The 55957-nt window shown below is 71.4% G+C and carries 51 protein-coding genes and 3 pseudogenes (1 of these 54 cut by a window edge); 20 read left to right on the top strand and 34 right to left on the bottom strand.

Going from position 1 to position 55957, the window contains the following annotated elements:
• The 4 genes from ACWDA7_RS13005 to ACWDA7_RS12990 all read left to right on the top strand — a co-directional run.
• Nucleotides 1–215: the final stretch of an FMN-binding protein gene (locus tag ACWDA7_RS13005; RefSeq protein WP_450604164.1), read on the top strand. 289 nt of this gene lie to the left of the window's left edge; only the last 215 of its 504 coding nucleotides appear in the window; the start codon falls outside the window, past its left edge; its stop codon occupies nt 213–215.
• 124 nt (nt 216–339) lie between these two features.
• Nucleotides 340–1677, top strand: a complete 1338-nt coding sequence (locus ACWDA7_RS13000) for a ferredoxin reductase family protein (RefSeq protein ID WP_450604215.1) — start codon at nt 340–342, stop codon at nt 1675–1677.
• Between the two features lie 27 nt (nt 1678–1704).
• Nucleotides 1705–2490: an FMN-binding protein gene (locus ACWDA7_RS12995; RefSeq protein WP_450604163.1), complete on the top strand. Its 786-nt coding sequence runs from the start codon at nt 1705–1707 to the stop codon at nt 2488–2490.
• A 12-nt stretch (nt 2491–2502) separates the two neighbouring features.
• Nucleotides 2503–3291, top strand: a complete 789-nt coding sequence (locus tag ACWDA7_RS12990) for an FAD:protein FMN transferase (protein WP_450604162.1) — start codon at nt 2503–2505, stop codon at nt 3289–3291.
• A 78-nt stretch (nt 3292–3369) separates the two neighbouring features.
• Here the strand turns inward: ACWDA7_RS12990 and ACWDA7_RS12985 are convergent, their stop codons facing one another.
• From ACWDA7_RS12985 to argC, 5 genes are read right to left on the bottom strand one after another with little or no spacing between them, the layout of a single operon-like run.
• Entirely contained in the window at nt 3370–3906 is a 537-nt protein-coding gene (locus ACWDA7_RS12985; protein WP_359389835.1) for an arginine repressor, read from the bottom strand.
• Between the two features lie 7 nt (nt 3907–3913).
• Nucleotides 3914–5122 (bottom strand): acetylornithine transaminase, encoded by a 1209-nt coding sequence (locus ACWDA7_RS12980; RefSeq protein WP_450604161.1) that lies wholly within the window; start codon nt 5120–5122, stop codon nt 3914–3916.
• Entirely contained in the window at nt 5119–6045 is a 927-nt protein-coding gene (gene argB / locus ACWDA7_RS12975; protein WP_450604160.1) for an acetylglutamate kinase, read from the bottom strand. Before argB ends, ACWDA7_RS12980 begins: the two co-directional genes overlap by 4 nt.
• Nucleotides 6042–7193 (bottom strand): bifunctional glutamate N-acetyltransferase/amino-acid acetyltransferase ArgJ, encoded by a 1152-nt coding sequence (gene argJ / locus ACWDA7_RS12970; protein ID WP_450604159.1) that lies wholly within the window; start codon nt 7191–7193, stop codon nt 6042–6044. Before argJ ends, argB begins: the two co-directional genes overlap by 4 nt.
• On the bottom strand, nt 7190–8218 hold the full coding sequence (gene argC / locus ACWDA7_RS12965; protein WP_450604158.1) for an N-acetyl-gamma-glutamyl-phosphate reductase: 1029 nt from the start codon (nt 8216–8218) through the stop codon (nt 7190–7192). The genes argJ and argC overlap by 4 nt, the downstream gene beginning before the upstream one ends.
• A 671-nt stretch (nt 8219–8889) precedes the next feature.
• On the opposite strand from argC, the gene ACWDA7_RS12960 reads away from it, so the two are divergent.
• The gene (locus ACWDA7_RS12960) at nt 8890–10584 is read left to right on the top strand and encodes a DUF3533 domain-containing protein (RefSeq protein WP_450604157.1); all 1695 of its coding nucleotides are present in this window, start codon (nt 8890–8892) and stop codon (nt 10582–10584) included.
• 78 nt (nt 10585–10662) lie between these two features.
• Here ACWDA7_RS12960 and ACWDA7_RS12955 read toward each other — a convergent pair whose 3' ends face one another.
• The 4 genes from ACWDA7_RS12955 to ACWDA7_RS12940 all read right to left on the bottom strand — a co-directional run bounded on the left by ACWDA7_RS12955 (nt 10663) and on the right by ACWDA7_RS12940 (nt 15681).
• Nucleotides 10663–11334: a helix-turn-helix transcriptional regulator gene (locus tag ACWDA7_RS12955; protein ID WP_450604156.1), complete on the bottom strand. Its 672-nt coding sequence runs from the start codon at nt 11332–11334 to the stop codon at nt 10663–10665.
• Between the two features lie 129 nt (nt 11335–11463).
• Entirely contained in the window at nt 11464–11658 is a 195-nt protein-coding gene (locus ACWDA7_RS12950) for a hypothetical protein (protein WP_450604155.1), read from the bottom strand.
• Nucleotides 11659–11819: 161 nt separating this feature from the next.
• Nucleotides 11820–13874: an acetoacetate--CoA ligase gene (locus tag ACWDA7_RS12945; RefSeq protein WP_450604154.1), complete on the bottom strand. Its 2055-nt coding sequence runs from the start codon at nt 13872–13874 to the stop codon at nt 11820–11822.
• Nucleotides 13875–13995: 121 nt separating this feature from the next.
• Nucleotides 13996–15681 (bottom strand): alpha-keto acid decarboxylase family protein, encoded by a 1686-nt coding sequence (locus ACWDA7_RS12940; RefSeq protein ID WP_450604153.1) that lies wholly within the window; start codon nt 15679–15681, stop codon nt 13996–13998.
• A 119-nt stretch (nt 15682–15800) separates the two neighbouring features.
• Here ACWDA7_RS12940 and ACWDA7_RS12935 point away from each other — a divergent pair, with 119 nt between their 5' ends.
• Nucleotides 15801–17000 (top strand): PucR family transcriptional regulator, encoded by a 1200-nt coding sequence (locus ACWDA7_RS12935; protein ID WP_450604152.1) that lies wholly within the window; start codon nt 15801–15803, stop codon nt 16998–17000.
• A gap of 313 nt (nt 17001–17313) precedes the next feature.
• On the opposite strand, the gene ACWDA7_RS12930 is transcribed toward ACWDA7_RS12935, so the two are convergent.
• Nucleotides 17314–17901 (bottom strand): ABATE domain-containing protein, encoded by a 588-nt coding sequence (locus ACWDA7_RS12930; RefSeq protein ID WP_450604151.1) that lies wholly within the window; start codon nt 17899–17901, stop codon nt 17314–17316.
• A gap of 89 nt (nt 17902–17990) precedes the next feature.
• On the opposite strand from ACWDA7_RS12930, the gene ACWDA7_RS12925 reads away from it, so the two are divergent.
• The 4 genes from ACWDA7_RS12925 to ACWDA7_RS12910 all read left to right on the top strand — a co-directional run bounded on the left by ACWDA7_RS12925 (nt 17991) and on the right by ACWDA7_RS12910 (nt 20678).
• Nucleotides 17991–19223: a cysteine desulfurase gene (locus tag ACWDA7_RS12925; RefSeq protein WP_450604150.1), complete on the top strand. Its 1233-nt coding sequence runs from the start codon at nt 17991–17993 to the stop codon at nt 19221–19223.
• Between the two features lie 50 nt (nt 19224–19273).
• The gene (locus ACWDA7_RS12920; RefSeq protein ID WP_450604149.1) at nt 19274–19699 is read left to right on the top strand and encodes a MerR family transcriptional regulator; all 426 of its coding nucleotides are present in this window, start codon (nt 19274–19276) and stop codon (nt 19697–19699) included.
• A complete protein-coding gene (locus ACWDA7_RS12915) occupies nt 19696–20133 on the top strand; it encodes a carboxymuconolactone decarboxylase family protein (protein WP_450604148.1) in 438 nt (145 codons plus the stop codon). Before ACWDA7_RS12920 ends, ACWDA7_RS12915 begins: the two co-directional genes overlap by 4 nt.
• A gap of 74 nt (nt 20134–20207) precedes the next feature.
• Nucleotides 20208–20678, top strand: a complete 471-nt coding sequence (locus ACWDA7_RS12910) for a DUF6314 family protein (protein ID WP_450604146.1) — start codon at nt 20208–20210, stop codon at nt 20676–20678.
• Here ACWDA7_RS12910 and ACWDA7_RS12905 read toward each other — a convergent pair.
• The gene (locus tag ACWDA7_RS12905) at nt 20661–21248 is read right to left on the bottom strand and encodes a histidine phosphatase family protein (RefSeq protein WP_450604145.1); all 588 of its coding nucleotides are present in this window, start codon (nt 21246–21248) and stop codon (nt 20661–20663) included. The two genes, ACWDA7_RS12910 and ACWDA7_RS12905, sit on opposite strands and share 18 nt — an antisense overlap.
• A gap of 119 nt (nt 21249–21367) precedes the next feature.
• Nucleotides 21368–22855 carry an aminotransferase-like domain-containing protein gene (locus ACWDA7_RS12900; protein ID WP_450604144.1) on the bottom strand — a complete coding sequence of 496 codons (1488 nt, stop codon included), beginning with the start codon at nt 22853–22855 and terminating at the stop codon, nt 21368–21370.
• Here ACWDA7_RS12900 and ACWDA7_RS12895 point away from each other — a divergent pair.
• Both ACWDA7_RS12895 and ACWDA7_RS12890 read left to right on the top strand, forming a co-directional pair.
• On the top strand, nt 22854–23828 hold the full coding sequence (locus tag ACWDA7_RS12895) for a DMT family transporter (RefSeq protein WP_450604143.1): 975 nt from the start codon (nt 22854–22856) through the stop codon (nt 23826–23828). The two genes, ACWDA7_RS12900 and ACWDA7_RS12895, sit on opposite strands and share 2 nt — an antisense overlap.
• A gap of 86 nt (nt 23829–23914) precedes the next feature.
• Nucleotides 23915–24121, top strand: coding sequence for a DUF1918 domain-containing protein (locus ACWDA7_RS12890; protein WP_359389789.1), 207 nt, complete (start codon nt 23915–23917; stop codon nt 24119–24121).
• Between the two features lie 11 nt (nt 24122–24132).
• Here ACWDA7_RS12890 and ACWDA7_RS12885 read toward each other — a convergent pair.
• Nucleotides 24133–25351: pseudogene (locus tag ACWDA7_RS12885) on the bottom strand (glycoside hydrolase family 10 protein).
• Nucleotides 25352–25524: 173 nt separating this feature from the next.
• Here ACWDA7_RS12885 and ACWDA7_RS12880 point away from each other — a divergent pair.
• Nucleotides 25525–26385 carry a 3-hydroxybutyryl-CoA dehydrogenase gene (locus ACWDA7_RS12880; protein WP_359389783.1) on the top strand — a complete coding sequence of 287 codons (861 nt, stop codon included), beginning with the start codon at nt 25525–25527 and terminating at the stop codon, nt 26383–26385.
• A 220-nt stretch (nt 26386–26605) separates the two neighbouring features.
• Nucleotides 26606–26863, top strand: a complete 258-nt coding sequence (locus tag ACWDA7_RS12875; RefSeq protein WP_450604142.1) for a hypothetical protein — start codon at nt 26606–26608, stop codon at nt 26861–26863.
• Between the two features lie 22 nt (nt 26864–26885).
• Here ACWDA7_RS12875 and ACWDA7_RS12870 read toward each other — a convergent pair whose 3' ends face one another.
• The 9 genes from ACWDA7_RS12870 to infC form a co-directional block, all read right to left on the bottom strand.
• Nucleotides 26886–27431 carry an NUDIX domain-containing protein gene (locus tag ACWDA7_RS12870; protein ID WP_450604141.1) on the bottom strand — a complete coding sequence of 182 codons (546 nt, stop codon included), beginning with the start codon at nt 27429–27431 and terminating at the stop codon, nt 26886–26888.
• Nucleotides 27432–27580: 149 nt separating this feature from the next.
• Nucleotides 27581–28921 carry a transcriptional regulator gene (locus ACWDA7_RS12865; protein WP_450604140.1) on the bottom strand — a complete coding sequence of 447 codons (1341 nt, stop codon included), beginning with the start codon at nt 28919–28921 and terminating at the stop codon, nt 27581–27583.
• A gap of 1117 nt (nt 28922–30038) precedes the next feature.
• Complete coding sequence (gene pheT / locus ACWDA7_RS12860; protein WP_450604139.1) at nt 30039–32549, bottom strand: phenylalanine--tRNA ligase subunit beta; 2511 nt, start codon at nt 32547–32549, stop codon at nt 30039–30041.
• The gene (gene pheS / locus ACWDA7_RS12855) at nt 32549–33673 is read right to left on the bottom strand and encodes a phenylalanine--tRNA ligase subunit alpha (protein ID WP_450604138.1); all 1125 of its coding nucleotides are present in this window, start codon (nt 33671–33673) and stop codon (nt 32549–32551) included. Before pheS ends, pheT begins: the two co-directional genes overlap by 1 nt.
• 220 nt (nt 33674–33893) lie before the next feature.
• Entirely contained in the window at nt 33894–35045 is a 1152-nt protein-coding gene (locus ACWDA7_RS12850; protein ID WP_450604137.1) for an ATP-binding protein, read from the bottom strand.
• Between the two features lie 51 nt (nt 35046–35096).
• Nucleotides 35097–35957 (bottom strand): TrmH family RNA methyltransferase, encoded by an 861-nt coding sequence (locus ACWDA7_RS12845; RefSeq protein ID WP_450604136.1) that lies wholly within the window; start codon nt 35955–35957, stop codon nt 35097–35099.
• Nucleotides 35958–36104: 147 nt separating this feature from the next.
• Complete coding sequence (gene rplT, locus ACWDA7_RS12840; protein ID WP_359389756.1) at nt 36105–36491, bottom strand: 50S ribosomal protein L20; 387 nt, start codon at nt 36489–36491, stop codon at nt 36105–36107.
• 110 nt (nt 36492–36601) lie between these two features.
• Nucleotides 36602–36796, bottom strand: a complete 195-nt coding sequence (gene rpmI, locus ACWDA7_RS12835; RefSeq protein ID WP_003947156.1) for a 50S ribosomal protein L35 — start codon at nt 36794–36796, stop codon at nt 36602–36604.
• A gap of 108 nt (nt 36797–36904) precedes the next feature.
• On the bottom strand, nt 36905–37552 hold the full coding sequence (gene infC / locus ACWDA7_RS12830; protein ID WP_359390237.1) for a translation initiation factor IF-3: 648 nt from the start codon (nt 37550–37552) through the stop codon (nt 36905–36907).
• Nucleotides 37553–37981: 429 nt separating this feature from the next.
• Between infC and ACWDA7_RS12825 the strand changes: the two genes are divergently transcribed.
• The gene (locus tag ACWDA7_RS12825; protein ID WP_450604134.1) at nt 37982–38374 is read left to right on the top strand and encodes a DUF1844 domain-containing protein; all 393 of its coding nucleotides are present in this window, start codon (nt 37982–37984) and stop codon (nt 38372–38374) included.
• 63 nt (nt 38375–38437) lie between these two features.
• On the opposite strand, the gene ACWDA7_RS12820 is transcribed toward ACWDA7_RS12825, so the two are convergent.
• Entirely contained in the window at nt 38438–39169 is a 732-nt protein-coding gene (locus ACWDA7_RS12820) for an SseB family protein (RefSeq protein WP_450604213.1), read from the bottom strand.
• A 150-nt stretch (nt 39170–39319) separates the two neighbouring features.
• On the opposite strand from ACWDA7_RS12820, the gene ACWDA7_RS12815 reads away from it, so the two are divergent.
• Complete coding sequence (locus ACWDA7_RS12815) at nt 39320–40267, top strand: serine hydrolase (RefSeq protein WP_450604133.1); 948 nt, start codon at nt 39320–39322, stop codon at nt 40265–40267.
• Between the two features lie 22 nt (nt 40268–40289).
• Here the strand turns inward: ACWDA7_RS12815 and mycP are convergent, their stop codons facing one another.
• Complete coding sequence (mycP, locus tag ACWDA7_RS12810) at nt 40290–41468, bottom strand: type VII secretion-associated serine protease mycosin (RefSeq protein WP_450604132.1); 1179 nt, start codon at nt 41466–41468, stop codon at nt 40290–40292.
• Nucleotides 41465–43060, bottom strand: coding sequence for a hypothetical protein (locus ACWDA7_RS12805; protein ID WP_450604131.1), 1596 nt, complete (start codon nt 43058–43060; stop codon nt 41465–41467). Before ACWDA7_RS12805 ends, mycP begins: the two co-directional genes overlap by 4 nt.
• A gap of 291 nt (nt 43061–43351) precedes the next feature.
• Between ACWDA7_RS12805 and ACWDA7_RS12800 the strand changes: the two genes are divergently transcribed.
• The gene (locus tag ACWDA7_RS12800) at nt 43352–44554 is read left to right on the top strand and encodes an amino acid deaminase/aldolase (protein ID WP_450604130.1); all 1203 of its coding nucleotides are present in this window, start codon (nt 43352–43354) and stop codon (nt 44552–44554) included.
• 34 nt (nt 44555–44588) lie between these two features.
• Here the strand turns inward: ACWDA7_RS12800 and ACWDA7_RS12795 are convergent, their stop codons facing one another.
• The 5 genes and pseudogenes from ACWDA7_RS12795 to ACWDA7_RS12775 all read right to left on the bottom strand — a co-directional run bounded on the left by ACWDA7_RS12795 (nt 44589) and on the right by ACWDA7_RS12775 (nt 50391).
• Nucleotides 44589–45500: a DUF2510 domain-containing protein gene (locus ACWDA7_RS12795; RefSeq protein WP_450604129.1), complete on the bottom strand. Its 912-nt coding sequence runs from the start codon at nt 45498–45500 to the stop codon at nt 44589–44591.
• A gap of 46 nt (nt 45501–45546) precedes the next feature.
• Nucleotides 45547–46815, bottom strand: a pseudogene (locus ACWDA7_RS12790) (haloacid dehalogenase-like hydrolase).
• A gap of 26 nt (nt 46816–46841) precedes the next feature.
• On the bottom strand, nt 46842–47633 hold the full coding sequence (locus tag ACWDA7_RS12785) for a 3-oxoacyl-ACP reductase (RefSeq protein ID WP_450604128.1): 792 nt from the start codon (nt 47631–47633) through the stop codon (nt 46842–46844).
• A complete protein-coding gene (locus ACWDA7_RS12780; RefSeq protein WP_450604127.1) occupies nt 47630–49009 on the bottom strand; it encodes an aldehyde dehydrogenase family protein in 1380 nt (459 codons plus the stop codon). Before ACWDA7_RS12780 ends, ACWDA7_RS12785 begins: the two co-directional genes overlap by 4 nt.
• 11 nt (nt 49010–49020) lie before the next feature.
• Nucleotides 49021–50391, bottom strand: coding sequence for a glutamine synthetase family protein (locus ACWDA7_RS12775; RefSeq protein WP_450604126.1), 1371 nt, complete (start codon nt 50389–50391; stop codon nt 49021–49023).
• A 75-nt stretch (nt 50392–50466) separates the two neighbouring features.
• On the opposite strand from ACWDA7_RS12775, the gene ACWDA7_RS12770 reads away from it, so the two are divergent.
• Both ACWDA7_RS12770 and ACWDA7_RS12765 read left to right on the top strand, forming a co-directional pair.
• Complete coding sequence (locus ACWDA7_RS12770) at nt 50467–51213, top strand: FadR/GntR family transcriptional regulator (RefSeq protein ID WP_450604125.1); 747 nt, start codon at nt 50467–50469, stop codon at nt 51211–51213.
• 83 nt (nt 51214–51296) lie between these two features.
• Nucleotides 51297–51986 carry a gamma-glutamyl-gamma-aminobutyrate hydrolase family protein gene (locus ACWDA7_RS12765; RefSeq protein ID WP_450604124.1) on the top strand — a complete coding sequence of 230 codons (690 nt, stop codon included), beginning with the start codon at nt 51297–51299 and terminating at the stop codon, nt 51984–51986.
• Here the strand turns inward: ACWDA7_RS12765 and ACWDA7_RS12760 are convergent.
• Nucleotides 51942–52922 (bottom strand): LysR family transcriptional regulator, encoded by a 981-nt coding sequence (locus ACWDA7_RS12760; RefSeq protein WP_450604123.1) that lies wholly within the window; start codon nt 52920–52922, stop codon nt 51942–51944. The two genes, ACWDA7_RS12765 and ACWDA7_RS12760, sit on opposite strands and share 45 nt — an antisense overlap.
• 70 nt (nt 52923–52992) lie before the next feature.
• On the opposite strand from ACWDA7_RS12760, the gene ACWDA7_RS12755 reads away from it, so the two are divergent.
• Nucleotides 52993–54114, top strand: a complete 1122-nt coding sequence (locus ACWDA7_RS12755) for a TDT family transporter (protein ID WP_450604122.1) — start codon at nt 52993–52995, stop codon at nt 54112–54114.
• Here the strand turns inward: ACWDA7_RS12755 and ACWDA7_RS12750 are convergent.
• The 3 genes and pseudogenes from ACWDA7_RS12750 to ACWDA7_RS12740 all read right to left on the bottom strand — a co-directional run.
• A complete protein-coding gene (locus ACWDA7_RS12750; protein ID WP_450604212.1) occupies nt 54080–54799 on the bottom strand; it encodes a helical backbone metal receptor in 720 nt (239 codons plus the stop codon). The genes ACWDA7_RS12755 and ACWDA7_RS12750 overlap by 35 nt on opposite strands.
• 184 nt (nt 54800–54983) lie before the next feature.
• Nucleotides 54984–55559, bottom strand: coding sequence for a helix-turn-helix domain-containing protein (locus ACWDA7_RS12745; RefSeq protein WP_450604121.1), 576 nt, complete (start codon nt 55557–55559; stop codon nt 54984–54986).
• Between the two features lie 303 nt (nt 55560–55862).
• A pseudogene (locus tag ACWDA7_RS12740) lies at nt 55863–55957 on the bottom strand (peptide chain release factor N(5)-glutamine methyltransferase); the annotation flags it as partial.

Here is a 55957-nt window from a genome sequence, read left to right as displayed (position 1 = left end):
CGGTGAAGAACGGCGAGCTGACCGATGTGACGGCGGTGACGTACCCGCAGGAGAACCCGAGGGACCAGGAGATCAACAGCTATGCCGTCCCGCAGCTGAACCGGGAGGCGCTGGCCGCCCGGAGCGCGAACATCGACGTCGTCTCGGGGGCGACTTACACGAGTCAGGGTTACCAGCAGTCACTCCAGTCGGCACTGGACTCCGCGAAGGGTTGAACGCGTGGCCGTTCCGCCACGTACCTGTGGGCCAAGGGGGCCACTGGCCTCACCCGTCCCACGGAGGACCACGGAGGAGACCGTGTCCACGATCGCCGGTGGCCGCGCCGCGCGGCGCCAGACGATGCGCGCCATCCGCCCACGCCGCTCCCCTGCCGTCCCGCTGCTCGTCGCCGTCTGGGCGGGCGCGGTGGGCGTCATCTGGCTGTGGTGGATGAACACCCCGTCCATCGCCGACAACACCAGCAGGATCCTCAACGCGGGGCGGATCACCGGCCTGCTCGCCGGCTATCTGATGGCGCTGGTCGTGCTGCAGATGGCGCGGGTGCCCGCGCTGGAGCGCCGCGTGGGCTCCGACCGGGTCGCCCGCTGGCACGCGATGACGGGCCGCTACACCATCTGCCTCGTCCTCGCCCACCTCTTCCTGACCATGTGGGGCTACGCCCTCCAGGCGGGCAAGAGCCTCGGCGGGATCGCGCAGCAGACCATCGACTCGATCAACCAACTGCCGGACGTCGGCCTTGCCGCCATCGGCACCGGTCTGCTGGTGCTCATCGGGCTGATCTCGATCGGCCCGATCCGTCGCAGGATCTCCTACGACCTCTGGTACCACGTCCATCTGCTCACCTACGCGGCCACGTACCTGTCGTTCTGGCACCAGCTGTCCACGGGCAACGAGTTCGCCGCCCAGCCGGAGGCGAAGACCGCCTGGTACGCGCTGTACGGGTCGGTGACCGCGCTGGTGGTCTGGTACCGGATCATCACCCCGGTCCGGCTGAACATGCGTCACCGGCTGCGGGTCGAAGCCGTCATCGAGGAGACGCCCGGGATCGTGTCGGTGCTGATGACCGGGCGCAAGCTGCACCGGATCGGCGCGGAGGCCGGGCAGTTCTTCCGCTGGCGGTTCCTCGCACCCGGCATGCGCTTCAGTTCGCATCCGTACTCGCTCTCGGCGGCGCCCCGCCCCAACATGCTCCGCATCACCGTCAAGGCGATCGGCGACCACAGCTCCGCGCTGCGTGACCTGGAGCCCGGCACCCGGGTGTGGGCCGAGGGCCCGTACGGGGCGCTGACCGCCGACCGGCGCAGCCGCGGCAAGGTGCTGCTGGTGGCGGGCGGCGTGGGCATCACGCCGATGCGGGCGCTGTTCGAGACACTGCCCGGCGCGGCGGGTGATCTGACGCTGCTGTACCGGGCCAACAGCACCCAGGACCTGGCCCTGTGGGACGAGCTGGCCCAGATCGCCGAGGAACGCGGGGCACGGCTGATGTACGCGGTCAACAGCCCGGACGGCGAGCGCCCGGACATCTCCGCGGACACCCTGCGCCGCAAGCTGCCGGACATCGACCGGCACGACGTCTTCATGTGCGGGCCGCCCGGCTTCGCCCAGCAGGTGTACGAGGCACTGCGCGGCGCGGGGGTCCCTGCCCGCCGCATCCATCACGAGTCGTTCGAGATGTGAGCGACGGACATCAGGAGCTCAGGAAAGATGAGGAACAGCCACCCCATTCGGCGTGCCGTGCTGGCGGGCGCCGCGACCGTGTCCGGAATCGTGCTGCTGCTGTCGCTGAAGCCGGCGTCCGACCCGGCCTCGGCCCAGGCGGCCGGCGGAGCCGCCCCCCGGCAGACCGCGGCGGCGCAGGAGTCGCCGCAGGGCGGCAGCGGGCAGCAGACGGGCACGCGGACGGTCACCGGTGACGTGGCCCGGACCCAGTACGGCAACGTCCAGGTCCGCCTCACCGTCAGCGGCGGGAAGATCACCGAGGCCAAGGCCGTCCAGGCACCCAAGGGCGGGGTCAGCGACCAGAAGACCGCTCTCGCCGTGCCCAAGCTCAACCAGGAGGTCGTCGCCGCGCAGAGCGCGCAGATCGACGCCGTCTCCGGCGCCACATACACCAGCGGCGGATACAAGCAGTCGCTGCAGTCGGCGATCGACAAGGCGAAGGCCGCGTCCGGGAGCGGTTCGTCGGGGGCGGCAGGCGGTCCCGGGACCTCGTCGCAGGCGCGTACGGTGACGGGTGATGTGTCCCAGACGCAGTACGGTCCGGTCCAGGTCCGCCTCACCGTCAGCGGCGGGAAGATCACCGAGGCCAAGGCCGTCCAGGCACCCAAGGGCGGGGTCAGCGACCAGAAGACCGCTCTCGCCGTGCCCAAGCTCAACCAGGAGGCGGTGAGCGCGCAGAGTGCGGACATCGACGCGGTCTCCGGCGCCACGTACACCAGCGCCGGGTACAAGGAGTCGCTGCAGTCGGCCCTCGACAAGGCCGGTGGCTAAGTGGTCGGCCAGATGACCGACCCCACCGGAGCACCGCCCGCGCTGCGCCATGTGGAAGAGGTGATGGGCACCGTCGTCTCCTTCGACGTGCGCGGAGGCGCGCCGGGTGCCGTACGGACCGCGCTGGACCAGGCGGTCGCGGGCCTGCACCGCGTCGACGAGGTGTTCAGCACCTACCGGGAGGACAGCCAGGTCTCGCGGCTGGCCCGTGGAGAGCTGACGGTCGAGGAGTGCGACCCGGAGGTCGCCGAGGTGCTCACCCTCGGCGCCGAGGCGGAGCGGGTGAGCGACGGCTGGTTCAGCACGAGGTTCCAGGGCGAGGTCGACCCGACCGGGATCGTGAAGGGCTGGGCGGTCGAACGGGCGGCCCGGCAGCTGGCGGCGTCCGGGGCGGACGGGGTCAGCGTGAACGGCGGTGGAGACGTGCAGATGTACGGCGTGCCCGCGCCGCACCGGCCCTGGCGCGTGGGCATCGCGGACCCGCTGCGGCCCGGCGGGCTCGCGGCGGTGGTCTCCGCGGCCGTCGACCGTGAACTGGCCGTGGCCACGTCCGGGACCGCGGAGCGCGGCGCGCACATCGTCGACCCCCGCACCGGCAGATCCGCTGTCACGGATCTGGTGGCGGTGACCGTGGTGGGCCCCCGGCTGACCTGGGCCGACTGCTGGGCCACGGCCGCGTTCGCGATGGGCTCGCGACAGGCGCTGGACTGGCTGGAGTCCCTGCCGGACGTGGAGGCCCTGCTGATCACTGCGGGCGACGACGTGCGATGCACGGGAGGCCTTGCGGCGCGCCTGGGATGACGGGCACGCGCCCCGGGGTGAGCAGGAGAGACAGGTTCGGGAGGGCGTACCGGTCCGGTGCGCCCTCCCGAACGTGTCTCAGTGGTTGTTCTGCGCCAGCCGCAGCAGATGGTCCGCCAGCGCCTGGCCACCGGTCGGGTCGCGGCTGATCAGCAACAGTGTGTCGTCGCCCGCGATGGTGCCGAGGATGTCGTGCAGTTCCGCCTGGTCGATGGCCGAGGCGAGGAACTGGGCCGCACCCGGCGGTGTACGCAGGACCACAAGATTGGCGGAGGCCTCCGCGGAGATCAGCAGCTCCTGGGACAGGCGCCGCATCCGCTCCTCCTTGGCCGACTCGCCGAGCGGTGCGCGCGGGGTGCGGAAGCCGCCCTCGCTGGGGACCGCGTAGATGAGGTCTCCATCGGTGTTGCGGATCTTCACCGCGTTCAGCTCGTCCAGGTCCCGGGAGAGCGTCGCCTGGGTGACGCTCAGCCCGTCGTCGGCGAGGAGTTTCGCCAGCTGGCTCTGGGAGCGCACCGGCTGCCGGTTGAGGATGTCAACGATCCGGCGGTGGCGTGCGGTGCGGGTCTGTGGCAGGGCGGGCCCCGCGTGCTCGTGGTCCTGCGCCTGACTCATCGTCGTCTCATTCTCCGGCTCGTCCGTCCCCGTTCACTGCGTCGAGGACACCGGGAAGCGCCCGGAGGAACACCTCCACCTCGTCGTCGCCGAGGTTCAGCGGCGGCATCAGCCGTACGACGTTCGGGGCGGGCGCGTTCACCAGGAGACCGGCGTCCTGAGCCGTCTGCTGCGCCCGCGGCGCGAGCGGCTCGGTGAGCACGATACCCAGGAGCAGGCCGGAGCCCCTGACATGGCTGACGAGCGGGTGCCCCAGGGACTCGATTCCGTCGCGCAGCTTCTCGCTCTGCCGCTTGACGTTGTCCAGGAGTCCCTCGCCCGCGATGGTGTCGAGGACGGCGAGCCCGGCGGCGCACGCGACGGGGTTCCCGCCGAAGGTCGTGCCGTGCTGTCCCGGCTGGAGCAGGTCCGCGGCGCGGCCGAAGGCCACGGTGGCGCCGAGCGGCAGGCCGCCGCCGAGCCCCTTGGCGAGCGTGACCACGTCCGGCAGCACGCCTTCGTGGGCCTGGTACTCGAACCAGTGCCCGGTGCGTCCGACACCGGTCTGCACTTCGTCGAGGACGAGCAGCGCCCCGGTGGCGGCGGTGATCGCGCGTGCCGCCTTGAGATAGCCGGCGGGCGGGACGACGACCCCGTTCTCGCCCTGGACCGGCTCGATGATGACCAGGGCGGTGTCCTCCGTGACCGCGGCGGCCAGGGCCTGCGCATCGCCGTAGGGGACGTGCGTGACATCGCCGGGCAGCGGAAGGAAGGGTTCCTGCTTGCCGGGCTGGCCGGTCAACGCGAGGGCGCCCAGGGTGCGTCCGTGGAAGCCGCCCTCGGTGGCGACCATATGGGTGCGCCCGGTCAGCCGGCCGATCTTGAAGGCGCCCTCGTTGGCCTCGGCTCCGGAGTTACAGAAGAACACCTTGCCGTCCCGGCCGAAGAGCTGAAGCAGCCGTTCGGCCAGGGCGACGGGCGGTTCGGCGATGAACAGGTTGGAGACATGGCCGAGGGAGGCGATCTGCCTGCCGACCGCCTCCACGACGGCCGGGTGGGCGTGGCCGAGCGCGTTCACCGCGATGCCGCCGACGAAGTCGAGGTACTCCTTGCCGTCGGCGTCCCACAGCCGGGTGCCCTCACCTCGGACGAGGGGCAGCCGGGGGGTGCCGTAGTTGTTCATCAGCGCACCCTGCCACCGCTGGGTGAGCTGCTCGTTGGCCGAGCCGGCGGTCATACCGCGTCCCCCTTGTTCCCCTGATCGGATGCGTCGGGCAGGACCATCGTGCCGATGCCCTCGTCGGTGAAGATCTCCAGCAGGATCGAGTGCTGGACCCGGCCGTCGATGACGCGGGCGGTGTTGACGCCATTGCGGACGGCGTGCAGGCAACCCTCCATCTTCGGCACCATGCCCGAGGACAGCTCCGGCAGCAGTTTTTCCAGTTGGGTGGCGGTCAGGCGGCTGATCACCTCGTCGGAGTGGGGCCAGTCCTCGTAGAGGCCTTCGACGTCCGTGAGGACCATGAGGGTTTCGGCGCCCAGTGCCGCAGCCAGAGCCGCAGCCGCCGTATCAGCATTGACGTTGTAGACATGTCCGTCGTCCTGACTGCGGGCGATGGAGGAGACGACCGGGATGCGGCCGTCGGCGAGCAGGGCCTCGATCGCGCCCGTGTCGATCTCGGTGATCTCGCCCACCCTCCCGATGTCGACGGACTCGCCGTCGATCTCGGGCCGGTGCTTGGTGGCGGTGATGGTGTGTGCGTCCTCGCCGGTGAGGCCGACCGCGAGCGGGCCGTGCTGGTTGAGCAGCCCGACCAGCTCACGCTGCACCTGTCCGGCCAGCACCATCCGTACCACGTCCATGGCGTCCTCGGTAGTGACCCGCAGGCCCGCCTTGAACTCGCTGACGATGCCGTGCCGGTCCAGGGCGGCGCTGATCTGAGGTCCGCCGCCGTGTACGACGACCGGCTTCAGCCCCGCGTGCCGCAGGAACACCACATCCTGGGCGAAGGCGGCCTTCAGCTCCTCGTTCACCATGGCGTTGCCGCCGAACTTGATGACGACCGTCTTGCCGTGGTGGCGGGTCAGCCAGGGCAGTGCCTCGATGAGGATCTGCGCCTTGGGGAGCGCGGTGTGCTTGCGCGTCGTTCCGTTGTTCATGAGGAGTAGGCGCTGTTCTCGTGGACGTAGTCGGCGGTCAGGTCGTTGGTCCAGATGGTGGCGGTCGCTCCGCCCGCGGCGAGGTCGGCGACGATGTGCACCTCGCGGTAGCGCATGTCGACGAGCTCCCGGTCCTCGCCCACGGAACCGTTCTTGCAGACCCAGACGCCGTTGATGGCGACATTGAGCTGGTCGGACTCGAAGGCGGCCTTCGTGGTGCCGATCGCCGACAGGACACGGCCCCAGTTGGGGTCTTCGCCGTGGATCGCGCACTTGAGCAGGTTGTTGCGGGCGATGGAGCGGCCCACCTCGACGGCGTCCTCCTCGGTCGCCGCGTTGATCACCTCGACCTTGATGTCCTTGCTCGCGCCCTCGGCGTCGCCGATGAGCTGCCGGCCGAGGTCGGCGCAGACCTCGCGGACGGCCTCGGCGAACTCCTCGTCGCCGGGGGTGATCCCGGACGCGCCCGAGGCCAGGAGGAGCACGGTGTCGTTGGTCGACATGCAGCCGTCGGAGTCGACCCGGTCGAAGGTGACCTTGGTGGCCGCTCGCAGGGCCTTGTCCAGCGTCTCGTCGTCGGCGTCGACGTCCGTGGTGATGACCACGAGCATGGTGGCGAGGCCGGGGGCGAGCATGCCGGCGCCCTTGGCCATGCCGCCGACGGTCCAGCCCTCCTTGCTCACGACGGACGTCTTGTGCACGGTGTCGGTGGTCTTGATGGCGATGGCGGCCTTCTCGCCGCCGTGCTCGGACAGCTGGGCGGCGGCCGTCTCGATGCCCGGGAGCAGTTTGCCCATCGGCAGCAGGACGCCGATGAGGCCGGTGGAGCATACGGCGACCTCGATGGCGCCCCGGCCGAGGACCTCGGCGGTCTTCTCCGCGGTGACGTGCGTGTCCTGAAAGCCCTTCGGACCGGTGCAGGCGTTGGCGCCGCCGGAGTTGAGGACGACCGCGGAGACCTGTCCGGCCTTGAGGACCTGCTCGGACCACTGCACCGGTGCGGCCTTCACGCGGTTGGAGGTGAAGACGCCCGCGGCGGCACGACGGGGCCCGTCGTTGACCACGAGGGCCAGGTCCGGATTGCCGTTCTCCTTGATCCCGGCGGCGATCCCCGCTGCCCGGAACCCCTTTGCTGCCGTGACACTCACGGTGCGACTCCGATCATGGAAAGCCCGGTGCTCTCGTCGAGCCCGAGGGCGATGTTCATGCTCTGCACGGCGCCGCCCGCGGTGCCCTTGGTCAGGTTGTCGATGGCGCTGATCGCGATGATGCGGTGCGCGGCGACGTCGTACGCGACCTGCAGTTGAACGGCGTTGGAACCGTAGACATACGCGGTGGCGGGCCACTGCCCCTCGGGCAGCAGCCGGACGAAGGGCTCGTCGGCGTACGCCTTCTCGTACGCGGCGCGCACCGATTCGGCGGTGACGCCGGGCGTTGCCTTCGCGCTGCACGTGGCGAGGATGCCCCGGGGCATCGGCGCGAGGGTCGGCGTGAAGGAGACGGACACGTGCTCGCCGGCGGCGGCGCGGAGGTTCTGGAGTATCTCCGGGGTGTGCCGGTGGACACCGCCGACACCGTACGGGGACATCGACCCCATCACCTCGCTGCCGAGCAGGTGCGGCTTGGGGGCCTTGCCCGCGCCGGAGGTGCCGGAGGCCGCGACGATGACTGCCTCGTTCTCGGCGAGCCCTGCGGCGTACGCGGGAAAGAGCGCGAGCGAGGCGGCGGTCGGGTAGCAACCGGGCACCGCGATGCGCTTGGACCCCTCCAGCGCGGCGCGGGCGCCCGGCAGTTCGGGCAGGCCGTAGGGCCAGGTCCCGGCGTGCGGGGTGCCGTAGAACCTCTCCCAGTCGGCCGCGCTCTCGAGCCGGAAGTCGGCGCCCATGTCGACCACGAGCACCTCGGGCCCGAGCTGCTCGGCGACGGCGGCGGACTGCCCGTGGGGCAGGGCGAGGAACACGACGTCGTGTCCGGCGAGGACCGTGGGGGTGGTCTCCTGCAATGTCCGGTCGGCGAGGGGCAGCAGATGCGGCTGCAGCGCGCCGAGCCGCTGACCGGCGTTGGAGTTCCCGGTCAGGGCACCGATCTCGACCTCCGGGTGCGCCAGCAGCAGACGCAGCAGCTCCCCACCCGCGTAACCACTCGCTCCGGCCACCGCCGCGCGTACCGCCATGGAACCCTCCTCCTGTATGGCATGACTATACGTTCCATTGCACGTTTATGCAATCCTCGACAGCGGGACTCTGTCGAAGCCCGTGCGACGAGGATCGACAGTCGACCCCCCTTGCAGTCGGGGTGATCGTCTCCCGATCATCCAGCACCGCCAGACTCCCTTGGCCGCTGCCCTGGAGCCAGGGCAGCGGAATCCGAGCTGGTGGTGCGGTCGGCACAGTGCGGCCCGGTTAGGCCAGATCAAACCAACGTACGTGCCTGCCGAGTCCTCCGGATCCGCTCTGAGGGCTCCTGCAATTCCGTCCGGCACTCTGGCAGACAACATGGCTGAAGAATGTCGTTCGTCGAGTAGCACGGCTCTGAGTGTCCTGCCATCCACCAGACGCCAATCAACTACAAGTTCATGTAGGCCATGCCGGTGAATCGAGATGGCCCGCACCTCATGATGGAAATACGGGCCCGATGAGCATGGGTCGCCGTGCCGCATCCGCGGGGCGGAGCGGCACCGGAAGGTGTAGACGCCAGGCGCGGCGCTCGCACAGATGCATCAGCGCACGCTGACGGCGCTCGACCCGCGCTGTACAGCCCACCTATACCGGCGCTCGGGTCTTGTCCCGCGACTCCACAGCAACCGAAAGGCATCCGACACCGATGAGGACCAACGTTCCCGGCGTGCCGAAGGCCACCGCCCGGCGCCTGCTGGGCCGACGAAGCCTCTGGTTTTTCCCCGCGTTCGTCATGATCGTCGTAAGCGTGGTGGTGTCGCTGTCCTACATCGGAGGCATCATCAACCCCACCGGCAACCTCCACCGTCTCCCGATCGCCATCGTCGACGAGGACCAGGGATTTCACGCCGGCGACCGAAAGGTGAACCTCGGTCCCCAAATCGCTCACGGCATCACGACCGCGCCGGATTCCCGTCAACGCGTCGAATGGCGGCCCTTGGGCCTGGGTGAGGCAGAAGCCGAGATGGACAAGGACGCGGTCTACGGTGCCTTGATCATTCCGGCGGATTTCAGCAGCAACGTCGTTGCCTTGACGCGTCCTGTCGCTCCGCACGGGACAGCCCCCCAGCAGCCGACCGTCCACCTGCTCACCAATCCCCGTTCCGGCAGCGTGGCCACCTCATTGGTTCAAGCCATCGGGGAGCACACCACTCGAACCATCTCAAGTCGTGTCGCCGCGCAGCTGGCCGAGCAGGTGAAGCTCGCACATCACGAAAGCCACCGACCGATCCCCGCAGCCGAGGGGATACTGCTGGCCCACCCCGTCACGTTGCACACGTCCGAACACCGCCCTGTCGGCGGCCACTCCGGCTTCGGCCTCAGCGCCTTCTACGTCAGCCTTGTCCTTACCCTTGGCGCGTATCTGGGTGCTGGTGTCGTCAGCAGCTCGGTCGATTTCGCGTTGGGGTACCAGTCGTCCGAGCGTGGACGTCGCTGGTTCAGCAGGCTCCCGGTACCGATCACACGCACCCAGACACTGGTGGCCAAGACCGCCATGTCGAGCGTTCTGTCGTTGGTCACCGCCACCGCGGTGCTGCTCACGTGCACATGCGTCCTTCATATGGACACACCCCACTTCGGCCAACTGTGGATCTACTCCGTATGCGCCTCGATCGCCGTCGGGGTGAGCGCTCAGGCCGTCATCTCGCTGGTCGGAGGGCTCGGGTCGCTCGTCGGCATGCTCTTTTTCGTCGCCCTGGCAGTGCCCTCGTCCGGCGGCAGCTTTCCACTCCAGACTGTTCCCGGCCCCTACCGCTGGCTGGCCGAGTTCGAACCGATGCGCCAGATCAACGATGGCGTTCGCGCGATCCTCTACTTCGACGCCCGAGCCGATGCCGGCCTGACGCGTGGCTGGATCATGATCGCCGTGGGATGTGTCCTTGGCCTGGGTCTGGGCTTGGTCGTCGCGTCGATCCGCGATCACGGCGGTCACCAGCGTCTCACGAGCGATCAGATCGCCGCCGCGCACTCCGGTTCCCACACTCCCCCCGAAGCCCCGCCCGGCGTCACACTGCACCAACCCGCTGGGAAGCATGCCCTGCGAACTGCGGCGTCCGACCAGCGCATCGCCGCCACGCCACCTCCTCCTTCTCAGGCGGTGTCCCGCGTGTTCGGCCGGGTGCGGAACTCGCACGGAGACGTCGTGCCCACGGCAGCCATAACCCTTCTCTCGCTGGAAGGAAGCCAACTGGGCCGGATCAGCGCGCAATCTGATGGCTGGTACGAAATTGATCGGCCAGGATCCGGATCCTGCCTCCTTCTTGCAACCGCGGACAGCTACCAACCCCACGCCGACATCGTCCAGATCGGCGACGGATCACTGTGCCACGACGTGGTACTGAACGGGACAGCTGTAACATGACATGACCTGCGGCGATCCGGCGCCTCAGCTTGGCATCACTGACTCCGATGCCGCGGTTACCTGGCTTCACTGGCTTTCTTATGAATCAGGGGGCCAGGACGTGGGGCGCAGAAGGCCGAGGACATACGCCTTGGCGACCAGTGCGGTTCTGTTCGGAACTTTGAGCATGCAGCACAGGCGGGAGAGATGGTAATTCACGCCGTCCGCCGTAAGACCGACCGACCGGGCGGTCAGCGCGGACGTGGCTCCGGATGCGACCAGTGCCAAAATACGGGCTTCCAGTGCGGACAAGACTTGCGCCGGAATCGGTTGCGCGCCGTGTGCCGTCGGGTCGGCGTCCAGGGATGCGATCAGCAGCGTCGGAGCGATGACCTCGTCGCTGACGGCTTCCACAGTGAGTTGCCCGCTTCTGGTCAGACCTTGGGCATTCCACTCGACACGAATCGGGTAACGGGAGCGACGCCCGTGCCGAAGCCCCTCGGTGAGCTTGAGCAACGACTCCTCGTCCATGGAGACCAGTAGATCGAGCAGATTGCGATCGCGTATGTGCCCTGGCGTCAAGCCCCACAGTGCGGAAAATGCCGGGTTGGCGATCACCAGCAGGCCGTCTGGACGGCTTATCGCGGTTGGTGCCGGTGTCCGGTCGAGCAACCGCAGGAACCGATTGCGCCAGACCGCCATCTCCTGCTGCAGCCCGGTCGATTCATCCAATTCATTGATCACGGAAAACTTGCGCACTTTCTGCCTCATCTGGTCAAGTCGGTCGCCGGACCGGAACACCGGGTCTGGATTCGATAGCTCACACTTCGCGCATTCGGACGGGAAATTCCGGACCCAGGGGAATCCCGGACTGGACGTCATGGCAGACGTCCAGTTGGATCAGGCGGCGGCGACAGCCAGGGACGCCCCCGAAACCCGGATCGCCACCCGGCGCACAGCGTGGACCACCGAGCTGTAGACCGTGGACGCATTGGCCATGACCAACGCGGCGGCCACGCCCAGGAACTGTTGCTGCCCCGGTACCCACAAGTCGACGAACTGCCACGTGAGCACCGCTGCGATCAGGCTTTTCACGCCATGCCCCAGGAGGTACTCACACTTGCTCGCACGGACCGTACTGATCCGCCGCAGTACCCCCGCCCAGGCCCGCGGTGTTACTGATGCGCTTCCATCCCGCCGCCGGGGGAGAAAATGAACCACAGTGGTGTTACCGCCGATGTGACCTGTCGGTGACGTCAGGTGCCGCTCCTGGCTTTGTCGTCGTCTGCGGTCGCGATGAGGCCGCGCTGCCGGTTTTGGCGTTCGGCGCCCAGGCGGGCGAAGTAGGCGACCAGGTCAGGGTTGTCGACCGCTGCGGCATTGAGGACCTGCTCGGCTGGGGCGCCCTGGAGGAGGCGCTTGACGGGGATTTCGAGCTTCTTGCCGGTCTTCGTGTGCGGGATGGCCGGCACGGCGACGATCTCGTCGGGGACATGGCGGGGTGAGGCGCCGGTACGGATCGCTTCGCAGATCCGGTCGCGCAGGGCGTCGTCCAGAGTGACGCCGGGGGCGGGGACGACGAACAAGGGCATCCAGTAGCCGCCGTCGGGTTCCTCCGCGCCGATGACGAGGGCCTCGGTGATCTCGGGGAGGCGTTCGACGATGTCGTGGATGTCGGCACTGCCCAGGCGCACACCGTTGCGGTTGAGGGTGGCATCGGAGCGGCCGTGCACGATCACCGAGCCGTGCGAGGTGTGGGTGATCCAGTCGCCGTGCCGCCATACACCCGGGTAGGTAGCGAAGTAGGCGTCGCGGTAGCGGCTGCCGTCGGGGTCGTTCCAGAAGTACAGGGGCATGGACGGCATGGGCCGGGTGACGACCAGTTCGCCGACCCGGTCGCGGACCGGGGTGCCCGTGGCGTCGTAAGCGGCCAGCGCCACGCCCAGGTTGGGAGCGGACAGCTGCCCCGCCCAGACAGGCGTCGTAGGAGCGCTGCCGGCGAAGCCGGAGACGACGTCGGTGCCGCCGCTGGTCGAGGCCGGCTGGATGCCGGACCCCACATGGTCACGGACCCAGGGATAGGCGGAGGCGGGCAGAGCCGAGCCGGTGCAGCCGACGATGCGGATGGCCGACAGGTCGTGCGCGGAGGGTTCGATGCCCAGTTTTGCCATGGCCAGCAGGTACTGGGGGCTGGTGCCGAAGACGGTGACCTTGTGGCGGGCCGCCAGCTCCCACAGGATGTCCGGGTGCGCATGCGGCGCCGGGCTGCCGTCGTAGGTGCAGGTGGCAGCACCGGTCAGCAGGGTGGAGACGACCAGGTTCCACATCATCCAGTGGGTGGTGGTGTACCACATCAGGCGGTCCCCGGCGCCCAGATCGCAGTGCAGGCCGAGGGTCTTGAGGTGCTCGAGCAGGACCCCGCCGTGCCCGTGGACGATGCCCTTGGGCAGGCTGGTGGTGCCGGAGGAGAAGACGACCCACAAAGGGTGGTCGAACGGCACCAGGGCGACGGTGAGGGTCTCGATACGGGTGGCCGCGTCCTGCCATGGAACTGTCAGCCCCGAGTGGCCGCGCTCGGGCCACGCGAGGTCCACGTGGTCCACGAGCACCGTGCCCTTCAAGGAGGGCAGGGCGCGCGCCAGTTCGAGCGAGGAGGCGCGGCGGTCGTGAGTGGTGCCGTTGAAGAGGTAGCCGTCCGCGGTGATGAGCACCGTCGGTTCGAGCTGGGCGAAGCGGTCGGCGGCGGCCTTGGGTGCGTAGTCCTGGCCGCACACCGACCACACCGCGCCCAGGGCAGCGGTGGCGAGGAAGGCGATGACGGCGTGGGGGGTGTTGGGCAGGTATCCCACCACTCGATCGCCCTGTCCGACGCCCAGATCGCGCAGGGTGGCCGCGACGGAGGCGACCTGGGCGCGCAGCTGCCGGCCCGTGATCTCGTAGGAGGCGCCGGTCTCGTCCAGCGCGGTGATCGCGGGGGCGTCCGGGTGCAGGTTGCGCAACGCGTGGTGAGCGTAGTTGAGGGTGGCACCGGGAAACCAGCGGGCTCCGGGCATGGTCTCCTGGGCCAGCACCCGCTCGTACGGGGTTGTCGCATCGATGGCGAAGTACTCCCATACCGCGGCCCAGAACCCTTCCAGATCGGTGACGGACCAGCGGTACAGCGCCTGGTAGTCGGTCGGGTCGTGGGCGCCTTCGGCGCTCCGGTGCCGGGCGGCCCACCGGGCGAAGTCCGCGATGCGGCTTTCGGAGGCCGCCTTCGGGTCGGGAGTGAGGAAGGGCTGCGGGTACGGCGTGGGATGCGGGATGGTCATGCTGCGTTGCTCCTCGGCAGGGGAACGGGTGGGCATCGGCGGTACAGCGAAACCCTGGCCGGCAATGCGGAGCCGTGACGAGGGAGCGTGAACCACCCCGCCGGCCCGGGTGCCGTCGGGGTCAGCCGGCCAGGTCGGAATCGTCGGCGGCGGCGAGAGATCGGACCGCGGCCCGCAGCACGTCCGGGATGTCTGTCGCGGGCAGTACGGCCTCCAGCAGGACCAGATCGGTCGGATCAGCGGCGCGGGCCAGCGCCGCGTACAGCTCGTCGGGTGTGCTCGCCCGCATGGTGGTCACCGACTCGCCTCCCATGGCCGCAGGAAGCAGCGTCCAGTTCCACAGGGAAATGTCGTTGTAGCGCCGCTCCTTGCCGTGGATTGCGTTTTCGATGGTGTAGCGGCCGTTGTTGATCAGCAGCACGATCGGCGTGCAGCCCTCTCGCAGAAGTGTGCCGAGCTCCTGTGCGGTCACCATTGCGGAGCCGTCCCCGATGAGCAGGATCGTGCGCCGCCCGGGCGCCGCGAGCTGCGCGCCGAGGGTCGCCGGAAGGGTGTACCCGATGGAGGCCCACAGTGGCTGGCCGATGAAGGTCGCCCCAGCCGGTAGCCGCATCGCCTGTGCTCCGAACAGCGAGGTGCCGAGCTCGGCGAGCACTATGTCGCCCGGCCGCAGGAACCTCTCGACCGCCGACCACAAATCTGCCTGGCGCAGACTGTCCGCACCGCCGGAGGCTGTGTCGCCAACCAGGTCGGAAGCCGGATCCGGCGGAAGATCCGAGTGTGCCCACGACCGGCCGGACTCGGCCACCAGTGCGGTCAGTGCACGGACCGCGTCCCGCATCGGCAAGGGCGCAAACACCCGGTCGCCGATGCAGGTGGCGAAGGGCTGCACGTCGATGGTCCGGTCCGGGTCGATACGGTGGCTGAACCCGGTGGTGCTGTCACTGAACCGCACACCCACTGACAGCAGCAGATCAGCCTGCTCGACGGCGGCGAGCACCCGTTTCGCGCTGAAGGCGCCGCTGTAGGTCCCGACGAAGTTCGGCTCGCTCTCGTCGAGCACGCCCTTGCCCATGGACAGCGTCGAATTCGGGACCTGCCCGGCGGCGACCAGCTCGGCAAGCTCGGCCCGAACACCGAACCGGTCGACCAGGAAGTCGGCAAGCACACCCAGCGTGCCGGCCTCGGCCAGCATGGTGCGCACGGCATCGGTGAACCGGGCCAGTACCCGGGCCGAGACCTCCGGCGCCGGCACGACCAGCGGGCCCGCCGGCGGCTCGGCCGGGCTCGCCGCCACATCCGTGGGCAGCGCCAGGTAGCCGGGACGACGTTCCCTTTGGCTGGTGGCCAGTACCCGGTCGATCTCGGCGATCGCATTGCCCGCACTCAGGTACGCCTGGGCCACGGTGACCTCCGCGTGCGCCCGGAGGAAGTGCCGGTAGTCGCCGTCACCGAGGGTGTGGTGGGCCAGGGCGCCGGCCTGTTCCACCGCCGTGGACGGTGCGCCCACGATGTGGATCACCGGCACGTACTCGGCGTAGGCACCCGCGATCCCGTTGATCGCACTGAGCTCGCCCACGCCGTACGTGGTCAGGAGGGCACCAGCCCGGTTGACGCGGGCGTAGCCGTCGGCCGCGTAGGCCGCGTTGAGCTCGTTGGCGTTGCCGACCCAGGCGATCCGGTCGTGGTCGACGACGTGATCGAGGAACGCCATGTTGTAGTCGCCCGGCACCCCGAACACGTGCCGGACACCGATCTCGGCGAGCCTGGCGAGAAGGTAGTCGCCAACGGTGTAGTCGCCCGACATGCCTGACCTCGATTCCGGCGGGTGCGCCCGTCGCACGCTGCTCGCCTCGACACATCGAGCTTTCCACTACGGATTCAGCGGATCTACGGGGAAAAGCCGGAAATGCTAGGCTCCGATTTGTGGAATCCACGAACTCCGCTGATCCATCGACGCCGCTCTCGGACGCGGCCCGGCAGGCCGTGGCCCAGATCTGCGCACAGATCACCGAGGACCTGCCGGGGATCAGTCACGAGATGGTCAGGCGCATCCGGGCCGAGATCCCCGAATACGCCTTCATACCGGCGGAGGAACACCGCCAGTTCGTGCTGTATCAGGGCCGCATGCTGCTGGCCGGCATCGCGGAGCAGAGCCCGCCGCACCAAGAGCACATCGCACACGCCCGCGAACTCGGCCGACGGCGCGCCGAGCAGGGCCTACCCATCGAACTGATGCTCGGGGCCTACCACATCACCTTCCGCGAGGCCTGGAACACCATCCTGCGACGGGCCGCGGCCGACCACCCCGAGCACGTCGGCGACCTGGCCTATCTGGTCACTCTCATCTGGACCTGGATCCGGGTCCTCACCGGCAACGCGTCCGAGGCATACGGGGAGGAAATCCAGCGCGCCCAGGTCACCCGGGCCACGCTCGCCCACCGGCTGTTCGCTGCGCTCACCGCCGACCCGGTCCAGTTGGAGCCCGCGGCCACGCTGGCCGAGTCGCTCGGATACCAGTCGGACGGCGAGTTCCAAGCGCTGTGCCTGCCGGCGGAGGACTGGCCGGACGACCGCACCGAACAACTACGGCACCGTCTGACCACCGTGCCCGGCGAACTCCACTGCGCCACCGCCGGCACCCGGCTCCTGGTCCTCGGCCAGCGGCACGACCCGGAAACGGTCACCGCGGCCGCCGCAGCAATCCCGCCGCCGGGCGCGGGTGCCGCGGTCGGGGTCGGTCTTCTGCGGCCCGGCCTGGCCGGGGCGGTGGACAGCATCACCGACGCGACACAGGCGCTGTCTCTGACAGACGGGCAGCACCGCGTCGTCCGTTTCGTCGACGCCTGGCTCGCAGCCGGCCTCGGCGGGCAGGCAACCCGGCTGGCCCCGCTGTTCACCAAGGCCGTCGCCACCGCGCGCACGGATTCCCACCTCGCCGAGGCGGTGGTCGCATTCGCCGACCACGGTCTGTCGGTCGCCGCGGCGGCCCGCGCTCTGCATCTGCACCCGAACTCGCTGGCCTACCGACTCAGCCGGTGGCACGAACTCACCGGATTCGATCCGCGCAGCGGCGACGGGCTCGTCGCGTCCCTGGTCGCGCTCCGCCTCTATCGGACGGCCTGACGTCATGGGCCTTGCCTGCCTCACGGCGGGACGCGGCTGCGCCTAGGAACCCCGCTCGGTCGAGCAGACCGACCAGGCCTCCCGGGAAGAGCACCTCGTCGTCGCCGACACGGTGCCTTCTGCCGTTCCGGCCTGGGGTGGTGAAACCACGGTATTCAGCCGCCGGCCGATACGCGTCACCTTGAACGAGCGGTTCAAGGTCCTGCCGCCGTTCGGCACGCCCACGCGCCCGCGGTTCAGCCGCCCGCGACCGGCCGCGGCTGGCTGCGCCGCCGCAGGGACGGCCGACAGGGGACCACCGCGCGCCGCCGCCTCACCGCGCCTTGCGCGCCGCGTACGCCCGCGCCGCCCGCACCCGGTTGCCGCACTTCGTCGTGCACCAGCGCCGTGCCCCGTGCGAGCGCAGGAACCAGCGGTCACAACCCTGGGCGGCGCATTCCGTGAGCTGTTCGGCCTCGGAGCCGGTGAGCAGGTCGGCCGCGTCCTCGGCCAGCAGGGAGAGTGCCGCCGCGGCCGGGTTGCCGGTGTCCGGCTCGGCGGCGCGGTGCGGGCCTTCGGCCGTCCAGGCGAGGCGGGGGGTCGCGGGGGCCGCCGCCAGGGCGGCGTTGAGGGTCGCGAGGTCCTCGGTCGCGGGGACCTCATGGGCCTCGTACGACGCGAACAGCGCGCGCAACGCCTCGCGCAGACCCAGCAGCCGCCCGAACTGCCTGCCGTTGAGCGCCACCGGGTCCGGCAGCAACCGATGCCGTACGAGCCACAGGTGCGCCGCCTCGGCGTCGTCGAGCAGGTCGACGGGGCCATGGCTGAGGGTGAACCGCGTGTTCACCAGCGCCAGGGAGACATAACGCTCCTCGCCGGGAACCGGGAGCTGGTGCAGGTAGACAGGGGCGTCGTGATCCACGGCCTCATGCTAATCCTTGTCATTCTCCGTGAGAAGGCCTAGCGTGACTCACGGAGAATCGATACAGAAACCGTGAGAGGTGAGCCGCCGTGGCCTTCGACGTCGACGTACTGCGCAAGGACTTCCCGATCCTGGAACGGACGGTGGACAGCGGCGCCCCTCTCGTCTACCTGGACTCCGGGGCCACCACCCAGAAGCCGCTCCAGGTGCTCGACGCCGAGCGGGACTTCTACCTGACGCGCAACGCCGCCGTGCACCGCGGCGCGCACCAGCTCGCCGGGGAGGCGACGGAGGCGTACGAGAACGCCCGGCACACCGTCGCCCGGTTCATCGGTGGCGCCGATGACGAGGTCGTCTTCACCAGGAACACCACGGAGAGCATCAACCTTGTCGCCTACGCCCTGGGCAACGCCGGCCGTCTCGGCCCCGGCGACCGGATCGTGGTGACGGAGATGGAGCACCACGCCAACCTGGTGCCCTGGCAGCAGCTCGCCGAGCGCACCGGCGCGACGCTGGACTGGTTCGGGCTCACCGACGAGGGGCGCCTCGACCTCACCCGTGTCGACGAACTCATCGACGAGCGCACCAAGATCCTTGCCGTCACCCACCAGTCCAACGTCCTCGGCACGATCAACCCCGTACGCGAACTGGCCGACCGCGCCCACGCGTTCGGTGCCCTCGTCGTGGTCGACGGCGCCCAGTCGGTCCCCCACCGGCCGGTCCGCGTATCCGATCTGGACGCCGACTTCCTCGCCTTCTCCGGGCACAAGATGCTCGGCCCGAGCGGGGTAGGCGTGCTGTGGGGCCGGCGCGAACTGCTCGCGGGACTACCGCCGTTCCTCACCGGCGGCTCGATGATCGAGATCGTCGAGATGGACCGCACCACCTTCCTGCCCCCGCCGCTGCGCTTCGAGGCGGGTGTGCCGATGACGGCCCAGGCGGTCGGACTGGCGGCGGCGGTGGACTACCTGGAGGCGCTGGGCATGGACGAGGTGGCGGCGCACGAGGACCGGCTCACCGCCCGCGCGCTCGAGCTCCTCGGCGACCTCCCCGGCGTGCACATCGTCGGCCCGCGCGACCTCACCGACCGCGGTTCCGCCGTCTCCTTCACGGTCGACGGCATCCATCCGCACGACGTGGGCCAGGTGCTGGACGAGCGGGGCGTCGCCGTTCGGGTGGGCCATCACTGCGCCCGCCCCGTCGTACGGCGCTACGGGATTCCGGCGACCACCCGGGCGAGCTTCTACGTGTACAACACGCTGGACGAGGTGGATGCCCTGGTGGAGGGCGTTCGCGCAGCTCAGGCCTACTTCGGCGGATGATCGGCGCCGGCGCTTGACCTGGAGCGCGCTCCAGGTCCTACGGTCTTTCCATGACCAGCGGAGAGCCCCTGGCGCCCGAACGGGAGCCGACTCTGACCATCGCCCAGGTCGCCGAGCGCACCGGCCTCACGCACGACACGTTGCGCTACTACGAGAAGGCCGGGCTGATCGAACGGGTCGGCCGGACCGCCGGCAACCAGCGGCGCTACGCCGCGGCGGACCTGGCCTGGCTGGAGTTCCTGCTCAGGCTGCGCGAGACGGGCATGTCGATCACCGACATGCAGCGATTCGCGCGGCTGCGGGCGCGCGGAGACACCACGGTCGGCGACCGGCTGGCGATGCTCCGGGAGCATCGCGCCGAGCTCGCGGACCACATCCGTGCCCTGCGCCGCAACGCGGCCGCGCTGGACGACAAGATCGACCACTACGAACGGGTGCTCGAGCAGCGGCAGCCGGGGACGGAAGAACGGGAATGAGCGAGAGCACCACCCGCGAAGAGCGCTTCGGCCACGGCCTGGAGGTCCTGAACAACGTCGACGGCGAGGCCGGACAGCGGGTCCTCGACGCGCTCGCCGACGTCAGCCCCGAACTCGGCCACCAGATCGTCTCGTGGGCCTTCGGCGAGATATACGACCGGCCGGCGCTCGCTCCGCGCGACCGCCAGCTGGTGACCCTCGGCATGCTCACCGCCCTCGGTGGCTGTGAGGCCCAGCTGGATGTGCATGTGGGCGCGGCGCTGAATGTGGGCCTCACGCCCGAGCAGATCGTCGAGGCGCTGCTGCACTCGGCCATCTACTGCGGCATACCGAAGGCGCTCAACGCGACCTTCGCCGCGAAGAAGGTGTTCGCGGAGCGCGGCCTGCTGCCGCTCGGCGAGCCGTCCGCCCCCGCCGCGGCTGCCTCCGCCTGATCCACGGCAGGATGGAGGAAGGGCACGGGCGCCTCGACGAGGCGTGTCGTGCCCGGAGGGTGGAAAGGGAGACGATGAGTGAGTTCTGGCCGGTGAACGACGTGCTGGCCCATCTCGCCGGGCGCTGGCGGGTGGAGCGCACCGTGCGGGATCTCGCGAGCGGTGAGGAGGGGCGTTTCGAGGGGACGACCGTGTTCTCGCCACTGGAGGACGGCGGCGACGGGCTGCTGCACCAGGAGTCGGGCACGTTCGTCTGGCGGGGCACGCCTCGTCCCGCCGAGCGGACACTCCGGTTCCTGCCCGGGACGTCGGCCGGCACCTCGGACGTGCGGTTCGCCGACGGCGGTCCGTTCCACGACCTCGATCTCACCCGCGGCCACCACGTCGCCGAGCATCCGTGCGCCGCGGACCTCTACCGGGGCGAGTTCACGGTCCACGACCAGGACCACTGGCGCACGGTGTGGAGGGTCGGCGGACCCGCGAAGGACCTCCTCCTGACCACCGACTACACGCGCGAGCGGGACCGGTCAGACGCGGACCTGTGACCCGGCTTCCAGGCGAAGGTTCCAGCGCCCGTTGTGACCGGCGAGCGTGATCGTGGACAGCGGGCGGACGTCGATGTTCCAGTACGACGACGGTCCCGCCTTCAGCGCGTACACCAGCGCGGCCCGCACCACCGCCGGCTCCGTCACGGCGACGATGCGGCTGCCGTCGTCCACGGGACGTGTGTCCAGCCAGCCGCCCACACGGGAGATGAAGGACATCAGGGGCTCCCCGCCATGCGGCGCGGAACGGGGGTCGGCCAGCCAGGCGTCCACAGCGGAGGGCTCCCGGGCCATCGCCTCGCCCAGGGTGAGGCCGCGCCAGCGGCCCATGTCGCAGTCCCGCAGCGCGGGCTGCACCAGTGGCGCATACCCGAGCGCGTCGCCGGTCGCCCGGTTCCGCGGGGTCGGCGAGCAGTAGCGCAGCTCGGCCGCCGCCAACGGCACCAGGTCGTGGGCGACACGCTGCACCTCGTCCCAACCGGCCTGGTCCAGCGGCCGGTCGTCCTGGAACCGCTCCGCCAGCAGCGACGAGCTACGCGCTGCGGCGACGAACGTGACCCGAAGATGCATGCGGCGATCGTGTGCCCACCATGTGGGCAGGTCAAGGGGGCGTTACTCAGGAGTTACCAACGGTACCGCCGTCTTGACACGCGCCCGGCCCCTGCACCGGTCGGCGGCGTCCGCGATGGTCACCGGCCGGAAACGTCCGCGTCGAGTGCAGTTCCCGTGGCGCGCCCGGTCGGCCGGAGCACCTTCTCGCAGGCCGTGCGCAGACGGCGCACGCCCTCCGTGATCTCCCCCGTCCCCGCGGCCGCCGCGAAGCTCAGCCGCAGATGGGCGGCGGGGGGTTCGGCACTGAAGTAGGGGCGTCCGGGGGCGACCGCGACGCCCTCGCGCAGGGCGCCCGCGACGAGGGCGGACTCGTCGGTGCCCTCGGGCAGCCGCACCCAGAGGTGATAGCCGCCGGCCGGGACGTGCGGCAGGGCGAGCCCGGGCAGAGCCAGACGCAGAGCGGTGGTCAGCGTGTCGCGGCGGCGCCTCAACTCGGCGGAGACGGCACGCAGATGACGCGGCCAGGCAGGCGAGCCGACGAGTTCGAGCGCGGCCTCCTGCAAAGGGCGCGGCACGAAGAAGGTGTCGACGATCTGGATGGCCCGCAGCCGCTCGAGGACCGGACCGCGGGCCGCCAGGGCGGCGACCCTGAAGCTGGGCGAGGTCGCCTTGGTGAGCGAGCAGACGTGCACCACGACGCCGTCGGGATCCTCGGCGGCCAGCGGGGGCGGCACCGGTCCTGAGTCCTCGTGGACCAGCCGCCGTACGAAGTCGTCCTCGATCACGAAGGCGCCGGCGTCCCGCACGATCCGCAGGACCTCACCACGGCGCCCGGGCGTGAGCACGGCTCCGGTCGGGTTCTGGAACAGCGGCTGGCAGACGAGGACGCGGGCGCCGCTCGCCCGGAACGCGTCGGCGAGCAGCTCCGGCTTCACCCCGTCCGCGTCGACCGGGACGGGCACCGGTCTCAGGCCGGAGGCGCGGGCGATCGCCAGCATGCCGGGGTAGGTGGGCGACTCCACCAGGACCGGTGCACCCGGGGATGCCAGGGCCCGCAGCGCGGTGGTGAGGGCGGACTGGCCGCCCGCCGTGATCAGTACGTCGGCCGCGGTGATCGCGCCGCCGATGCCCCGTGCGAACCACTCGCGCAGTTCGGCGATGCCTTCGACGGGCGGCCGCGCCCACACTCCGGGCCTGCGCCCGGCCCGGGACAGGGCGGCGCCCATCGCGCGCTCGGGCTGCAGAGCGGGATGCAGATAGCCGCCGTTGAACTCGACGACACCGGCGGGCGGGGCGGCCAGCGAGGCCAGTACGCCAGAGGCGTCGACGCTGCGCGGCACGAGTTCCACGGTGGTGTCCGCGCTCAGCGCTACCTCCTGCCATGCGGTGTCGCCCACCGCCTGGGACTCGGCGCGCGGCTCGGCGCGGAACGCCCCCGCTCCGGGACGCGTCACCACGAGCCCCTCGGCGGCCAGTTGCGCCAGCGCCCGCGACACGGTCACCGGGCTGACCCGAAACCGCTCGACGAGGGCACGGCTGGACGGCAGCTTCTCTCCAGGAGAGTAGCGCTTCAATTCCGGTCGCAGCAGATCCGCCAACTGTCCCACGCTGCTACGCTCATGCATGAGAGCAGAGAATAGCGCTACCCCTCAGAACGCGATAGCGGTGCGCCCGGCATCCGGGAGCGCCTCTCCAGGCAGCGGAGCCGCCGGGAATCCTCAGGACGCCACCTCGGCCTCCCTGCGCCGTGCCGGCACGCTGCAGGCAGCCCTCGGGGTCGTCGCCTTCTCGCTCACGTTTCCCGCCACCGCCTGGGGACTGGACGGGTTCGGGCCCTGGTCGCTGGTGGCGGTGCGCAGTGTGCTGGCCGCGGTGATCGCAAGCGGGTGCCTGCTCGCGCTGCGCGTGCCCCTGCCCGCCCGCCCGCACTGGCCGGGCCTCGCCGTCGTCGCGGCCGGGGTCGTGGTCGGCTTCCCGTTGCTGACCACCCTCGCCCTGGAGACCTCGACCACCGCGCACGCCGCCGTGGTGGTCGGGCTTCTTCCCCTGACCACCGCCCTCTTCTCCGCGCTGCGCGTCGGCACCCGCCCTTCCCGGACCTTCTGGCTCGCGGCCCTGGCCGGCGCCGCCGCCGTGATCGCCTTCACCGTGCAGCAGAGCGGCGGCGCACTGACGGGTGCGGACGCCTACCTCTTCGGAGCCCTGCTGATCTGCGCGGCGGGCTACACCGAGGGCGGCCGGCTGGCCCGGGTGATGCCCGGCTGGCAGGTCATCGGCTGGGCACTGGTGCTGTGCCTGCCGCTCACCGTGCCCGGTGCGCTCGTCGCCCTGTCGTGGGAGCCGGTACGTCTTACGGTGCACTCCGTGACCGGGGTGCTGTGGGTGGCGGCCGGGTCGCAGTTCCTGGGACTGGTGGTCTGGTACCGGGGGATGGCCGCCGTGGGGATACCCCGGGCGAGCCAGTTGCAGTTGGCTCAGCCGCTGCTCACACTGGTGTGGTCGGTACTGCTCCTCGGCGAGCACCTCACTCCGGCCGCACCGCTCACGGCCGTCGCGGTCCTGGTCTGCATCGCGGTCACGCAGCGGGCGAGAGCATGACCGGGGCGGGGCACGAACCGGCGCTCCCGGGCCGCGGACTCGCGGCCAAGGACCGACGACGCTTACGCGACGAGGAGGCCCATCGGATGCGCGCAACTGTGGGCGACAAACTGGTGCAGCACGGCAGGATCGTCGGGCAGCACGACAAGATCGGTGAGATCGTCGAAGTCATGGGCACGAATGGCAACCCGCCCTACCGCGTCCGCTTCCAGGACGGGCACGAAGGCGTGTGCTCACCGGGCCCCGACACGGAGATCCGCCACAAGGAAATCAGCGGGCAGATCGGGCACTAGGCCCGGCAGGGTCAGCGCGGGGGCTTCGCCGGCTGCTTGTAGTGGTCGGCGGCCACCCGCGCCATCGCGCCGATCGGATCGAGCGCGATGTCCTTGGCGGCGAAGAAGACATGGCCGCGCACCTGCGGGTAGCGGTCGGCCAGAGTCAGGTGCCGGGAGAGCTCCGCCGGGTCCTGCCAGGCGGCGGGCTGCTGGGGGTCACCGGCCTTGTACAGCGCCTCCCCCACGTACAGGCGTACGGCCGTGCCCTGGACGGTCTTCGCCCACCAGCGCACGAGTTCCGCGTAATCGGCCGCGGCGAAGCCGATGTTCCAGTAGATCTGCGGGCAGATGTAGTCCAGCAAGCCGGAGCGCACCCAGGTCCTGGTGTCCGCGTACAGGTCGTCGTACGTCTGGACGCCGGCCCGTGTGGCCGAGCCCCGTGAGTCGGTGGCGGCGTTGCGCCACACCCCGAAGGGGCTGATCCCGAAGCCGGCGGTGGGCCGGACGCGCCGGACGCGGGCCGCGACCTCCTCCACCAGCAGGTCGATGTTGTTCCGGCGCCAGGCCGCCCGGCTCGGGAAGCCGCCGCCGTGTGCGGTGTAGGCCGCGTCGTCATTGAAGGCCTGGCCCGCGACGGGATACGGGTAGAAGTAGTCGTCGAAGTGGACGCCGTCGACCGGATAGCGCTGCACGGCGTCGAGGATCGCGTCCTCGACGAAGGTGCGGACCTGGGGCAGACCGGGGTTGTAGAAGAGCATGCCGCCGTAGGGCACGACCCACCCGGGATTTCTGCGCGCCGGGTGCGAGGGGACGAGCCGCGAGAGGTCGGTGTGGGTGGCGACCCGGTAGGGGTTGAACCAGGCGTGCAGCTGAAGCCCCCCGCGCGTGCGCCTCCTCGATGGCCGTACCCAGCGGGTCCCAGCCCGGGTCCTTGCCCTGGGTGCCGGTGAGGTACTGGGACCAGGGCTCGTGCGTCGAGGGCCACATCGCGTCGGCCGTGGGGCGGACCTGGAAGAAGACCGCGTTCAGCCCGCGCCGGACCGCCGTGTCGAGGTGAGCGCGCAGCTGGGCCTGCTGGACGGCGGGCGACAGGCCGGAGCGGGAGGGCCAGTCACGGTTGAACACGGTCGCGAGCCACATCCCCCGCAGCTCGGTGGTCGCCTGCCGTCGCCTCGGTGCGGCCGCCGCGCCCGTGGTGAAGGCCGACAACGCGGCCACCGCGAACGCCCGTCGTGACAACCGGCTCATCTGCCCCGCCCTCGTACACTGTGGATCCACACCGTCACGGATCGTTACCGCGCCTAAGCATGCACGCACCCTCACGATCGATCATCGATACTTGGGAGTAACGTGCACGAATGGAGCAGGCGACCGGTACCCGAACGGACCTGCCACAGCCGTAGATCAGCGAAAGGGACGATGTGACCGACATCGAACGCGTCGGAGTGGTGGGCTGCGGCCAGATGGGAGCGGGCATCGCCGAGGTGTGCGCCCGTGCCGGACTGGACGTGAAGGTCGCCGAGACCACCGGCGAGGCCCTGGAGATCGGGCGGACCCGCCTGTTCAACTCCCTGTCCAAGGCAGCCGAGCGAGGCAAGATCTCCGAGGAGGAGCGAGAGGCGACGCAGGCGCGCCTCACCTTCACCACCGACCTCGGCGAGTTCGCCGACCGCGACCTGGTGATCGAGGCCGTCGTGGAGAACGAGCAGGTGAAGACCGAGATCTTCCAGGTGCTCGACCAGGTGGTGACCCGCCCCGACGCGATCCTCGCCTCCAACACCTCCTCGATCCCGCTGGTGAAGCTCGCGGTCGCCACCTCGCGTCCGGACCACGTGGTCGGCATCCACTTCTTCAACCCGGCCCCGGTGCAGCAGCTCGTCGAGCTGATCCCGGCCCTCACCACCTCCGAGGGCACCCTCGGCCGGGCGCAGCTGTTCGCGGAGAAGGCCCTCGGCAAGCATGCGATCCGGGCCCAGGACCGCTCGGGCTTCGTGGTCAACGCGCTGCTCGTGCCCTATCTGCTCTCCGCCATCCGGATGTTCGAGTCGGGTATCGCCGGCCGTGAGGACATCGACAACGGCATGGAGATGGGCTGCGCCCACCCGATGGGCCCGCTCAAGCTCTCCGACCTGATCGGCCTGGACACGATCGTCTCCATCGCCAACTCGATGTACGAGGAGTACAAGGAACCCCTGTACGCCGCTCCCCCGCTGCTGCAGCGCATGGTGGAGGCGGGCCGGCTCGGCCGGAAGACGGGTTCGGGCTTCTACACCTACTCCTGATCCCTTCGCAGGCTTCCGCCCTGACGCCTGATCACGGACCGTGGGCCTTCGCCCGGTACGGGCCCGGCACTGTTCGCGGTGCCGGGCCCGCTCCGTTCACACACCGTGTGCGCATCGGACCCGCATATGCCACGCGCACACTCTCCCCACCCGTCCGCCAGGCGAGTTGACTTCTCATGCGCATGCAAGGGATGTGACGACTACGGAAAGGAGCGGACTTGTGACCGTCGACCCCGAGCATCCCGTGGTCCATGGAGATGTCGCAGAGTTACGCCGTCGCCTCGACGTTGCGCAGGCACGGGTGGAGGGAGGACTGGCCCTGCTCAGTCAGCGCGCCGAGCAGACCGCCAAGGATCTCGACGACCTGAGCGAGCGGGTCGTGGCACTGGAGCACACGCGCTGGCCACTGCCCGCGGTAGCCGCCCTCACGGCCGTGGGCGCACTCGTCGTGGCGCTCTGGCAGGCTCTCGCCCACTAGCCGCCGGGACGCCGTACGGGATTCAGGGCACAGCGTCCTGCCCGAGCCTGAGGTGATGCAGGAGGAGCAGCGCGGCTGCCATGTTCGCGGCCGGGACCTCTCCGCGGGCGACCATGTCGGGGACCAGTTTGAGGGACACCCATTCCCGGCGGTCCGACTCGAAGTCGTCCACGGGGTGCCCGACGTACTCGCCCTCGTCGGCCCAGTAGATGTGGTGCCGGGCGTCGGTCAGTCCGTTGGAGGGCTCGACGCTCATGAGATGGCGCAGGGGTCCCGGTCGCCAGCCGGTCTCCTCCTCGAGTTCGCGGGCCGCCGCGGCGGCGATGTCCTCGCCGTCCTCGACGACCCCCGCGGCGAGTTCCCATCCCCAGCTGTCGGTGATGAAGCGGTGCCGCCACAACAGCAGCACCTCGTTGGCCTCGTTGACGACGGTCGCCACTGCGACGGGCCGCAGCCGTATCAGGAAGTGGTCGAGGTGCCGACCGTCCGGCAGCTCGACATCAGCGAGATTGACGCTGAACCAGCGGTTCGCATAGACGGTTTGTTCGTTCTGCTTCGTCCACTGCACGGTTCTGCCACCTTCCACTCAGTAAGTGGCAATATCGCAGCAGGAGCGTCCACGCAGCAGGCGCACAGCGATGCATCCCCGGCGCGGCGGCAGGCGCGACCGTCCGCGCCGAGGGGCCGGCACCCGCATCCGGTGTGGTGGGAGCGGGTCTACAGCGGTACGCGCAGTGCGCCGTCGATGAGTTCGGCCGCGTCAGCCGTTCCCGCACCGCCGCTTCGTACCAGGTGCTCGCGTACCGCCCGCAGTCTCTCGCGCAGACGCATGGACTCCATTCCCCGGGCCCGCTCCGCCATCTCGACCGCGGTGGCCACCGCCTTGTCGGCGTTGCCCTGGCGCAGCTCGATCTGACTGAGCATGGCGAGCCGGTGCACCCGGCCGCGGTCGTGCGCGGGAGTGCCGACGGCGGCCGCCGCGTGCTCCCCTGCCGCCGTCAGATCGCCGAGGCTGAGCAGCGCCTCCGCGACCTGCACGTTGACGAGGCCGGGCTGGACATAGCCGGTCTCGTCCGGCTCGTATCCGCGCCTGATCCGTTCGGCCGCCGACTCGGCCCGCCGGATGCACGACAGCGCGCCCGTGGCGTCGCCGAGGTGCGCGTACGCCTTCGCCTGCATCGCGTACAGGTCCGACGCCAGCGCTGGAGTGATCTGCTTGCCCGCGGCGCGCAGCGCTGCCTCGGCGAACGCGACGGCCTGCCGGTACTCCTTCATGAACAGCGACTGGTTGACCAGCAGCGCTATCACATACGCGCCAAGCCCCCGGTCACCGCTGGCCTTGGCCAGACGCAGGGCCTGGTGGAAGTAGCGCTGGGCCAGGCCGTGGGCGTCCGAGTCGTAGGCGCAGATGCCGGCGATCGCCACCAGGCCGCCGGTGGCGCGGTGCAACTGGCGGCCCATCTCGTCGGTGTAACTGCCGCGCAGCAGGGGCGCCGTCTCGGAGTTGAGGAAGCCGACGATGCGGCTGCGGGTCGCGACGCCGCCCGCCTTGCGGTACATCAGCTCGTAGTGGGCGCGAGCGGACCGCAGCGTCTCGATGTCGGTCGGGGTGACCCGGTGCCTGCCTCCGCGTGAGACGTCCACGTCCTCGGGCGGGTTCTCCCACTCCCACACGGGCATCACGGCGGGCGTACCGGTGACGGCGGGCGCGCCCAGGATGTGCGGGCGCTGCTGCTCGTCGGAGCGCCACAGGGCGGTGGCCCGTTCGACGAAACCGGACAGGCCGGAGCCTTGCGGGGCGGCCGGTTCGCCGGGCACGCCGAGGCCGATGTCGTCGAGCGTCACCGGGCGGTGCAGCCGGGCGGCGACGACCTCGCAGATCAGGTCCGGCACCTGACCGCGCGGACGCTGGCCCTTCAACCAGCGTGCCACGGCGGTGTGTTCGTATCTGAGTGCAAGGCCGCGGGCCCGCCCTGCCTGGTTGACGTGCGCGGCCAGTCCCGCGTGGGATATCCCGGCCTCGTCGAGGATCGCGTCGAGCAGAGTGTTGGGCTGCATGGGTGCCCCCCGGTGGCTTCGTCTCGACAGCGTAGTGCGTTCGGATTCACACGGGGTGTGAACGAAGTGCGCGAAGCCGGGCTGTGCGCGCGCTGCCGCAGTGTGTTTCCGGCCGCTTGACTTGAATCCCTCGTAAGAGGCCGGCCGGGCCGCCGGCTCCCCCTCGTACAGTGCGGCGGTCCGATTCCGCGCCGTCCGTCCCGCTGCCTGCCCGACACTCCGTGGCGGGGCGGACGGCGCGGCCGTGGTGCACAGGAGCGCGCGGGGAGGCGCGGGTCCGGCCGCGAGCGGTCCGCGGCCGGACAGCCACGCGTTCCGTCGGCGCCGGCGCCGCCCAAACGAGCCGGGGCGCGCGACACCTGGCGCGGCATCGCGGCATGGCCGGGTCATCCGGGTGCGCCCCACGGGGAAGTTCCCCCCGTGGGGCGCACCGCACCGGACAACGCGCAACGATCCGACCACGAGGGGCCGGACCCGTCTTACTCCGCAGCGTGGCCCCTGTCCGTTCGGTGGCGGTCACGCCGGAGCGCAGGGCGCCTGGCCGCATTGCCGGTACAACCAAGTGCGCCCTACGAGGGGAACCCCCGCGGATCCGACCGCGAGGGGCAGGACCGCGCCCAACTCCGCAGCATGGCCTGCCTGCTCGACGGCCGGCGCGACCGCGGCACACGACGCCCGCCACGGCACATCACCGCGTCGCCGGATCATCCGAGTGCGGCCCACGAGGGAAGACCGCCGAGGGGCGCCCCCCAACGGAGAACGCGCACCGACCCGACCGCGAAGGGCGGGACCCCGCCCAACTCCGCAGCCTGGCCCAACCCGTTCAGCGTCGGCGCGACCGCGGCGCACCGCACCGCGCCGCAGCCCCAGATGAACCAAGTGCGCCCCACGAGGGGGAATCCCCCATGGTGCGCGCCCCAACGGACAACGGGCACCGATCCCACCGCGAAGGGCGGGACCCCGCCCAACTCCGCAGCATCGCCCGCCCACTCAGCCGTCAAGGCGACCGCACCGCAGCCCCACACGAACCAAGTGCGCCCCACGAGGGAAGATCCCTCGTGGGGCGCACCGCATCAAACGTCGTGCGACGATCCGACCGCGGCGGGTCGGACCCCGCCTAGCTCCGCAGTGTGGCACCCGTCCGCTCGGCCGCCAGGGCGACCGCGGCGTCGCGGGCCGCGGAGGCCTCGTCGACGGTCAGCGTCCGGTCGGGGGCGCGGAAGCGCAGCGCGTACGCCAGCGACTTCTTGCCCTCTCCGAGCTGCTCGCTCTCGTAGACGTCGAACAGCCGCAGGGACTCCAGCAGCTCGCCGGCGCCCTCGCGCAGTGCGGCCTCGACGTCCGCGTGCGGGACGTTCCCGTCGACGACCAGCGCGACGTCCTGGGTGGCGACCGGGAAGGTCGAGATCCGGGGGCCCTTCACCGGGCCGCTGCCCGACTGCTCCAGGACGTCCAGGTTCAGTTCCATCGCGCAGGTGCGCTCGGGCAGACCCAGGGTCTTCAGGACGCCGGGGTGCAGCTCACCGGCGTACCCGACGACCTGCTCGGTCCCGTCGGTCACCACGGCCAGTTCGGCGCAGCGACCGGGGTGCCAGGGACCGTACTGGCCCTTGCGGACGACGAGGTCGGCCCCCACCTCACGGGCGACGGCACGCGCGGCCTCGATGGCGTCGGCCCAGTCGGCCGGGCGGCCCTTGCCCCACCAACCGACCTGCTCCCGGGCGCCCGCGAGGACCACGGCGATGTGCCGGGGCTGCTCGGGCAGCGCTGCCGTGAGCGAGGCGATCTCCTCGTCGGTCGGGCGGCGGTCGACGGGCAGGCGCGAGGCGACGCGCTGCTCCGCGCGCGGGTGGAAGACCAGCCCGGTCTCGAAGAGCGCCAGGTCGTGCGAGCCGCGGCCGTCGTTGCGGCGCAGCGCGCCGAGCAGGCCCGGCAGCAGCGTCGTACGGAGGGCGGGCTCCTCGTCCGAGAGCGGGTTGACCAGCTTGACGACCCGGCGGTTCGGGTCGTCGGCGGCCAGGCCGAACTGGTCGAAGATCTGCTCGCCGATGAACGGGTAGTTCGGCGCCTCGACATAGCCGGCACCGGACAGCGCGCGGCCGACACGGCGGTGCAGCCGCTGCCGCTCGGTCAGGCCACGGCCCGCCGGGGGCTTGGGCAGCGTGGAGGGCAGGTTCTCGTAGCCCTCCAGCCGGATGACCTCCTCGGCCAGGTCGTTCGGGTCGGTCAGGTCGGGCCGCCAGGACGGAACGGTGACGATCAGCTCGTCCTGCCCGTAGACGTCGCAGCCGACCTCCTGGAGCCGCCGTACGACGGTCTCGCGGCCGTAGTCGACGCCCGCCACCTTGTCCGGGTGGTTCGCCGGAATGGTGATGGTGCGCGGCGCGGACGGCGCGATGACCTCGGTGACCCCGGCCTCGGCGGTACCGCTCCCGAGCAGCACCAGCAGGTCGACCGTGCGCTGGGCGGCGGCGGGCGCGGCCAGCGGGTCGACACCGCGCTCGAAGCGCCGGGACGCCTCGGAGGCCAGCTTGTGGCGGCGGGCCGTACGCGCGATCGAGATCGCGTCGAAGTGGGCCGCCTCGATGACGACGTCGGTGGTGCCGCCGGACTCGTGCTGGTGGTCGGCGATCTCCGTGTTGGCGCCGCCCATGACACCGGCGAGGCCGATCGGGCCTCGGTCGTCCGTGATCACCAGGTCCTCGGAGTCCAGCGTGCGCGTGACGCCGTCGAGGGTGGTGAGCTGCTCGCCCTGCTCGGCCCGGCGCACGCCGATCGTGCCCTGGATGAGGGAACGGTCGTACGCGTGCAGGGGCTGGCCCAGCTCGATCATCACGTAGTTGGTGATGTCGACGGCCAGGGAGACCGGGCGCATGCCCGCCTTCTGCAGCCGGCGCTGCAGCCAGATCGGGGAGCGCGCCTCGGGCTCGATCCCGGTCACCGTACGCGCAGTGAAACGGTCGCAGCCGAGCGGCTCGGAGACCTGCACCGGGTAGCCGGAGGCGTTCGGCGCCGGGACGTCGATCAGCGCCGGGTCGCGCAGCGGCAGACCGTAGGCGATGGCGGCCTCCCGGGCGATGCCGCGCAGCGACAGCGCGTAGCCGCGGTCCGGGGTGACGGCGATGTCGAGCACCTCGTCGACCAGCTCGAGCAGTTCGATCGCGTCGATGCCGACCTCGGTCTCGGGCGGCAGCACGATGATGCCCTTGCTGCCGTCGTCGCCCATGCCCAGTTCGTCGCTGGAGCAGATCATGCCGTGCGAGGTCCTGCCGTACGTCTTGCGCGCGGCGATCGAGAAGCCGCCGGGCAGCACGGCGCCCGGCAGGACCACGACGACCTTGTCGCCGACGGAGAAGTTGCGGGCGCCGCAGACGATCTCCTGCGGCTCACCCGTGCCGTTGGCCTGGCCGACGTCGACCGTGCAGAACCGGATCGGCTTCTTGAAGCCCTCCAGCTCCTCGATGGACAGCACCTGGCCGACGGCCAGCGGGCCCTTGAGGTCGGCGCCGAGCTGCTCGACGGTCTCGACCTCGAGACCGACCGAAATGAGCTTGGCCTGGACGTCGCGCCCGGTCTGAGTCGCCGGCAGGTCGACGTACTCCCGCAGCCAAGAAAGCGGGACCCGCATCAGATCTCCATCCCGAAGGGCCGGGTGAACCTGACGTCACCCTCGACCATGTCTCGCATGTCTTCGACGTTGTGGCGGAACATCAGCATCCGCTCGATACCGAACCCGAAGGCGAATCCGCTGTACTTCTCGGGGTCCACGCCGCAGGCGACGAGCACCCGCGGGTTGACCATGCCGCAGCCGCCGAGCTCGATCCAGCCCTCGCTGGAGCAGGTGCGGCAGGGCCGGTCCGGGTTGCCGACGGACTCGCCCTTGCAGACGTAGCAGAGCATGTCCATCTCGGCGGACGGCTCGGTGAAGGGGAAGTAGTTCGGCCGCAGCCGGGTCTTCATGTCCGGCCCGAAGAGCGACTGGACCATATGGTCCATCGTGCCCTTGAGGTCGGCCATGGTCAGGCCCTCGTCGACGGCCAGCAGCTCGATCTGGTGGAAGACCGGGGTGTGAGTGGCGTCCAGCTCGTCGGTGCGGTACACACGGCCGGGGCAGACGATGTAGACGGGGGGCTCGCGGTCGAGCAGGGAGCGGGCCTGGACCGGCGAGGTGTGCGTGCGCAGCACCACACCGGACTCGCCGTGGTCGCCCTTGGGGCCCTCGACGAAGAAGGTGTCCTGCATCTGCCGGGCCGGGTGGTCGGGGCCGAAGTTCAGGGCGTCGAAGTTGAACCACTCCGCCTCTACCTCGGGGCCCTCGGCGACCTCGTACCCCATGGACACGAAGACGTCCGCGACCCGCTCCATGAACGTGGTCAGCGGGTGCCGTGCGCCGGCCGGTACGCGGTCGTAGGGCAGGGTGACGTCCACCGACTCCTCGACCAGCACGCGGGCGTCCCGCTCGGCCTCCAGCTCGGCCTGGCGGGCGGCGAGCGCCTTGTTCACGGCGCCGCGGGCCATACCGACACGCTTGCCGGCGTCGGCCTTGGCGTGCGGGGGCAGGGCGCCGATCTCGCGGTTGGCGAGGGCCAGCGGCGAGGCGGGGCCGGTGTGGGCGACCTTGGCCTCGTGGAGCGCGTCGAGGGAGTCCGCGGCGCCGAAGGCGGCGAGCGCCTCGTCCCGCATGCGCTCGATCTCTTCCGGTTTCAAGGCCTCGACCTCGACAGGGTCGTACGACTTATTGGGTGCCGACATCTCTTCCCGTGCTTCCGATTGGCTGGCTGAAGGTCCCCGTCACTGGTCCTGACACTGGTCCGATGACACTTTCCGATGACGAATCGTCGCCGACTTCGGGACGCAAAGGTGCCAAAGGCCGAGTCTAACGGGGTGGGAGCGGCAACCGGGCCGAGTGTCCACGAGGCGGCCGGACGGCGGCTCCCTGAAAGTGCGGAGGAGCCCGTGGGCCTCGGCGGCGTTACAGGAGGTACGCCGGTGTGCCCACGGGCAGGCTAAATCGGAACTCGGCCCCGCCACCGCGGGCGCGGCCGACCGTGATGGTTCCGCCGTGGGCCTCGACGATGCCCTTGACGATGTAGAGCCCGAGACCCGTACCGCCGCGCTTGCTGCCCCGCCAGAAGCGGGTGAAGACGCGGTTCATGGATTCCTCCGGGATGCCGGGGCCCTCGTCGCTCACCGTGACCGACGTGGCGGTGTTCTCGTCGCTCCCCCCGTCCCCCGCTTCGCGCCGGGACACCGAGGGGGTGATGTCAATGGTGACGGTTCCCTCGCCGTGGCGCACGGCGTTTTCGATCAGGTTGCTCAGCACCTGGTCGATCTTGTCGGGGTCGGCCCAGAGGGCGGGCAGCGGGTGCTCCATGCGCAGCAGGAAGCGGTCGGCGGGCTGGCCGGCGGCGACATACGCCTGGATGTGCCGTCCGACCGCCGCCCCCATGTCGACGGGCTGGCGGCGCAGCTCCAGCCGCCCGGAGTCGATCCGGGAGATGTCCAGCAGTTCGGCGATGAGCCGGGTGACGCGGTCGGCGTCGGCGTCGACGGTCTCCAGCATCAGCCGCTTCTGGTCGTCGGTGAAGCGGTCCCACTTGGCGAGCAGGGTGGCCGTGAAGCCCTTGACGGAGGTGAGGGGCGAGCGCAGTTCATGGGCCACCGTGGCGATCAGCTCGGCGTGGCTGCGCTCGGTGCGACGTCGCGCCTCGGTGTCCCGGAGGCACACGACGACGCGGCGGATGGGTCCGGTGGGGTAGGTCCGTACGTAGTGCGCCGACACGAGCACTTCCCGCCCGCCGGGCAGCAGCAGGTTGCGCTCCGGCTGCCGGACCCGGATGGCGAGGCCGCCGTACGGATCGGTCAGCTGCCACCAGCGCCGCCCCTCCAGGTCCTCCAGCGGCAGCACATGGTCGAGCCGCCGGCCGAGGGCCTCCACGGCGGGCAGGGCGGTGATGCGGCCGGCCGCGGCGTTGAAGCAGATCACCAGGCCGCGCTCGTCGGCGACGACGAGTCCGTCGGGCAGTTCGTCCGAGTCGATGCCGAGCCCGGCGAGATCACCGGGCTCGGCGGCGGGCGTGCGGCCCGCTTCACGTGCTCCCGGTGCCCTGCTCGTGCCGATCATGCCCGTACCCCACCTCTCGTCGGGAGGCGCACCCCCGAGCCCGCCACCCTACTAGCCGGATGTGACGGAACGGCACCCTCCGGCCGCGCGCTGTGCACGCGCCGACGCATAGAGACATACGGCGGCGGCGGTCGCGAGGTTCAGGCTCTCGGCCTTTCCGTGGATCGGCACCCGCACCACGGCGTCGGCGAGCGTCCGGGTCTCCTCCGGCAGCCCCCAGGCCTCGTTGCCGAAGACCCAGGCGGTGGGGCCGCCCATGGTGCCCTTGTCGAGCTCGTCGTCGAGGTCGTGCTGCCCCGCGCCGTCGGCGGCCAGGATCCGCACCCCGGCGCCCTTCAGCCCGGCGACGGCGTGCTCGACGGGGACGCCGACGGCCACCGGCAGATGGAAGAGGGAGCCGACGGAAGCGCGGACCGCCTTGGGGTTGTACAGATCGACGGAGGCGTCGGTGAGGACGACGGCCTCGGCACCGGCGGCGTCCGCGCAGCGCAGAACGGTCCCGGCGTTCCCGGGGTCGCGCACATGGGCGAGGACGGCGACCAGCGTGGGGCGTGCCTCGAGGATCTCGTCGAAGGGCGTGTCGAGGAACCGGCAGATCCCGACGAGGCCCTGCGGGGTGACGGTGGTGGAGATGTCGGCGATCACGTCCTCGGTCGCGAGGTGCACCCGCGCCCCGGCGTCACGGGACTCCCCCACGATGTCGGCGTACCGCTCCGCGGCTTCGACGGTGGCGAACAGCTCGACGAGGGTGGGCCGGCCCTCGGCGCGGTGCGCGGCGGCCTCCCGTACGGCCTGCGGCCCCTCCGCGAGAAACAGCCGCTCCTTCCCCCGGAAGCTCCGCTTGGCGAGCCGCCGCGCGGCGCTGACGCGGGGGGAACGGGGGGAGATCAGCTCGGGGGTGGCGGGGGCCATGGTGTTCACTTCCGGGGGTTCAGGAGTCCGTCTGCGCGCGGCGGCGATCCACGGAGCGGCGGATGTGTCGTCTTCGGAACGCAGTCGGACCCGCAGGCTGCGAAGCCTGCGGGTCCGTGGTCACGTCGGCTCGGGCCGGCGCAGCGGTCAGGCGGCCGCCTTCGGGGCGTTCACATCCGCCGGCAGCGCCTTCTGCGCGACCTCGACGAGCGCGGCGAACGCGCCGGCGTCGTTGACGGCCAGCTCGGCCAGGATCTTGCGGTCGACCTCGACGTTCGCGGCCTTCAGACCCTGGATGAAGCGGTTGTAGGTGATGCCGTTGGCGCGGGCAGCGGCGTTGATGCGCTGGATCCACAGCTGACGGAAGTCGCCCTTGCGCTTCTTGCGGTCGTTGTAGTTGTAGACCAGCGAGTGGGTGACCTGCTCCTTGGCCTTGCGGTACAGGCGCGAACGCTGACCGCGGTAGCCGGAGGCCTGCTCGAGGATCGCCCGGCGCTTCTTGTGGGCGTTGACTGCCCGCTTGACGCGTGCCACTTTTTAACTCCTTGTAGCGGGGCCGCGGTTGAACTCACGCGGCCCGGAATCGATTGGGTCCCGGTCCAGACGTGCGGCGCGAAGGGATCAGAGGATCCGGCGCCGCCGCGTCACTTGCCGAGAAGCTTCTTGATCTTCTTGGCGTCGCCCGGGGCCATCTCGGCGTTGCCGGTGAGGCGACGCGTCAGACGGGACGACTTGTGCTCGAGCAGGTGGCGCTTGCCGGCGCGCTCGCGGAGCACCTTGCCGGAGCCGGTGATCTTGAAGCGCTTGCTGGCACCGCTGTGCGACTTGTTCTTCGGCATAGCGCCGTTCTCTCCTCGTCGGTGGCGCTCCGGTGCCCGGTCACTGAAACCGGGCACGTTGGAGCGTCGCTCTTGTATCGGTTGGTCCTGGGACTGACGTCCCGGGGGTCACGCCTCGGCGGAAGCCTCGGCCGGGGCCTCGGTGGTCTCGGGCTCGGCGGCGTTCTGCGAGCGGCCCGGGTGGGCCTTCGCCTCGGCCTTGCGAGCCTCCTGCGCCTGACGAGCCTCGGCCATGGCCTCGGTCTTCTTCTTGTGCGGACCGAGAACCATGATCATGTTCCGGCCGTCCTGCTTCGGGTTCGACTCGACGAAGCCGAGGTCCTGGACGTCCTCCGCGAGACGCTGCAGCAGCCGGTAGCCCAGTTCGGGCCGGGACTGCTCGCGACCGCGGAACATGATCGTGATCTTGACCTTGTCGCCCTGCTTGAGGAACCGGACGACGTGACCCTTTTTGGTGTCATAGTCGTGCGGGTCGATCTTCGGCCGGAGCTTCATCTCCTTGATGACCGTGTGCGCCTGGTTCTTGCGCGCCTCACGGGCCTTCATGGCCGACTCGTACTTGAACTTCCCGTAGTCCATGAGCTTGCAGACGGGCGGACGGGCGTTCGCCGCGACCTCGACCAGGTCCAGGTCGTACTCCTGCGCAAGCTCCAGGGCCTTGGCAAGCGGCACAATGCCCACCTGCTCGCCACTGGGACCGACAAGTCGCACCTCGGGAACGCGAATCCGGTCGTTGATGCGGGGCTCGGTGCTGATGGATCCTCCTCGGTAGCACCATCACGACCGTCTGGCGGACAGCCGCATATGTCTGGTTGACATGGGACCCAACCATCGCGGCGCATGAAAAATGCCCCGGACGGTACACAGGCGGGGCTCCAAAGATTCCGGAGCACCGCCGCGGGTGGACCGCGGGGCGCGCATTCGGGCGACTCCACCGTCCGTACGGAACGGTGGTGGCCGCCTGACCGGTGACCCGCCGTCCCGGAGGACGGTCAGGTGGGAGATCGGAGCCTCCACTTGTGGGCCGGGCACTGCCATGTCCGGCCGGTCGTCACACAAGGTTAGCAGCTCCCCGGGAGTGGTGCGAACCGGCGTGCACCGGGCATCTGCCGCCCCGCCCCCGAGGCCGCCTCCCCTGCCCTCCCGGGAGCGGAGAGGCATCTGCCGGGGCCTATCGTGAGGGACATGAGTGACACCCCCGAGGAATCCCCGGCCGCCACTGAGTCCCCGGCCGCCGACGAGAACCGCGACTTCGACGCCATGGCCCGTGACATCGCGGAGGTCCCCGCGGTCGAGGTGATCGTCACGATCGCCGTCAACCTGATGAGCGCCGCCGCCGTGAAGCTCGGGCTGACCGAGGAAGGCGACAAGTACAAGGACCTGGACGAGGCCCGCAAGCTGGTGCACGCCCTCGCCGGGCTGCTCGACGCGAGCGCGACGGAGATCAGCTCCTTCCACGCGGCTCCCCTGCGCGACGGCCTCAAGTCGCTCCAGCTCGCCTTCCGCGAGGCGTCGGTCGTCCCGGACGAGCCGGGCCAGGGCCCCGGCGAGAAGTACACGGGGGCGGTGTACGGCTAGACGGCCGGACCGCATGGGCCCGGCAGGGTCTTCGCACCCCGCTCCGCCCCGGGAGCGGAACCGTCAGGAACGCACGTAGAAGGGCTCGCCCGGAGGCGTCGCCCCGGCCGGCAGTACTGCCAGGTCGAGGCCGCGCACCAGGCGGGCCCTCAGTGTGTCGTCGGCGGCCATGCGCTGTGCCACCGCGCGGGCGGCCTCGGCCGGGGGCGCGGACGGGTCCAGGACGAGCGCCAGGGTGCCGTCGGCCTGCCCCGCGCCGAGGTAGGCGCGCAGCACGGCGGGCTCGGCGGCGACGGCGGCCCGCACCGCCGCGGTCACGGCCGGGTCGGCGAGCGGATCGGTCGTCGTGCGCCCCTCCGCGAGGGCGAGCAGCGCGGGGCCCGTGAGTTCGAACGGCACCGGTCCCGACAGGTCCAGCACGATGGTGTCGGCCTTCTCGTGCACGGCGGCCTGCAGGGCCTGGTGCAGCGGGACGGCGACGGGGCGGGCCGCCGGGTCCCAGCGGGCCAGCGACTCGGTTGAGGTGAAGGCGGGCAGGGCGGTGCGGCTGCCGGCCTTCAGCGTCGGCACGGCCATCTCGCTGGTCTTCTCGCGGCGCAGCCCGTTCTCGTCCTCCTCCGTCTCTCCAAGGATCGCGACGACGGGAACCAGCAGCCGTGCGCCCTTGAGCGCCTCCAGAACGGGCCCGACGGCGGCGCGGTCCTCGGCCCACGCGGTGAGCGCCGCGCTCAGCCGCGGATCGGCGCTGCCGTCGTCGTCGGAGAAGCCGGAGTCGGGAATGTTCTTGTTCGCCACGGTCACCGACCCTATCGGGGGGCCTTTGCCGCGCTTGTGCCGGCCCTGCGGCACGGCGGCCATGCGGTTCACGGGTTTCTCAGACATTGCTGAGCCGCATCTCACGTCCGTCCAACGCCCCGCACAGCACGGCCCCCGAGCATCGCGGCCATGGAGTCCCACAGAGCCCGTCGCCGCCGCGCCCGTTCCTCGCGGGGCCGCCCGCTGCTGTACACGATGCTCGCCTCGATCGTCGTCGTCGGCGGTACGGCGGCCGGGACGGCGTATGTGAAGGCGCAGGCGCACGCCGACACGGGCGCCGTATCGTCGCAGTCGTCGGTGACGCCCTCGGCGTCGGCCACGGCGAGCCAGGAGGCATCGGTGGAACCTGCGGCGGAGCCCTCGGTGGACCGGGGCGCGTTGCTGGCGAAGGCCATGAAGTCGGTGCCCGCCGAGGACGGGACGGACGTGGCCGTGGCCGTCCTCGACATGGACTCCGGTGACAGCGCCGTGTACGGCGACGGCGCCTTCGACACGGCCAGCATCGTGAAGGTGGACATCCTGGCGACGCTGCTGCTCCAGGCGCAGGACGCGGACCGCAAGCTGACCGAGCAGGAGAAGACGTACGCCACCGCGATGATCGAGGACAGCGACAACGCCTCGGCGACGGCGCTGTGGACCGCGATCGGGGAGGCGGACGGGCTCGACAGCGCGAACAAACGCTTCGGCCTCACGGACACCACGGGCGGCGACGGTCCTCTGTGGGGCCTGACGCAGACCACGGCGGCCGATCAGCTCACCCTGCTCCAGGAGGTGTTCGGCGACGGCTCGAAGCTCAGCGACGCCTCCCGGTCGTATGTCCGGGAGCTCATGGGGAACATCGCGGCGGGCCAGCACTGGGGGGTGTCAGCGGCCGCCGACGGGTCCCGGTGGGCGCTGAAGAACGGCTGGCTGGCGCGCAGCACGACCGGTCTGTGGGACGTCAACAGCATCGGGCGGATCACGGCCGACGGCCACGACTATCTGGTGGCGACCCTGTCGAAGGGCAACTCCACGCAGACGAAGGGAATTTCGCTGGTGGAGGCGGCCGCGCGGGCGGCGGTCGCGGTGTTCGCCTGACGGCTCGGCCCCGAGCGGGTGCTCACAGGCCCCGGGTGCGCGTCCTGGTGCGGCCCCGCCACAGCACCACCGAGGCCACCAGCAGCGCCACGCCCAGACCGCCCGCCAGCGCGCCCGCCCAGCTCGGGGAGCCCCCGGCGCCGTCGGCCTTGTCGGGGCCCTGGCCGAAGTACTTCTGGCCGTACGCCGCCGGGTGCAGGGACTCCGGTTTCAGCCCGGCCGCCGCCTTGATGGCCGCCGCGGGGTCGATGAACCCGAAGCCGCGGGAGTCGTCCCGACCACCGGTGGGGGCGTTGCGGGCCGTGCGCTCCAGGAGCTGCTTGATCTCGGCCGGGGCGAGGCCCGGATGGGCGGCCTTGATCAGCGCGACGGCGCCCGAGACGAACGCGGACGCCGCGCTGGTGCCCCAGCCCTCGTAGTACTTGCGGTCGGGATCGGCGATGACGACGTCGACGCCCGGCGCGCTGACGGTGGCGTACCAGCGGCGGGTGGAGAAGGAGGCGCGGACACCGTAGCGGTCGACGGCGGTCGCGGCGATCACGCCCGGATAGGCCGCCGGGTACGAGATGTGGTCGCCCTTCTCGCCGCCGTTGCCTGCCGAGGCGACGACGACGGCGCCCTTCTTCAGTGCGTACTGCACCGCGTCGTCCTCAGCCGCTTCGGGGTGCGCGGAGTCCGAGTCGTCGCCGAGGGAGAGGTTGATGACGTCGGCGCCGTGGTCGGCGGCCCAGCGGATGCCCTCGGCGAGGGCGTTGCCCCGGGTGTTGCGTGCCCGGGTGCGGGCCGCGTCGCCGTCCTCGAGGATGACGCGGACGGGCAGGATCTTCGCCTCCGGAGCGACACCCACGACGCCGTCGGTGTCGCCGTAGCCATGGCCGTGACCGGCGATGATGCCCGCCATGGCGGTGCCGTGCCGGGCCCATGACCGGTCGCCGCGCCCCGCGCCGAAGCCGACCATGTCCTTGCCTGTGAGGACGTTGCCTGCCAGGTCGGGGTGGGTCCCGTCGACGCCCGTGTCGAGGACGGCGACGGTGATCCCCTTCCCCTTGGTCGTCTGCCAGATCCGCTGGGTGTGCAGGGCGTCCAGAGCCCACTCCTGGGCACGTATGCCGTCGGCGTGCGCCGCCGTCGCGGGCAGCACGGCGAGGGAGCCGGCGAGCAGGACGGTGAGGAGCCGTGCGCCGGTTCGGTGGGGGGTCATGACGGTTTTCCCGTGGCCGAGGTGACGGTCTTGCGGAGGAGGGCCTCGACCTGTTCGGCGAGTCCGGTCGCCTCGTTGCCGAGGCCGGCCTGGGCGGGGGCCGTGGTGGCGCCGGTCTGCATGGCCTGTACGGCGGGCTGAGGTTCGCTGACGGTGCGGCCGTCGGCGAAGCCCGAGACGGCGTAGACGACGACGGGCATGTCGGCGAGGACCGAGACCGTCCAGGAGGCCCGCTGCGCGTCGCCGAACCTCTCGGCGACGGTGCCCTTGGCCGCGTACGGGCGGGGCATCAGATCGGTGCGCCGGGCGAGGCCCTCTTTCTTGAAGCGGCTGCGCGCGGCGGACATCGCGGCGGCGTCGGCCCGGGTGAACAGCAGGCCGACGGTGGTGACATGGCTTTGGGTGGCGTCCGTGTAGGTGGCGCGCAGCAGCCGCAGGCACCCGACGGGGGCGAGGGCTTTGCGCAGCAGGGGGTCGAAGGCGTCCTTGCAGGTGCCGTCCTGGGCGACGCCGATACGCGTCCAGGTGCGGTCGGCGCCGCCGGGGCCGGCACCCGGTCCGTTGACAGTGGGCGGGAAGAGCTGGTCGACGGGGACGCTGTGCCACAGGCTCCCGGCGACGGCGAACGCGCCCTGCACTCCCTCGCCCGAACCGTCCGAGGTGAGCCAGCTGCCGGTCACCGCACCGCCGATGAGCCCGAGCCCGAGCACCAGGCAGGCGGCGGCCGCGGCGGTATGGGGGTGGACCCGGCCGCCGAACAGCAGCCGGCGTCGGGTGTCGAGGTCGCGTGTGTCGGGCTCGGCGAAGCTCACGAAGGGGCGGGTGGGCGAGGCAGGCCCGGTCTCCTCCTGCGGGTGCTGCAGTCGCGCGGTGGTCTCCACGATGCCCTCGGTGGGCCGGCGGGTGCGCTGCGGCGGCACGCCGGCCGTCGGCGGCGTGTCCGGGAAGCGCGCGGACGCCGCGGGCGGGGGCGGCCCCGCCAGCCGGGTGTTCCGGTCCAGGCGGAGGTTGGGGAAGCGCGCGGATCCGGGTGTGCGCGTCGCGCCACCGTCCGGGTCGCTCCCGGACGCCGGTGCCGTGTCGCCGGAACCGCCGGAAGGGGAATCGCTGTTCGCGCCCGGCCGGTGTGCGGGCCCGCTTGTGCCGGGGCGGGCCGGGGAAGCGCCGGGTCCTGGCCGGTCCGGCGTACCGTCCGCCGCGGCCGGGGGCGGCGTCCCCCAACCCATGGGCGGCTGTTCGGGCCGGGACGGCCCCATGCGGACGGACGTCCTGCCGGGCCGGAGCGGCGCCGCCGGCTGCGACGGGGTGCCGGGCCTCGGGGGCTGCTCGACTTGCGCCGGGAACGAGGACGCGCCGGTGGACGGCGCCTGGGGCGCGGGGGCCTCGGGCCCGGGTGCGCTCCCCGCCGTCGGCGGTCGTTCGGGGCGCGCCGGGATGCTTCCGGGGGCGCGGTCGCGCAGGCGGGACGAGTCGTGCGGGGCGGACGACATGCGGTTCGGCGCCGTCTCGGCCGGTTCATCCGGCGGGGTGGACGGGCGCGGCGGGGTCGTGGGGCGCGGAGGGATGGAGGCGCGGCGCGCTTCCGTGCTCATGCACCCCCCGTTTCGTTGTGGCCGGGCCGCCCCGGACCGTGCCGGGCGATCGACCGCCCATGGGGAGCGGCCGGTCCGCGTGGAGCGGGGCCGCCACCCCGTCCGGACAGGCATACCCGCGCGCGCGGCCACCCATCCCGGGCGTGTCCGCCCGGGCGGGGCCACCGCTTCCCCGCGTGCGCGTCACTCTACGGGTTGAAGCGCCTCGAACGGGAACCAGTCCGCAGCACCGCGGCATCTGCCCGGATCGTCCCCCTACCCTGCGGTAATCGCATCTGGCAGGCTTCGTTCATGACTGCCCGCGCCGCAGACAGGGCCCGCTACGACCGGGCCACCGCTCATCTCGACGCTCCCGTCGCGATCGTGGACCTGGAGGCGTTCGACGCCAACGCCGGCGACCTCCTCCGCAGGGCCGAAGGCAAGCCGATCCGGGTCGCCAGCAAGTCGGTTCGCTGCCGCGCCCTGCTCGAACGGGTCCTGGCCCGGGACGGTTTCGCGGGCATCATGTCCTTCACGCTCAGCGAGTCCCTGTGGCTGGCCCGCTCGGGGTTCGACGACATCCTGCTCGCCTATCCGTCAGCCGACCGGCAGGCCTACGCCGAACTGGCCGCCGACCCCAAGCTGGCCTCCGCCGTCACGGTGATGATCGACGACCCGGCCCAGCTGCGCCTCATCGACGACGCCCGCCAGGGCGGTACCGAAGAGGTACGCGTCTGCCTGGAGTTGGACACCTCGCTCAAGCTGCTCGGCGGGCGGGTCCGGGTCGGCGCACGGCGCTCGCCGCTGCACTCCCCGGCCCAGGTCGCCGAGCTGGCCCGGGTGGTGGCGCGCACGCCGGGCTTCCGGCTGGTCGGGATCATGGCGTACGAGGGCCACATAGCCGGTGTCGGCGACGCGGTGGCCGGGCACCCGGTGCGGTCGCGGGCCATCCGGCTGATGCAGGCCGCGGCGCGCAGGGAACTCGCCCAGCGCCGCGCCGAAGTGGTGCGCGCCGTCCGGGCGGTGGCACCGGACCTGGAGTTCGTCAACGGCGGCGGTACGGGCAGCGTCCAGCACACGGCCGCCGAGGACGCGGTGACCGAGATCGCGGCGGGCTCGGGGCTTTATGTGCCGCGGCTGTTCGACAACTACACCTCGTTCCACGGCCGTCCGGCCGCGTTGTTCGCCCTGCCGGTCGTGCGCCGGCCGGGTGTCGGGGTGGTGACGGTGCTGGGCGGCGGCTACCCCGCGTCGGGCGCCGCGGGCCCTGACCGGCTGCCCGTCCCCCATCTGCCCGAGGGGCTGCGGTACGACCCCCAGGAAGGGGCGGGCGAGGTGCAGACACCGCTGCTGGGCGCACCCGCCGACGACCTCCTCATCGGCGACAAGGTGTGGTTCCGGCACGCCAAGGCAGGCGAGTTGTGCGAGCGTTTCGACGTGCTGCACCTGGTCGAGGGTGCCGAGGTCACGGCGACCGTACCGACGTACCGCGGCGAGGGTCGCACGTTCCTCTGACCTTCGAGGCCCTCCGGGCTGCCGGGCCGGTCGCTCAGCGGGTGGGCCCGATGCTGCTGCCCACTCCCCCGCCCGTCGCCGCGTCGCCGACCGGTCTGATGCCCTTGGTGATCCTGTCCATGTCGGCGAGCGGCGGTCCGTCGGCGCCCGCGTCGAAGGCGAAGCGGACGATGACGGGCGCCCCCGAGCCGACGCTCGAGGGGAAGGCCAGCGACTGGACGTAACCTCCGGGCCCTTTCGCGGTGCTGACGCGCCAGCGGACGAAGTACCCGGCGCGGCTCGCGACCGCGGTCTGACCGGATTTCACCAGCCGGTGGGACGTGATGCCGCCGAAGGGCCGGCTGCCGACCGTGTCGCGGTCGTACTCCGCGTCCGCGGCCTCCGCTATGTCACCTTCGGCCAGCGACCGGGCGGTTGCGCCCGGGCCCGGATTGGCGGTCCGTGAGAGCACCCGGCCGTGGCGGCACAGACCGGGGTCGCCCGGGCAGTCGTAGGTGCCCGGTGTGGTCAGCACGACGTCGTCCTCGGCGACGTTCTCGGGCTTTGCCCAACCCTTGAGGACGGGGAAGGTGATGCCGTTCAGGTCGTCCACGACCACATCCGCGTCCCCGGTGGCGGAGGCGGACGCGGCCGGCGAGCCGGCGGCACTCGTCGGCGCGTACGTCACCGCCGTGGGCGCAGGTCCGGCCTGTGCGGCGCTCCGGCCGTCGTGTCCGAGGACCACCGCCCCGGTGACGATCGCCGCGACCAGTACGGCCCCGGCCGTGCCGAGCGCGACCGCCTTGGCGCGCCGGGAGCCGCCGCCGTCCACCGGTTGCGGCGACAGCGGCGGGCCGTGCACCTCGGGCTGGCGCCGGTGGTCCGTCCATCCGGTCCCGTCCCACCAGCGTTCGGTGAGCGGGTACGACGGGTCGCGGTACCAGCCGGGCGGAGGCGTACTGCTCATCCCGGCCACTCTAGGCCGTGCCCGGCGGCACCGCGCCGGTCCCGTCTCAACTCGCCCCGTACACCGTGTCCTTCTGGTCAGGCACCACCGAGCCGTCCCTTCTCCGGACCGGTCCCCGGCTCCCGTCCGGCTCGTTGTAGGCGGTCGTGGAGCACGGGTACGGTTCCGGCCTGCGCGGGAGCGGTTCGATGAACATGGGGTTGACCAGCCAGCGGCCGTCGGCGTCGTCGTACGCCCTGCATATCAGTTCGCTCTTGTTGCGGTTGATCGCCAGGTGGGCGCCGGTGGCGTCACCGACGAACGTGACGTCGGTGTCGGCGTCGCCCGCCGCGAGCACGGGCCGGTGCGCCGCGTCCTGCTTCCGCCAGGCGGCGGCGCCCCGGACGCCGTAGATCTCCTGGTTGATCCAGCAGCGCTTGCCGTCGATGTACGGGATGACCTCGCCCCGGCTCGCAGGGACGCCTCCGCAGCCCTCGGTGCGGGTGGTGATACGGCCCCGGCGGTCGAGGACCGAGCGGATCGCCATGGTGTGCGCGGCGTCCACGCCGACACCGCGCGACCACACCTCGGTGACGGGTTCGAAGCCGGCGGAGACGATTTAGACGTCGAACCGGGCCTGTTGGAGGGTGCGGATCAGATCGCGCTGCTGATCGTAGTAGCGGGCGTACGCCGGGACCGTGTGGGTGCCGAGGACCCGGGTCGCGCCGACGGGTGCCGCGAGGACCTCCGCGCGCGCCCTGCGGGCGTACGAGGAGACATCGGCGACCGTGTGGCCCGCGAGGAGTTGGGGCACCCAGACGTACTGCGGGATGGTGCGCCGGTGGTTCCAGCGGCCTGCGAAGGCGGCCTCACCGCTCATGGTCGTGCCGTCCTCGTAGATCTCGAGGATCTCGTCCGTGCAGCGGGGTTCGGTGGAGGTCGGCAGGGGCGCGCCCACGGGGGTGGCGGTGCCGCAGGCTTCGGTGAGGGCCCGGTCGGCCGCGTCGGTCAGCCACTCGCTGGTGTGCTTCCAGCGGGCCGGGCGCAGGATCCTGTCGTGTGCCAGTGCCCAGTAGAGTGTGGCGTCGGTGACATCGTTCTTGGTGACCGTGTTGTCCCAGTCGAAGACAGCGACCGGGCGGCGGGCGGACGCGGAGCAGCTGCCCCGCTCATCGATCACCCGTTGCAGGCGTTCACGGTTGTCGCCATACCAATCCCCGCTCAGCCGGGGGCACTTCGGAGGGCAGTCCGTTGAGCGGTCCGCGGCGGCCGGCGAGGGCGACGCGGCCGCCAGTACGGCGGCCGCGGCCAGGGTCCACGCTAGGAGATGTCTCATATGACGTGGACCGTACCCTTTTGCCCCTACAGGGGTGTGACGTACGCGCCCGAGATTCCGCCGTCCACCAGAAAGTCGGTGGCGTTCACGAAGGAGGAGTCGTCGCTGGCCAGGAAGGCGACCGCCGCGGCGATCTCCTCGGCCTCCGCGAACCGGCCGACCGGGATGTGGACCAGGCGGCGCGCGGCCCGCTCGGGGTCCTTGGCGAACAACTCCTGCAGCAGCGGGGTGTTGACCGGGCCGGGGCACAGGGCGTTGACCCGGATGCCCTCGCGGGCGAACTGCACGCCCAGTTCACGGGACATGGCGAGCACACCGCCCTTGGATGCCGTGTATGAGATCTGCGAGGTGGCCGCGCCCATGCGGGCGACGAACGACGCCGTGTTGATGATGGAGCCCTTGCCCTGGCGCCGCATGTAGGGGATGGCGGCCTTGCAGCACAGATAGACGGAGGTCAGGTTGACCTCCTGGACCCGCTTCCAGGCCTCGAGGCCGGTCTCCAGGATCGAGTCGTCGTCTGGCGGCGAGATGCCCGCGTTGTTGAACGCGATGTCGACGGAGCCGTAGGTGTCGAACGCGGCCTTGAACAGCGCCTCGACCTGCTCGGGGTCGGTGACGTCGACCTTGACGAACAGTCCGCCGACCTCCTCCGCGGCCGCCTTGCCGCGGGTCTCGTCCACGTCGCCGCAGACGACATGGGCGCCCTCGGAGGCGAGCCGGCGCACGGTGGCGAGACCGATGCCGCTGCCGGCACCGGTGATGACGGCGGTTCGGCCGGCCAGGCGGCGGCAGATGGTGTCCGGTGTCTGAGCGGTCACTGTGCGGGGCCCTCCGTGCTGATGAAGACGTTCTTGGTTTCGGTGAAGGCGGTCAAAGCGTCCGGGCCGAGTTCGCGGCCGATCCCCGACTGCTTGTAGCCGCCGAAGGGGGTCCAGTAGCGGACACTGGAGTGGGAGTTGACGGACAGGTTGCCCGCGCGGACGGCCTGGGAGACGCGCAGCGCGCGGCCGACGTCGCGGGTCCAGATGGAGCCGGAGAGGCCGTAGGGGGTGTCGTTGGCGAGGCGGATCGCGTCGGCCTCGTCCTCGAAGGGCAGCACGACGGCGACCGGGCCGAAGACCTCCTCGACGGCCACACGCGCCTGCGGGTCGACGCCGGTGAGGACGGTGGGCGCGAACCAGAACCCAGGGCCCTCGGGGGCCTTGCCGCGGAGGCCGGGGGCGTCGTCGGCGACGTAGGAACGCACCCGCTCCAACTGTGCCCTGGAGATCAACGGGCCCATCTGGGTGCTCTCGTCGGCCGGGTCGCCGACCAGGACCGACTCGATCGCGGGGGCGAGCAGTTCGAGGAGGCGGTCGTAGGCGGAGCGCTGGACGAGGATGCGGGTGCGGGCGCAGCAGTCCTGGCCGGAGTTGTCGAGGAACGACATGGGCGCGGCGGCCGCGGCCGCGTCGAGGTCGGCATCCGCGAACACGATGTTGGGGCTCTTGCCGCCGAGTTCGAGGGTGACGCGCTTGAGCAGCGCGGAGCCCTTCGCCAGCACCTGCTTGCCCACGGCCGTCGACCCGGTGAAGACGATCTTCGCCACGCCCGGATGCTCGACGAGCGCGGCGCCCGCGACCGGCCCGTGGCCGGGCAGGACCTGGAACAGTCCCTCCGGCAGCCCGGCCTCCAGGGCGAGTTCGGCGAGGCGGAGGGCGGTCAGCGGGGTCGTCTCGGCGGGCTTGAGGACGACGGCGTTGCCGGCCGCTAGCGCGGGGGCGGTCCCCCAGGCGGCGATCGGCATCGGGAAGTTCCAGGGGGCGATGACCCCGACGACGCCCAGCGGTTCGAGGATGGTGACGTCCAGGCCGCCCGGGACCGGGATCTGGCGCCCGGTCAGACGTTCCACTCCCCCGGCCGCGTAGTCGAGCAGGTCCCGGACGTTGCCCGCCTCCCAGCGGGCGTTGCCGACCGTGTGTCCCGCCTCGAGGACCTCCAGCCGGGCCAGCTCCTCCAGGTGTTCGTCGACCGCCGCGGCGAACCGGCGCAGCAGCCGAGCCCGGTCGCCGGGCGCGAGTGCGGCCCACCGGGACTGCGCCCGCGCGGCGCGCAGCACGGCGGCGTCCACGTCGGCCGGACCGGCGGCGGGGACGGTGGCGACGACCGCCTCGGTGGCCGGGTTGAGTACCTGAAGCTCGAGCTCGTTCGGCACGAAAGAACCTTTCACATGCGTTCGAAGGAGCGGCGCAGCTCCCAGTCGGTCACCGCGGCGTCGAAGGCGGCCAGCTCGACACGGGCCATGTTGTGGTAGTGCGCGACCACTTCGTCGCCGAAGGCGGCCTTCGCGACAGGGCTGTTCTCCCAGAGCTCGGCGGCCTCGCGCAGGGTCGTCGGCACGTGCTCGTACGCGGCGGTGTAGGCGTTGCCCGGGCACGGCTCGGGAAGCTCCAGCTTCTGCTCTATTCCGTACAGCCCGGCCGCCACCATGCCGGCGACCGCGAGGTGCGGGTTGACGTCGCCGCCGGGCACCCGGTTCTCGAACCGCAGCGAGCGGCCGTGGCCGACGACCCGGAGGGCGCAGGTCCGGTTGTCGTGCCCCCAGGCGACCGCGGTCGGGGCGAAGGAGCCGGGCTGGAACCGCTTGTAGGAGTTGATGTTGGGCGCGTACAGCAGCGAGAAGTCCCGCAGGGCGGCCAGCTGCCCGGCGAGGAAGTGCCGCATGGTCTGCGACATCCCGCCCGGATCGCCGTCCGGGCCCGCCATGACGTTGCGTCCGTGCTCGTCGGCGAGCGAGAGATGGATGTGGCAGGAGTTGCCCTCACGCTCGTTGTACTTGGCCATGAAGGTGAGGGAGACCCCCTCCTGGGCCGCGATCTCCTTGGCACCGGTCTTGTAGACGGCGTGCTGGTCGCAGGTGACCAGGGCCTCGTCGTAGCGGAACGCGATCTCGTGCTGTCCGGGGTTGCACTCGCCCTTGGCGGACTCCACGGTCAGGCCCGCGCCCGCCATCTCGTTGCGGATACGGCGCAGCAGGGGCTCGATGCGGCCGGTGCCGAGCACGGAGTAGTCGATGTTGTACTGGTTGGCCGGTGTCAGGCCCCGGTAGCCGGCGTCCCAGGCCTGCTCGTAGGTGTCCTTGAAGACGATGAACTCGAGCTCCGTGCCGACCTGGGCGCTGCGGCCGAGGGCGGCGAGGCGGTCGAGTTGGCGGCGCAGGATCTGGCGGGGGGCGGCGGCCACGGGCGAGCCGTCGTTCCAGGCGAGGTCGGCGATGACCATGGCCGTGCCCTCGTTCCACGGCACCCGGCGCAGTGTGCTCAGGTCGGGGTGCAGGGCGAAGTCGCCGTAGCCGCGGTCCCAGGAGGACATGTCGTAGCCGTCCACCGTGTTCATCTCGGTGTCGACGGCCAGAAGGTAGTTGCAGCCCTCGGTGCCGTGTTCCAGGACCTCGTCGAGGAAGAAGCGCGCGGCGAACCGCTTGCCCTGGAGACGCCCCTGCATGTCGGGGAAGGCCAGGACGACGGTGTCGATCTCGCCGCCCGAGACGAGGGCGTGCAGCTCCTCGACGCCGAGCGGGGGTGTGCGGTGTGCCACGGGAGGTCTCCTTCGGTCCGCCGAGAGCCATAAGGTATTTGCGCGAACCATTGCCTGGGAAGGGGGCGCGGCCAGATGCCGCAGGCGGAATCCGATGGCGGCCCCGGTCGTCCGCAGGACCGGCTGACGCCGGTGTGGCGGCCCGTGCGGGCCGGAAACGGCTTCGAGGAGGCTCTGGAGCAGATCCTTCAGGTCGTGCGCCTCGGGCTGGTGCCCGGCGGCGAGCGGCTGCCCGCGGAGCGGGAGTTGGCGGAGCGGCTGGGCATCAGCCGGGTGACGCTGCGCGAGGTGCTGAAGGTCCTCCAGGACGAGGGCCTGGTGGAGTCGCGTCGCGGACGGTACGGCGGCACCTTCGTACGGCCCCGCATCGACGCGGGCGGTGAGGACGAGCTGCGCCGGCGCATCGAGAAGGTCGACATCGAGGACGTGTTGCGGTTCCGTGAGGTGCTCGAAGTGGGGGCGGCGGGCCTGTGCGCGGCGCACGGCCTCACGGCGGAGCAAGCCGGGCGGCTCCGCCAGGCGCTGGCCCGCACGCAGGACGCACCCCTCGCGGAGTACCGGCGGCTGGACACCCTGCTGCACCTCACGCTGGCCGAGCTGGGCGGGTCGCCGTCGCTGACGGCGCAGTACGCGGCCGTCCGGGCGACGGTGAACGACCTGCTGGACTGCATCCCCCTGCTGGTGCGGAACCTGGAGCACTCGCAGCGCCAGCACGAGGCGCTGGTGGACGCGGTGCTCGAGGGGGACGCGGACGGTGCGCGGGAGATCATGCGGGAGCACTGCGGGGGCACGGCGGCGCTGCTGCGGGGCTTCCTTGCCTGAACAGGCATGCCGCACGGCCTTGATATGGCACCCCCACCCCGCAAAGGTATGGCTGTGCGCCATTGGAATCCCGGGAGGCCCGAGTGACCGGACGACCGCTGATCGGTGTGAGTACGTATCTGGAGGCCGGTACGCGCTGGGGCCTCTGGGAACTGGACGCGGCGCTGCTGCCGGCGGGCTATCCGCGGCTCGTGCAGCGGGGCGGAGGGCTGGCCGCGATGCTGCCGCCCGACGATCCGGCACACGCGGCGGCGACGGTGTCCCGGCTGGACGGCCTGGTCATCGCGGGCGGCCCGGACGTCGATCCGTCCCGCTACGGCGCGCCACGTTCCCCGCGGACCGGACCACCCGCGCCCGAGCGGGACTCCTGGGAGCTCGCCCTCATCGAGGCGGCACTGGCCTCGCGCACCCCGTTGCTCTGCATCTGCCGCGGGATGCAGTTGCTGAACGTCGCCGCCGGCGGCACGCTCGTCCAGCACATCGACGGGCACGCGGAGGTCGTCGGAGTCTTCGGCCGGCACGCGGTCCGACCGGTGCCCGGCACGCTGTATGCCGGGGCCGTACCGGAGGAGACCCTCGTACCGACCTACCACCACCAGGCCGTGGACCGCCTAGGCGAGGGACTCGTCGCCTCGGCCCACGCGGCGGACGGCACGGTGGAGGCGATCGAACTTCCCTCCGCCGGCTGGGTGCTTGGCGTCCAGTGGCACCCCGAGATGGGAGAGGACCTACGGGTGGTGAAGGCGCTGGTCCGCGCCGCGTCCACCGGCTGACGAAGCCGCACGGAAGTCCTGACTCCGCGTCAGGCCGAGCAGGTCCCGGCCCGGCCCCGCCGGCCGGTGGCCGGTACGCCAGACGGCTCGCAGCTCGCGGTCGAGCCGCACGCCCTTGACCGGGACGCTGACCAGCCGCCGGGCCGCGAGCTCCTCTCCGACGGCCAGTTCGCTCAGGACGGCCGGGCCCGCGCCGCTCACCGCGGATGCCTTCACCGCCGTCGTGGAGGACAGCTCGAGAAGAGGGCGGGCCAGCCCGCCCAGGGCGGTGGCCAGGACCTGACGGGTGCCGGAGCCCTCCTCCCGCAGTACGAGTGGTGCCGACGCCAGTTCCGCGGCCGACAGCGGCCTGCGGCGGCGCGCCCACGGGTGCCCGGGCGCGGTCACCACGATCAGGCGGTCATGGGCGACGACCGCCGCGTCCAGTCCCGCCGGCACGTCCAGTCCCTCCACGAAGCCGAGGTCGGCCTCGTTCGCGAGCAGGCGTTCCGCGACCGCCGCCGAGTTCCCGGCCAGCAGGGACACAGCCGTGTCCGGCCGCTGGGCGCGCAGCGCGATCAGCCAGCCGGGCAGCAGGTACTCCGCGATGGTCATGCTCGCGGCCACGCGCAGCCGGGAGTCCCGACGGCCCCGCAGGGCCTGCGCCCCCGCGTCGAAGGCCTCCGCCGCCTCCACGATCCGCCGGGCCCAGTCGGTGACCAGCGCCCCCGCGCCGGTGAGTTGCGAGCCCCGCGGCGAACGGTCCACCAGTGCCACACCCAGCTGCCGCTCCATCGACCGGATCCGGCTGCTGGCCGCGGGCTGGGTGATCCCCAGCTCCCGGGCGGCGCGGCCCAGACTGCCGAGCCGGGCGACGGCGAGCAGCAGCTCCAGCGCGCCCAGGTCCGGCACCCTGTGCGCCAGACCGGCCGCCGCATGCCCGAGTTCCTCACCCATAAACCCAGCTTATGTCGTCATAGGGACACGCTCCCTGGTGAGGCGGCCGTCGCGGCGCAATCGTGGACCCATGGTCACCGCAGCCCAGCCCCTTGCTCTCGCCGTCCCCCGACGGCGCGCCCCCGCCGTCCGGCACCTCGGCCCGAACTGGTACGCCGCCGTGATGGGCACCGCGATCCTTGCGACGGCCGGGGCCGGTCTGCCCGGTGCCGCACGGATACCCGCGCTGCGGACCGTCTGCGCGGGCGTCTGGGCCCTTTCGCTCGTCCTGCTCGTGGCCCTCCTGTGCGCCCGGGCCGTGCACTGGATCCACCACCGCGACCAGGCGCGCGCCCATCTCGACGACCCCGGCACGGCTCCCTTCTACGGCTGCCTCGCCATGGCGCTGCTCGCCGTCGGCGGGGGCGCCATGGTGGTCGGCCGGGACTGGATCGGGTCGGGCCCGGCCCTCGCCCTGGACGCCGTCCTGTTCACCGCCGGCACCGTCTCCGGCCTGGTCGTCGCCGTCACCGTGCCGTACCTGATGATCGTCCGGCACCGGATCGAGCCGGGCCAGGCGACTCCGGTCTGGCTGCTGCCCCTGGTCGCGCCCATGGTCTCTGCGGCCCAGGGGCCGCTGCTCGTCCCGCACCTGCCCGCGGGTCAGCCCCGGGAGACGCTCCTGCTGGCGTCGTTCGCGCTGTTCGGGGCCAGTCTGCTCGCCACGCTCACGATGCTGCCGCTGGTGGTCGCCCGGCTCTTCACCGCGGGCCCGCTGCCGCTGCCGCTGCCCCCGGCCCTGTTCCTGGTCCTCGGCCCGCTGGGCCAGTCCACCACCGCGGTCGCCGCGGCCGCGCACGCGGCGACGGGTGTCGTGCCGGCCCCCTACGCCCGGGGACTCGGCGTCCTCGCCGTGCTCTACGGGGTACCGGTGCTGGGCTTCGCCCTGCTGTGGCTGGGGCTCGCCACCGCGCTGGTGGTGCGCGCCCGGCGGCGGGGCATGGGCTTCACGATGACCTGGTGGGCGTTCACCTTCCCGGTCGGCACCTGTGTCACGGGGGCCGAGGCGCTCGCCCTGCGCACCGGGCTCGCCGCCTTCGACGGGCTCGCGATCGGCCTGTACGCCGTGCTTCTCGCCGCGTGGTGCTTCGCCGCCGCCGGTACGGGCCAGGGTGTCGTCAACGGCGAGCTGCTCGCAGCGCCTCGGCGATGACCTGGGGCGCGTCGGTCAGCGAGGGCCCGTACCAGGTGAGGTGACGCCCGCTGACCAGCGCGCACGGTGTCCCCTCGAAGGCCTCGGGGCCGTCGGCGGCGGTGAAGCGGTACGGCTCGTCGGGCAGCACCACGAGCCCGGGTGCCGCCTCCCGCAGCTCCTCAAGGGCGATCCGCGGATAGCGCTCCGAATGCGTCGCGTACAGGTTGTCGACGCCGAGCCTGGCCAGGACGTCCCCGGCGAAGGTGTCCCGGCCCAGCACCATCCAGGGCCGCCGCCAGACGGGGACGACGGCGGTCGTACGGGCCCCCGGCACCGGCAGCCGGGACCACGCGGCCTCGGCCTCATCGAGCCACTGCGGCCGGCCGGGGGCTCCGCACGCGGTCATCGCCCGCTCCAGCTCGTCGAAGGCCTGCGGGACCGTCCGCACCTCGGTGACCAGGACCTCGAGGCCGGCCTCGCGCAGCGCGGCGAGGTCGGGTTCGCGGTTCTCCTCCTCGTTGGCGAGCACGAGGTCGGGGGCGAGCCCGACGATCCGCTCGACCTTCGGGTTCTTGGTGCCGCCGACCCGGACGACGTCGAGGCCGGCGGGGTGGGTGCACCAGTCGGTCGCACCGGCCAGAGCGCCCGGCACAGAGGCCGCGAGGGCCTCGGTCAGCGAGGGCACGAGCGAGACGACACGCATCACGGCCGCCGCCTCCCGCGGCCGGCCGACGGTCGGGAGGTGACTTCTTCTCCGGGGGTGCCGGGGCCGTCGTCGGACATACCGGCCAGTATTCCGCGGCACCCGGACGGCTGTCCTCCGGACGGGTCGGCCGGGAGCGCCGCCGGGTCGGCGGGCAGACCGCGTCCACGCCGCCCCGGGGGGATCACCGCCGGCCCGGAGGGTTCTCGACCGCCTCGATATGGTCCGCGACCGCGACCACTATCACCCGGGTCTCCGGCACGGTCGCCCGCCAGCGGTGGCGCACTCCCCCGCTCAGATACAGGGCGTCGCCGCGCCCGAGCCGGTGCGCCCGGCCCTCCGCCTCGATCTCGACGGCGCCGTCGACCACGTACATCAACTCGTCGTTGCGGTGCTGGAATTCGCGGCCCTCGTCGTGATCGCCGATGAACTCCATCGCATGCAACTGGTGGTGGCCGCGGACCAGGGGGCGTACCCGCGGCCGTTCCGGCGCGAGCTCCTCGTCATCGGCACGCAGAACGTCCACGCTGCACGCCGGGTCGGCCGCGGCGAGCAGTTCCACGGCGGTGGTGCCGAGGGCGTCGGCGATCCGCTCCAAGGATGGCCGGCTGGGGCGTGCCCGCTCGTTCTCCACCTGGCTCAGGAAGGGAACCGACAGCCCGCTGCGCTCGGCCACCACGGCAAGGGTGAGCTCCAGCGCCCGGCGCCGTCGCCGCACGGCCGTGCCCACTCGAAGGGGCTGTTCTTTGTGGTCGCCCATCGCTCCGGCTGCCTCCCTCGCTCGTCGGTCCGTTGGGCTGCCCGGCGGGCGGGTCGCCGCCGTCCGATGGTCCATCGGTGTACTGCTTCTGTCGAGTTGTCTGCACCCTACGCATGTTCGGCAAACCGTTTCATGCGCCCGTCACATCGGTGTCACATACAAGAGTGGTGAGTGTCTCGGTTCGCGCCACCGGGTGAGCCAACCCGCCTCCGGGCGCGCGCCTCCTCCGGGGCACGCGCGAAAGGGCTGTCCGGGGGCACGGAACGGCCTTGTGGGGCTGCCCCCGGTCCAGTGACGGCCGGGTCCCGAGCCGGTGCACAGGTCCACGATCAGCGGCTCGACGACGTCCATCGCGCGCACCGCGTCTATGGCCCAGCCGACGACCGACTCGGTCTCCG

This window comes from Streptomyces sp. NPDC001156, from assembly GCF_053598275.1.
The sequence above is the reverse complement of the archived record's forward strand: the minus strand, read 5'-3'. Positions and strand labels throughout refer to the sequence as shown.

Excerpts from the sequence above, each read along its gene's own strand:
- ACWDA7_RS12770 (WP_450604125.1), top strand. The coding sequence starts at position 50,467 with ATGCCGCAGGCGGAATCCGATGGCGGCCCCGGTCGTCCGCAGGACCGG.
- argC (WP_450604158.1), bottom strand. The coding sequence starts at position 8,218 with ATGGCGGTACGCGCGGCGGTGGCCGGAGCGAGTGGTTACGCGGGTGGG.
- pheS (WP_450604138.1), bottom strand. The coding sequence starts at position 33,673 with ATGTCGGCACCCAATAAGTCGTACGACCCTGTCGAGGTCGAGGCCTTG.
- ACWDA7_RS12760 (WP_450604123.1), bottom strand. The coding sequence starts at position 52,922 with ATGGGTGAGGAACTCGGGCATGCGGCGGCCGGTCTGGCGCACAGGGTG.
- argB (WP_450604160.1), bottom strand. The coding sequence starts at position 6,045 with ATGAACAACGGAACGACGCGCAAGCACACCGCGCTCCCCAAGGCGCAG.
- ACWDA7_RS13000 (WP_450604215.1), top strand. The coding sequence starts at position 340 with ATGCGCGCCATCCGCCCACGCCGCTCCCCTGCCGTCCCGCTGCTCGTC.
- ACWDA7_RS12800 (WP_450604130.1), top strand. The coding sequence starts at position 43,352 with ATGACTGCCCGCGCCGCAGACAGGGCCCGCTACGACCGGGCCACCGCT.
- rpmI (WP_003947156.1), bottom strand. The coding sequence starts at position 36,796 with ATGCCGAAGAACAAGTCGCACAGCGGTGCCAGCAAGCGCTTCAAGATC.
- ACWDA7_RS12940 (WP_450604153.1), bottom strand. The coding sequence starts at position 15,681 with ATGTCGGGCGACTACACCGTTGGCGACTACCTTCTCGCCAGGCTCGCC.
- ACWDA7_RS12980 (WP_450604161.1), bottom strand. The coding sequence starts at position 5,122 with ATGACCGCCGGCTCGGCCAACGAGCAGCTCACCCAGCGGTGGCAGGGT.
- ACWDA7_RS12805 (WP_450604131.1), bottom strand. The coding sequence starts at position 43,060 with ATGAGCACGGAAGCGCGCCGCGCCTCCATCCCTCCGCGCCCCACGACC.
- mycP (WP_450604132.1), bottom strand. The coding sequence starts at position 41,468 with ATGACCCCCCACCGAACCGGCGCACGGCTCCTCACCGTCCTGCTCGCC.
- ACWDA7_RS12815 (WP_450604133.1), top strand. The coding sequence starts at position 39,320 with ATGGAGTCCCACAGAGCCCGTCGCCGCCGCGCCCGTTCCTCGCGGGGC.
- ACWDA7_RS12865 (WP_450604140.1), bottom strand. The coding sequence starts at position 28,921 with ATGCAGCCCAACACTCTGCTCGACGCGATCCTCGACGAGGCCGGGATA.
- ACWDA7_RS12750 (WP_450604212.1), bottom strand. The coding sequence starts at position 54,799 with ATGCGTGTCGTCTCGCTCGTGCCCTCGCTGACCGAGGCCCTCGCGGCC.
- ACWDA7_RS12745 (WP_450604121.1), bottom strand. The coding sequence starts at position 55,559 with ATGGGCGACCACAAAGAACAGCCCCTTCGAGTGGGCACGGCCGTGCGG.
- ACWDA7_RS12795 (WP_450604129.1), bottom strand. The coding sequence starts at position 45,500 with ATGAGCAGTACGCCTCCGCCCGGCTGGTACCGCGACCCGTCGTACCCG.
- ACWDA7_RS12850 (WP_450604137.1), bottom strand. The coding sequence starts at position 35,045 with ATGATCGGCACGAGCAGGGCACCGGGAGCACGTGAAGCGGGCCGCACG.
- ACWDA7_RS12825 (WP_450604134.1), top strand. The coding sequence starts at position 37,982 with ATGAGTGACACCCCCGAGGAATCCCCGGCCGCCACTGAGTCCCCGGCC.
- ACWDA7_RS12985 (WP_359389835.1), bottom strand. The coding sequence starts at position 3,906 with ATGAGTCAGGCGCAGGACCACGAGCACGCGGGGCCCGCCCTGCCACAG.
- ACWDA7_RS12890 (WP_359389789.1), top strand. The coding sequence starts at position 23,915 with ATGCGCGCAACTGTGGGCGACAAACTGGTGCAGCACGGCAGGATCGTC.
- ACWDA7_RS12845 (WP_450604136.1), bottom strand. The coding sequence starts at position 35,957 with ATGGCCCCCGCCACCCCCGAGCTGATCTCCCCCCGTTCCCCCCGCGTC.
- ACWDA7_RS12915 (WP_450604148.1), top strand. The coding sequence starts at position 19,696 with ATGAGCGAGAGCACCACCCGCGAAGAGCGCTTCGGCCACGGCCTGGAG.
- ACWDA7_RS12990 (WP_450604162.1), top strand. The coding sequence starts at position 2,503 with ATGACCGACCCCACCGGAGCACCGCCCGCGCTGCGCCATGTGGAAGAG.
- ACWDA7_RS12955 (WP_450604156.1), bottom strand. The coding sequence starts at position 11,334 with ATGAGGCAGAAAGTGCGCAAGTTTTCCGTGATCAATGAATTGGATGAA.
- ACWDA7_RS12755 (WP_450604122.1), top strand. The coding sequence starts at position 52,993 with ATGGTCACCGCAGCCCAGCCCCTTGCTCTCGCCGTCCCCCGACGGCGC.
- ACWDA7_RS12900 (WP_450604144.1), bottom strand. The coding sequence starts at position 22,855 with ATGCATGAGCGTAGCAGCGTGGGACAGTTGGCGGATCTGCTGCGACCG.
- ACWDA7_RS12895 (WP_450604143.1), top strand. The coding sequence starts at position 22,854 with ATGAGAGCAGAGAATAGCGCTACCCCTCAGAACGCGATAGCGGTGCGC.
- ACWDA7_RS12995 (WP_450604163.1), top strand. The coding sequence starts at position 1,705 with ATGAGGAACAGCCACCCCATTCGGCGTGCCGTGCTGGCGGGCGCCGCG.
- ACWDA7_RS12945 (WP_450604154.1), bottom strand. The coding sequence starts at position 13,874 with ATGACCATCCCGCATCCCACGCCGTACCCGCAGCCCTTCCTCACTCCC.
- pheT (WP_450604139.1), bottom strand. The coding sequence starts at position 32,549 with ATGCGGGTCCCGCTTTCTTGGCTGCGGGAGTACGTCGACCTGCCGGCG.
- ACWDA7_RS12920 (WP_450604149.1), top strand. The coding sequence starts at position 19,274 with ATGACCAGCGGAGAGCCCCTGGCGCCCGAACGGGAGCCGACTCTGACC.
- ACWDA7_RS12910 (WP_450604146.1), top strand. The coding sequence starts at position 20,208 with ATGAGTGAGTTCTGGCCGGTGAACGACGTGCTGGCCCATCTCGCCGGG.
- ACWDA7_RS12905 (WP_450604145.1), bottom strand. The coding sequence starts at position 21,248 with ATGCATCTTCGGGTCACGTTCGTCGCCGCAGCGCGTAGCTCGTCGCTG.